Raw genomic sequence first — 56,894 nt, 5'->3', positions numbered from 1 at the left:
GACATGGTCGTCGAAGACCAGGTGCTGGCGGATGTGATGACCGACAAGGCGATGGTGGACATTCCCTCGCCGGTCCACGGCAAGGTGATTGCCCTCGGCGGCGAGCCGGGTGAAGTCATGGCGGTGGGCAGTATTCTGATCAGCATTGAAGTGGAAGGTGCGGGCAACGCCAACGCCAAAGATGTGCCGGTGGCGAAAGAAGCGCCCAAGGCTGCGCCCACTGTCGAGGCCAAACCTGCACCGGTGGTTGAAAGCAAGCCCGCGCCCGTCGTGACCGCACAGGCCCCCGTGGCCCGCGATGCCGACGAACGCCCCCTGGCCTCCCCCGCCGTGCGCAAGCACGCGCTGGATGCCGGGATTCAACTGCGTCTGGTACAGGGCTCCGGCCCCGCCGGGCGGATCCTGCACGAAGACCTTGACGCCTACCTGCAACAAGGGGCGCCAAAAACTTCGACGCCAGCCAACCCCTACGCCGAACGCAACGACGAAGAACAGATCCCGGTGATCGGCATGCGCCGCAAGATCGCCCAGCGCATGCAGGACGCTACCCGGCGTGCCGCGCACTTCAGCTATGTGGAAGAGATCGACGTCACCGCCCTCGACGAGCTGCGCGTGCACCTCAACGAGAAGCACGGCGCCACGCGCGGCAAGCTGACGTTGCTGCCGTTTATCGTGCGCGCCATGGTCGTGGCGTTGCGGGACTTCCCGCAGATCAATGCACGTTACGACGACGAAGCCCAGGTCATCACCCGCCTCGGCGCGGTGCATGTGGGCGTCGCCACCCAGAGCGATGTGGGCCTGATGGTGCCGGTGGTGCGTCACGCCGAAGCGCGCAGCCTGTGGGGCAATGCCGAGGAAATTGCGCGGTTGGCCAGCGCCGCGCGCACTGGCAAGGCCAGTCGCGATGAACTGTCGGGGTCGACCATTACCCTGACCAGCCTGGGCGCCTTGGGCGGGATCGTCAGCACCCCGGTGCTGAACCTGCCAGAGGTGGCCATCGTCGGCGTCAACCGTATCGTTGAGCGGCCGATGGTGATCAAGGGCCAGATCGTGATCCGCAAGATGATGAACCTCTCCAGCTCCTTCGATCACCGTGTGGTCGATGGCATGGACGCGGCGCAATTCATCCAGGCCATTCGCGGCCTGCTCGAACAACCCGCCAGCCTGTTCCTGGAGTAAGGGCATGACCCAGACATTGCATACCACGCTGCTGATTATCGGCGGCGGCCCTGGCGGTTATGTGGCCGCCATTCGCGCCGGCCAGCTGGGCATCCCGACGATCCTGGTGGAAGGCCAGGCGTTGGGCGGCACCTGCCTGAACATCGGCTGCATTCCGTCCAAGGCCTTGATTCACGTGGCCGAGCAGTTCCAGCAAACCGTGCACCACAGCCAGGGGTCCCAACTGGGAATCGAGGTGGATGTGCCGACCCTGGACATCCGCAAAAGCGTGGAATGGAAAGACGGCATCGTCGACCGCCTGACCACGGGCGTCGCCGCACTGCTTAAAAAGCACAAAGTGCAGGTGATCCATGGCTGGGCCACGGTGGTGGACGGCAAGACCGTCGACGTCGGCGACCAGCGCATCCAGTGCGAACACCTGCTGCTGGCCACCGGATCGAAAAGCGTCAACCTGCCGATGCTGCCGATTGGCGGGCCGATCATCTCCTCCACCGAAGCCCTGGCGCCAACCCGCGTGCCCAAGCGCCTGATTGTGGTGGGCGGCGGTTACATCGGCCTGGAGCTGGGGATTGCCTATCGCAAGCTCGGCGCCGAGGTCAGTGTGGTCGAGGCGCAGGACCGCATCCTGCCGGCCTACGACGCCGAGCTGACGCAGCCGGTTCACGAATCGCTCAAGCAGTTGGGCGTGAAGCTGTACCTCAAGCACAGCGTCACCGGTTTCGAGCACAACAGCCTGCAAGTGCGCGATCCGAATGGCGACACGTTGTCGCTGGCGACGGACCAGGTGCTGGTGGCCGTGGGTCGTAAACCCAATACCCAGGGCTGGAACCTCGAAGCGCTGAACCTGGAGATGAACGGCGCGGCGATCAGGATCGACAGCCGCTGCCAGACCAGCATGCGCAATGTGTATGCCATCGGCGACCTGAGCGGCGAGCCGATGCTGGCGCACCGGGCCATGGCCCAGGGCGAAATGGTTGCCGAACTGATCAGCGGTCAACACCGCGAATTCAACCCGGCGGCGATCCCGGCGGTGTGCTTTACCGACCCGGAACTGGTGGTGGTCGGCAAGACGCCCGATGAAGCCAAGGCCGCCGGCCTGGACTGCATCGTGTCGAGTTTCCCGTTTGCCGCCAACGGCCGCGCGATGACCCTGGAGTCGAAAACCGGCTTCGTACGGGTGGTGGCGAGACGTGACAATCATCTGATCGTGGGCTGGCAAGCGGTCGGCGCCGGCGTGTCCGAGCTGTCCACCGCCTTCGGCCTGAGCCTGGAAATGGGTTCGCGCCTGGAGGACGTGGCCGGCACCATCCATGCTCACCCGACCCTGGGTGAAGCGGTGCAGGAAGCTGCGTTAAGAGCGCTGGGGCATGCCTTGCACCTTTGAAGGGGGTGCTAAGGCACCGGCGAATGAAGTATTGTTGCGCCCATTCAGAAAAAAACCGACTTGACCAAAGATAGAGGGTGTCATGGGTAACGAAAGCATCAATTGGGACAAGCTGGGTTTTGACTACATCAAGACCGACAAGCGGTTTCTCCAGACCTGGAAAAACGGCGAATGGCAAACCGGCACCCTGACCGACGACAACGTGCTGCACATCAGCGAGGGCTCTACCGCCCTGCACTACGGCCAGCAGTGCTTCGAAGGCCTCAAGGCCTACCGCTGCAAGGACGGCTCGATCAACCTGTTCCGTCCGGACCAGAACGCCGCGCGCATGCAGCGCAGCTGCGCCCGCCTGCTGATGCCGCACGTCCCGACCGACGCATTCATCGACGCTTGCAAACAAGTGGTCAAGGCCAACGAGCGGTTCATCCCGCCGTACGGCAGCGGCGGCGCGCTGTACCTGCGCCCGTTCGTGATCGGTACCGGTGACAACATTGGCGTGCGTACCGCGCCGGAGTTCATCTTCTCGGTGTTCTGCATCCCGGTCGGCGCCTACTTCAAGGGCGGCCTGGTGCCACACAACTTCCAGATATCCACCTTCGACCGCGCCGCGCCACAAGGCACCGGTGCCGCCAAGGTCGGTGGCAACTACGCCGCCAGCCTGATGCCGGGCTCGGAAGCGAAAAAATCCGGTTTCGCCGATGCGATCTACCTGGACCCGATGACCCACTCGAAAATCGAAGAAGTCGGCTCGGCCAACTTCTTCGGGATCACCCACGACAACAAGTTCATCACGCCGAAGTCGCCTTCGGTGCTGCCAGGCATCACCCGCCTGTCGCTGATCGAACTGGCCCAGACCCGCCTGGGCCTGGAAGTGGTCGAGGGCGAAGTGTTCATCGACAAACTGGACCAGTTCAAGGAAGCCGGCGCCTGCGGTACTGCTGCGGTAATCTCGCCGATCGGCGGTATCCAGTACAACGGCCAGCTGCATGTGTTCCACAGCGAGACCGAAGTCGGCCCGATCACCCAGAAGCTCTACAAAGAGCTGACCGGCGTGCAGACCGGCGACGTAGAAGCGCCAGCGGGTTGGATCGTGAAGGTCTAACAGCTTCAACGCATAACCCATGTGGGAAGGGGCGGTGCGACGATTCGACTTGCCCCCGATGGCGGCCTCTGGGCCGACCATTTGCTGGGGTTGGAATGAGTACATATCCTTTGCTGCGGTAACGCCGGCTATGGGTTCCGTCCTTACGGCGGCTCACTTTTGAAAAGCGCAAAAGTAAGCAAAACGCTTCGCCCCACCACTCGGCACCTCGCCCAGGCTCGGTGTGCCCGTAATCCGACAGTGATTTGGGTGGCCGCCGCCACGCGCCATCCATGGCGCGGGGCGGCTAAACCGGCATCCCTGCCGGTTTACCCCCCAAATCACTATCGAATTCCGGCCAGCGTGGTTTAACGGGGCGCCTAAGATCAACAGCAAGATCAAGGGCGGCTCGCTTCGCATCGTGGTTAGCGTTGGCGGCTACAACGTTGTGTAGATACCCATGGCCATTGGGACATGGATATCTACACAACTTTTGCTCAACGCTGAACGCCCGGCAGATAGGGCTGTTGTGGCGAGCGGGCTTGTCCCGCGTTGGGCTGCGTAGCAGCCCCAGTAAGGAAGAACGCGGTGTATCAGACACTCTGTGGAGGCTGGTTGTGGGGCTGCTTCGCAGCCCAACGCGGGCGGTGCGACGATTCGACAAGCCCGCTCGCCACAGGGGAACTCGCCAGTCTCTGAAAATTGTGTAGATACCCATGGCCATCGGGGGCAAGCCCCCTCCCACATTTGCTCTCCGGCGTATTCAAGATTCTTTCGGAATGTTCTCGGCAATCTTCTTGCCCATGCTGATCCTCGCCTCCACCCCATACCCCAGCGCCTCGTAAAACCCCGCCACCGCATCATTGCCACCGGTGATCTGCAGGTTGATCTTCATGCAGCCCAAGGCCGTCAGTGCCTGTTCCGCATGCCGCACCAGCGAGGACCCCAGGCCATGACGCCGATAGTCGGCGTGCACAGCCACGGAATACAACCAGCCGCGATGGCCGTCGTAGCCGGCAAGAATCGTCCCGATCACGGTTTTTTTGTCGGTCGCCACGAAAAACAGCCCGTCATTGACCGCCAGTTTCTTATCGATCGCCAAGGTCGGCAGGTTATGCGCCGTGTCATAACCAAACGCCTCCTGCCATAACGCCACCACCTGCGCCCGATGCTGGCGGTCGCGGTACGGCCCGATGGGATGGCGCGACAACAGCGCCTTTTCCATCACCAACGTGCGCTCATTGCCGTGGTAGACATCGCGTACCGTGTGAAAACCCAGCTTGGTGTAGAACGGCTCGGCGGTCAGCGAAGACGGCACACTCAGCGTCGTCACCCCCGCGTCCCGCGCGCGCAGTTCGATTTCAAGCATCAGCAACCGGCCAATGCCCTGCCCTTGCAGCGCCGGGTTGACGAACACCGAGCGCACCACATTGGCATCCAACGCAGCCGTGGCGACGATCACCTGGTCCTGGACCGCCACCAGCACCACGCGGTGCTTGAGCAGCTCCAGCACCGCGTCCGGCGTGAAGTTGCTTGCCACCCGGGCAATCACATCCGCCGGATAATCCCGCGCATTGCTGCTGTGCAAGGCCGCGAGGATGACCTGGCTGATCCCTTCGGCATCGTCGGATTGGGCAAGACGTACGACGGTAGACATGATTCCTCCTGGCTGAGACAGCTATGGCAAATACCACAATACCCTCTCCCGCCTTTTGATCCCATTACAGACCCAACAGCCGATTCGGCTGTATCACCCACCTTTTCAGCTTTACCCGCTGGGCGCGCTCCTTGTTTCAGCCGGGATTCATCGGCCCGAACGCAGACAATAGCCCGACTGCCCACGCTCGCTGCGCCGAGCTACGCACAGCAGAAAACGCTCGCCGCGTTCACCGCAGCCCCTCTCGAACAACAAGGAGCCTCTCCATGACCCGCTACATCGACGTCAACGACCTCAGCTATCTGGTCGCGCAAAAAGGCCTGCAAACCTGCCTCATCGAAATGGCCGAGTACATTCGCGCCGACTACCTGCGCTGGCAGGATTTCGAGAAGTGCGCACGTCTGGCCAATCACTCCCCGGAGGGTGTGATCGAACTGATGCCGGTGTCCGACGCCTCGCTGTATGCCTTCAAGTACGTCAATGGTCACCCGAAAAACACGCTGGCGGGCATGCTCACGGTCATGGCATTCGGCGCTCTGGGCGATGTGGACACCGGCAAACCGTTGCTGCTGGCCGAAATGACCCTGACCACCGCCATCCGCACTGCCGCCACCTCGGCACTGGTGGCGCGCTATCTGGCACGTGACAACAGCCGCAGCATGGCGTTGATCGGCAACGGCTCCCAGAGTGAGTTCCAGGCCCTGGCCTTCCACGCGATGCTCGGCATCGACGAGATTCGCCTGTTCGATATCGACACCAAGGCCACCGCCAAGCTCGCAGCCAACCTCAAAGCGTTCCCGGCGATCAAGGTGATCCTCGCCGCCAGCGTGGCAGACGCTGTGAAAGGCGCGGATATCGTCACCACCGTTACCGCCGACAAAGCCTACGCCACCATTCTGACCGACGAGATGATTGAGCCGGGCATGCACCTCAACGCCGTGGGCGGCGACTGCCCGGGCAAGACCGAACTGGACCGACGCATCGTCGAGCGCGCCCGTGTGATCGTCGAGTACGAACCCCAAAGCCGCATCGAAGGTGAGATCCAGCACATGCCGCACGACTCGCCAGTGACCGAACTGTGGCAGGTGATCAACGGCCAGCTCCCTGGCCGCGAACATGCGCAACAGATCACGCTGTTCGACTCAGTCGGGTTTGCCATCGAGGACTATTCAGCCCTTCGATATGTGTTGGATGCCGCCAAGGCACTGGACCTGGGCAGCGACTTGGAACTGGTGCCCGTGTTGGCCGACCCCAAGGACCTGTTTGCCCGTTTGGCCCGCCAACCTGCCGCGCAACAGAAGAAACGCGCCTGACACGTGCAGGCCCAGTGGCAAAGTCGTGCAGACGTTGGCCAGGGAAGGCCGTACCATACTCGTCACGCAATCGACGAACGCTTGCTCCCCTTCTTCCCAACCGCTTGAAGTGAACCCATGGATACCAAGGCCAACGGACCCCACTCCGCCCCTGCGCTGGATCGCATCGATGAGGCGATCATCGAAGTACTGCGCCATCAGGGGCGTATCACCTACGAAAAGCTCTCGTCGCTGGTACACCTCACCCCCAGACCCTGCCTGGAGCGGGTGCGCAAGCTGGAGCGACGCGGAGTGATCCGTGGGTACGGCGCGATCATCGATGTGCAGATGGTCTCGCCAGGGCTGTCGCTGCTGGTGCTGGTGGCCTTGTCCAACCAGAGCGGGCGCTCGGCGCAGAAGGCCTTCGAAGCGTGTATGAAGGCTTGCCCCCAGGTGTTCGAATGCCAACTGATCAGCGGGCCGTTCGACTACAGCCTGCGCATGCGCTGCCGGGATATGGAGCACTACCGGGTGGTATCGGAGATCTGGCTGAACAATGATGAGCTGCACATCGATAAGTTGGTTGCGCATCCGGAGTTGGCGGTGGTGAAAAATACCGCCATCGAACTGGCCTGAGCCCCACTCGCCAAGCCAATGAGGATCGAATGTGGGAGGGGGCTTGCTCCCGATAGCGGTGGGTCAGTGAAAGATGAGCTGACTGACACACTGCTATCGGGAGCAAGTCGAATCGTCGCACCGCCCCTCCCACATTTTTAACCATGCCCGCTTAAGATTTTCTTACCTTGGCGCACCCCCACCAGCTTCGCCTGCCCATCCTTCTGCTTCCCCGTACGCGCCTCGCTGATCAGCCCCGGGATCAGCTTGCCCTCCGGCAAATTCTTCCAGAACCGACTCGGCAAGTGCCCCTCCATCACCTTGGGGTTCAACCGCGCCGGGTTGAAGATGTGGCTGTAGTAGGTCAGCCACATCGCGCTGTGGGGATCCTCGACATTCTGCGCCAGCTGCTGCCATGCCTCGGGGCACTTTCGCTGGTGGATCAACTGCTCACCGTCGTAATACACCCCGTCCAGCGGCGTGGCGATCATCCAGCGATGGCGCCCCATGCGCCCGACAAAATGCTGGCTGGCCGATTTGAGGATGTCATGGGCCGGTTCATGCCAGGCCACGTACTCCGGTAACTCAGGCCCCGCCCCTGCCGGCAGGGCGATAAAGCGCACGAACGCATGCAGGTGATGGGCCTCGCGACTCACCTGCTTGATGCGCCGCTGCAGCTCACTGCCGAGTTTATCCCCTGCCAGCATCGCGGTGCGGTCGCCATGGCTGACGCGCCACAGCACTTCGTACAACACACTCCAACGCTGGTCGCCGTGGTAACAGGCGGCCGATTCCAACAGCTCCAGCAGCGCCTTGGGAATTCGCGCCTGGAACGGCCCCAAACCTTCGGGGATCGGCTCATCGGTCGCAAACAGGTCCGCCGCCTGCACCTCGCCCCAACTCACCTGGCTCGGGTCGACCTGATGGCTGAGCAGCCAGCGTGCCTGTTCGCGCCAGGTGCTGAAGAGGTCATCGCATTCCAGGCTGATCATCCCCACAACCCCATCTGTTGCGGTTGCGGACGGTCGCGCAGCTGTTCGCGCAGCAGCACGCTGGTGCTGTCCGCCTGTTGCGGGTGGTAGTCACTGGTGATGAAAAACGGCTTGGCCTTGGCCAGCACACAGCGCATGCGTGCCAGGTCTTCGAAGCGGATCTTGCGTTCGCGACGCAGGTCCACCAGGCGCTGGGTGGTGCGCAGGCCGATCCCCGGAATACGTGCGATCAAGGTCGGCTCGGCGCGATTCAGGTCCAGGGGGAACACCTCGCGGTGCTCCAGGGCCCAGGCCAGCTTGGGGTCGATGTCCAGGGCCAGGTGGCCGGGGCCTTCGAACAGTTCGTTGGCACTGAAGCCGTAGCTGCGCAGCAAAAAATCCGCCTGATACAAGCGATGCTCGCGCATCAACGGTGGCGCGGCCAGGGGTACGCTTTTCGGGCTGTTGGGGATGGGGCTGAAGGCCGAGTAATACACGCGGCGCAGCTTGAAGTTGCCATACAGCGCCTCGGCACTGTGAAGGATGGTGCTGTCGTCGGTCTCGTCGGCGCCGACGATCATCTGCGTGCTCTGCCCGGCCGGGGCGAAACGCGGCGCGCGGGGTTCGTTCAGGACCGTCTGCTCGCCGGTGTAGATGGTCTGCATGGCCTGCTTGATCGAGACGATCTGTTTTTCCGGCGCCAGGGTTTGCAGGCTGGCATCGGTGGGCAGTTCGATATTCACGCTGAGGCGATCGGCGTAGCGCCCGGCCTCGGCAATCAGCGCCGGGTCGGCTTCGGGGATGGTCTTGAGGTGGATGTAACCGCGAAAGTCATGCTCTTCGCGCAGCAGTTTGGCCACGCGCACCAACTGCTCCATGGTGTAGTCGGCCGAACGAATGATGCCGGAGCTGAGAAACAGGCCGCTGACGCAGTTGCGCTTGTAGAAATCCAGGGTCAGGGTGACCACCTCCTCCGGGCTGAAGCGTGCGCGGGGCACGTCGCTGGAGCGGCGGTTGACGCAGTATTGGCAGTCGTAGAGGCAGAAGTTGGTGAGCAGCACCTTGAGCAGCGACACGCAGCGACCGTCCGGCGTGTAGCTGTGGCAGATCCCCATGCCATCGGTGGAACCCAGCCCCGCCTTGCCCTCCGAACTGCGCTTGGGCGCACCACTGCTGGCGCAGGAGGCGTCGTACTTGGCGGCGTCGGCAAGGATGCTGAGTTTTTCGATCAACTGCATGGAGGGCTACCGATACTGGTTTTTTGTACAGTATCAGAGTATAGCTACAAGCTACAAGCTACAAGCTTGGAGCCTGCAGCTTGTAGCTTGCAGCTTGCAGCTTTCGTCAACTGGCGGTGGCCAGGAGCAGATCCTGCACCGAACGGCCCTTGCCACGGCTACGGTCGTTTTCGAACAGCGACGCCGCAATCTCATCCGCACGAATCGGTAGCACCGACAGCAACGTATCGCTCAAGCCATGGCTGGCCTGGCTGAAGCCCTGGATGTAGATGCCGGCGTTGCAGCGCTCATCGGTGACGATGCGGTAGTCGCGCGCGACTTCAAAATCGCCCAGATATTCCTCCAGCGGCGCCAGCAGTGCGCGATGCGTCTCGCGCTCGTAGCCGGTGGCAAGGATCACCGCGTCGTAATGGTTGACGCTGGTTTCGCCATTGGCGTTGTTGCGCAGGGCCAGTTCGATGCCCAGGGGGCCGGGGGTCGCCTTCTCGACCACGGTCATGGTGCGGAAGGCCTGGCGGGCGATGCCGGAGACTTTCTGGCGGTAGAAAATCCCGTAGATGCGCTCGATCAGGTCGAGGTCGACCACCGAATAGTTGGTGTTCTGGTACTCGGCGACCAGGCGCTCGCGCTCGGCACCGACTTGCTGGAACACCAGGTCGGTGAAGGCCGGCGAGAACACTTCGTTGACGAACGGGCTGTCATCGGCCGGCTTGAGCGCCGAACCGCGCAGGATCATGTCGACCTGCACCGACGGGAAGCTGTCATTCAGGTCGATAAAGGCTTCGGCCGCGCTCTGGCCACCACCGATGATTGCGATGCGCATCGCCTTGCCGTCCACGCAAGGCTGGGTGGCCATGCGCTCCAGGTACTGGGAATGGTGGAACACCCGGCTGTCGCCCTTGAGGGCCTTGAATGTTTCGGGAATGCGCGGCGTGCCGCCGGCGCTGACCACCACCGAACGCGTAGTGCGCACATGCTGCTCGCCCACCGCATCGCGGGAGATCACGCGCAGCGCCTCCACCTGCTGCTGGTGCAGGATCGGCTCGATGGCCAGCACTTCCTCGCCGTAGCGGGCCTGGGCCTGGAACTGCCCGGCGACCCAGCGCAGGTAGTCGTTGTACTCCATGCGGCACGGGTAAAAGGTGCCCAGGTTGATGAAGTCCACCAGGCGGTCGTGGGCTTTCAGGTAATTGACGAAGGAGTACGGGCTGGTGGGGTTGCGCAGGGTCACCAGGTCCTTGAGGAACGAAATCTGCAGCTCGCTCTGGGTCACCAGGGTATTGCCGTGCCAGCGGTAATCGGCCTGTTTGTCGAGAAACAGTACGTCCAGTTTGCCCTGCGCCTTTTCGCGCTCCTGCAGGGCGATGGCCAGCGCCAGGTTCGAAGGGCCAAAACCGATACCGATCAAGTCGTGAACCGCGGGCGAAGCAATTGCCTGTGTCATTCCAGTGTCCTCTGGATAAGCCCCTTGGCGGTGGGGCGGGAATACCTTCGAGACCTGCACAACAGGTCATGTGTTGATAGGAAACGAGGACAGTGAATTAAAATTTAACTGATCAGCGATCAGTGCGCGTCCCACTCGCGCATCCGCACCCGGCAATGCTTCATGGCGTTAACGATGTGTTTTTCCACCAGGGTGCGGGAAATACCCAGGCGCTCGGCGATTTGCAGGTGGCTCAGGCCCTCAAGCTTGCGCAGCAGAAAGCTGTCGCGACAGGCCGCCGGCAGCTCGGCCAGGGCGCGTTCGAGCATGGCCAGGCGTTGGGCGTAGGCATGGGTGGCATGGGGCGAACAGGCGGCGAAGCGCTCCTCGCTGTCGAGTACATCCAGGGGTTCGACCTGGCGCAAGGCGTTACGCCGGTGGCCGTCGATCACCAGGTTCAGCGCGGTGCGATACAAAAAGGCGCGCGGCTGTTCGATGGGGGTACCGCTGGATCGTTCCAGCACCCGGACGTAAGCGTCATGCACCACATCCTCGGCCACCTGACGGTTGCCCAGCTTGGCGTTGAGGAAGCACACCAGCTCGCGATAGTAGTTTTCCAACATGACTCCTGGCCTCCAGGCCGCGGCATTAGGTCCTTGGGTGCAAAAAAGACAGCGTATTCAGTAATGGCAGTTTGGGTAGGTGCAATTTATAGTAATTCTCATCTACTTTTAAACAAGACTTGCATCCACAGGCCGATTTTTTTTCGCACAAGACCTGTAACCGCTTATGTAAGGGCCTAAATCCTCGGCCAATTCTCTCGTTTAACTGTCAGCTCTGCGCAACTGCGCTCTGAACTTTCCTGGCTGGAACCTAAGCATGAAACGCCCTCGCCCTGCCCGACGCGCCTTGCTAGCTATCGCGTGCCTGATTCCCATCATCGCCGTCGCCGCCTGGCAGGTGTTGCCGCCGGGGCGTGAGACCCTGACCACCGTCACCGTCACCCGCGGCAATATCGAAAACAGCGTCACGGCCCTGGGCACCCTGCAACCGCGCCGTTATGTCGACGTGGGCGCCCAGGCGTCCGGGCAGATCCGCAAGATCCACGTTGAAGCCGGCGATCAGGTGCAGGAAGGCCAATTGCTGGTGGAGATCGACCCTTCCACGCAAAAAGCCAAGCTCGACGCCAGCCGTTATGCCATCGAAAACCTCAAGGCGCAGTTGCAGGAGCAAAAGGCCCAGCACGCACTGGCGCGCCAGAAGTACCAACGCCAGCAGCGCCTGGCCGCAGGCAACGCCACGCGCGAGGAAGACGTGCAAACCGCCAAGGCCGAACTGAGCGCCACCCAGGCCCGGATGGACATGTTCCAGGCCCAGATTCTCCAGGCCCAGGCCAGCCTGCGCAGCGATGAAGCGGAACTGGGCTACACGCGCATCTACGCACCGATGACCGGCACCGTGGTCGCGGTAGACGCGCGGGTCGGCCAGACCCTAAATGCCCAGCAGCAGACGCCGCTGATCCTGCGCATCGCCAAATTGTCGCCGATGACCGTGTGGGCCGAAGTCTCGGAAGCCGACATCGGCCACGTCAAACCCGGCATGACCGCCTATTTCACCACCCTCAGCGGCGGCAACCGGCGCTGGACCAGCACCGTGCGCCAGATCCTGCCGATCCCACCCAAGCCACTGAATGAAACCCAAGGCAGCGGCAGCCCCAACAGCTCCGGCAAAAGCGGTACCGGCCGCGTGGTGCTGTACACCGTGCTGCTGGATGTGGACAACGGCGACAACGCCTTGATGGCCGAAATGACCACCCAGGTGTTTTTCGTCGCCAGCCAGGCCAAGGACGTCCTCACCGCGCCGGTCGCCGCGCTGCTGGGCACCTCAAGTGCCGACAAGCAGATCGCCCGCGTGGTCGCCACCAACGGCCGCATCGAAGAACGTGAAGTGCGCCTGGGCATCAGTGATCGCCTGCGGGTCGAAGTACTCGACGGCCTGCACGAAGGCGATCACCTGCTGATCGGCCCGGCCGACGGCAACGGGGGTTGAGGTGACCACGCCGCTGATCGAACTCAAGAACATCCGCAAATCCTACGGCGGCGGCGACAGCCCGCAGGTCGATGTGTTGCGCGGCATCGACCTGTCGATCCATGCCGGGGAATTCGTCGCCATCGTCGGGGCTTCCGGTTCCGGCAAGTCCACGCTGATGAATATCCTCGGTTGCCTCGACCGCCCCAGCACAGGCGAGTACCTGTTCGCCGGGGAAAACGTCGCCCACCTGGACAGCGACGAACTCGCCTGGCTGCGCCGCGAGGCCTTTGGCTTTGTGTTCCAGGGCTACCACTTGATCCCCTCGGGCTCGGCCCAGGAGAACGTCGAGATGCCGGCGATCTACGCCGGTATCAGCGCCGCCGAGCGCCATGCCCGCGCCCATGCGCTGCTCACCCGCCTGGGCCTGGCCGAGCGCACCGGCAACCGGCCGCACCAGCTGTCCGGCGGGCAGCAACAGCGCGTCTCTATCGCTCGGGCGCTGATGAACGGCGGCCATATCATCCTCGCCGATGAACCCACCGGCGCCCTCGACAGCCACAGCGGCGCCGAGGTGATGACCCTGCTGGACGAACTGGCCAGCCAGGGCCACGTGGTGATCCTGATCACCCACGACCGTGAAGTGGCGGCGCGCGCCAACCGCATGATTGAAATTCGCGACGGCCTGATCATCAGTGACTCGGCCGATGACGGCGCAGCCCCGCCACCGGCCACCCGCGGTGCGTTGCAAGCCGTGGACCTGCGCCAGCGCCTGGCCGACGGCGCCGAACACAATGGCGCGTGGAAAGCCGAATTGCTCGACGCGGTGCAAGCCGCCTGGCGGGTGATGTGGATCAACCGTTTCCGCACCGCACTGACCCTGCTGGGGATCATCATCGGCGTGGCCTCGGTGGTAGTGATGCTGGCCGTCGGTGAGGGCAGCAAGCGCCAGGTCATGGCGCAGATGGGGGCGTTCGGCTCCAACATTATCTACCTCAGCGGATCGTCGCCCAACCCGCGCACGCCGCCGGGTATCGTCACCATCGATGACGTCCACGCACTCGCGGCATTACCCCAGGTCCAACGCATCATGCCGGTCAACGGCAGCGAAGCCGGGGTGCGCTTCGGCAACGTCGACTACATGGCCTATGTGGGCGGCAATGACACCAACTTCCCGGATATTTTCAATTGGCCGGTGGTCGAGGGCAGTTACTTCACGGCGGCCGACGAGCGTGCGGCCGCCACCGTGGCCGTGATCGGTCATCGCGTGCGTGAAAAGCTGTTCAAGGGTGAAGTCGACCCCATCGGCCAGTACATCCTGATTGAAAACGTACCGTTCCAAGTGATCGGCGTGCTGGCGGAAAAAGGCGCCAGCTCCGGTAACAAGGACAGCGATGACCGTATCGCCATCCCCTACACCGCCGCCAGCGTGCGGCTGTTCGGCAGCTACAACCCCGAATACGTGGTGATTGCCGCCGCCGATGCGCGCAAGGTCCGCGAGGCCGAGGTGGCCATCGATCAGTTGATGCAAAAGCTGCACAACGGCAAGCGCGACTACGAGCTGACCAACAACGCGGCGATGATCCAGGCCGAGGCGCACACCCAGAACACCCTGTCGCTGATGCTCGGCTCGATTGCTGCGATTTCCCTGCTGGTAGGCGGTATTGGCGTGATGAACATCATGCTGATGACCGTGCGTGAACGGACGCGCGAGATCGGCATCCGCATGGCCACCGGCGCGCGCCAGCGCGACATCCTGCGCCAGTTCCTGACCGAGGCGGTGATGCTTTCGGTGGTCGGCGGCCTGTGCGGTATCGCCCTGGCCCTGCTGGTTGGCGGCATGCTGGTACTGGCCCAGGTGGCGGTGCAGTTTTCCCTGGTGGCGGTGCTTGGCGCGTTTGGTTGCGCACTGGTCACCGGCGTCGTATTCGGCTTCATGCCGGCCCGTAAAGCTGCCCGGCTCGATCCGGTTAAGGCGTTGACCAGTGAATAAACGATCCATCCCCTCGCACCTGTCTGCATTTAGCCTGTGCCTGCTGCTCACTGCCTGCGCCGGTGAACCGCCCGCCGTGGACAGCGGCATTGCAGCGCCAGCCGCCTGGCAGTTCGCCGAGCGCGACGCGGCCCAGGCCACCAACCAGCGCTGGTGGACGCAGTTCGGCAGCCCGCAGTTGAACCGCCTGGTCGAGCAGGCCCGCCATGACAGTGTCGACGTCGCCGCCGCCATGGCCCGCGTGCGCCAGGCCCAGGCCAGTGCGGTGATCGCCGGGGCACCGCTGTTGCCCGAGGTGAAGTTCAACCTCGCCACCAGTCACCAGAAACTGCTGCACGGCCCCGGCGGGCCGGAGCTGGACGCCTCGCAAAGCGATGACGCCGTGGACAATTTCGGTGCCAACCTTACCGCCAGCTATGAGGTGGACTTCTGGGGAGGCCGCGCCGCTGCCCGTGACAGCGCCCTGCACAGCCTGCGTGCCAGCGAGTTCGACCAGGCCACCGTGGAACTGACCCTGCTCAGCAACGTGGCCGACCGCTACGCGCAAACCCTGGCCGCGCGCCAGCGCCAACAGATCGCCGAGTTGAACCTGGCCAACGCACGTAACGTGCTTGACCTAGTGCAAACCCGCTACGACGCGGGCTCCGCCACGGCCCTCGAACTGGCCCAGCAGAAAAGCCTGGTGGCCAGCCAGCAACGCCAACTGCCGTTGATTCAACAACTGGTCGAAGAATCCCAAATCACCCTCGCCGCCCTCCTCGGCCAGCCGGTCCAGGCCCTGGACCTGGGCACCGAACCCTTCCAGGACCTGGCCTGGCCCACCATCGGCGCCGGCATGCCCAGCCAGTTGCTCAGTCGCCGGCCGGACATCGCCAAGGCCGAGGCCCAACTGGCGGCAGCGCAAGCGGATGTCACCGTGGCCCGCGCCGCCATGCTGCCAGCCCTGACCCTCGGCGCCACACTCGGCTCCGACGCCTACAAGGCCCTGGACGTCCTGCGCAGCCCCTACTACACGCTGACCGCCGGCCTGGTCGGGCCGATCTTCAACAACGGCCGTTTAAGCGCCGAACGGGACAAGGTCCGCGCACGCCAGGATGAGCTGCTGTACACCTACCGAGGCGCGATCATCAACGGGTTTGCCGATGTGGAAAAAGCCCTCAGCAGCATCACGCGCCTGGACCAGCAGCGCCAATGGCAAACGGAAGAACTGCAACAGGCCCGGACGGCCTTCCAGATCGCCGAAAGCCGCTACCAGGCGGGTGCCGAAGACTTGCTGACGGTACTGGAAACCCAGCGCACCCTGTATGCCGCCCAGGACTTGAACGTGCAATTGCGACTGTCACGCCTGCAGGCCAGCATCGCGCTGTACAAGGCATTGGGCGGCGGTTGGAAAACCAGCATCTGATAAACGAAACTCCAGTTTCGTACACCAGTCGTCTACCACCCCTACATTCTTCGCCTAAGGATCCTTGGTAAAAAAGCCGCCATTACACGGCTGCCCGGGATCTCTTGATGAATGTTACAAAACACCTCGCGTGTGGCTGTCTCTGGTTGATGGCAAACCTTGGCCAGGCAGAGCCACTGATCAAACCCACTGCCATCGATTGGCTGCTCGACTGCCCCCTCCCCAGCGTCGAACGGCTGGACCCCGAGGTGCTGTCGCGTACCCAGTGCGGCATCGTCACCGTCCCCCTCAACTACGCCGTCCCCCGGCAGGGCAAACAGCGCCTCTACCTGACCCGTGTCGGCGCCCGCGATCCGCTGAACCGCGAGGGCCTGGTATTCGCCCAGGCCGGCGACACGCCACCAAAAGACCACGTAAGTACCTTCGCCATTCACCTCGCCAGCCGCTGGCACCGCTATTCCACGCAAGCCTATCGCACGCTGCTCAACCGCTACGACGTTATCGAACTCGGCCCCCGCGACCTCACTCAGGAGCATGACGTCGAACAGGCCGTACGGGACATGGAGTATGTACGCGCCCAACTGGGCGACGCACAGCTGCATTACCTGGGTGACACCAGCGCCACGCGCCTGGGCAGCCGCTATGCCGCGCGGTTTCCAGATCGCGTCGCACGCATGGTGTTGGTCAACGCCGAACACGACATGGCCGGCACGCTTAAGGTCGAACAGTTGCGCCTCAAGGAACCCGCCAAACCGGACGCCGGTGGTTGTATCAACCGCTGGGTGGGCGACTTCCTGGCCTTCGGCAAAAAGCCGCCACCGTCGACACGCTGCCTGGACGCGGATGGCACGCAGTAACGCGTCGTTTACGACCTGTTGCTGCCGAAAACGACACCCTGCGTTGACGCTCTCCCTCAATCGTTATTAAGTGCTATTTATCCGCATTAATACGATAAATCGAACCCATGCTGACTCGCCCGCTACGCCGCAAACGCCAGAAGCTGTCCGATGTGATTGTTGAGTCGGTCAAGCGCTCCATCGTCACCGACGCCTTGAAGCCCGGCGACCGCCTGCCCACCGAGCGTGAGCTGATGGAAAGCTTCCAGTGCTCCAAGGGCTCGGCCCGTGAAGCGCTCAAGGCCCTGGAGGTCGAGGGGCTGGTGAGTACGCGCACCGGCCCCAGCGGCGGCGCCTACCTGAACCAGGCCGGCACTGAACCCGCCAGCCGCGCGCTGCGCAACTACCTGCACTTCCAGCACTTGGATGGGGAGCAGGTGTACCAGTTGCGCAAGGTCATCGAAGTGGAACTGGCGGTGTCGGTGCTCGGGCGCCTGAGTGAAGACGACTACCGGGCATTGCAGGACAACGTGGATTTCTGCAGCGCCCCCGAAGACAGCGAAGCCGGCCAGCGCGAACAGCGCCTGGCGGAACTGGAGTTCCACAACCTGCTGGCCAAGGCCTGCCCCAACCCGTTGCTGAGCTTTATGGCGCAGTTTCTCAATGACCTGCTGCGCGACCTGGTGGTGCTGAAAAAAGCCTACAAGCCCAAGCGCAAGCAGTTCGACGCGGCCAACCTCGACTATCACAAGCAACTACTGAACGCCTTTCGCGCCGGGGATGAAGGCGCGGTACGCAGCCTGATGCATGAACATATGTGCGACGCCGAACACCATATGACCGCGCTGGAAGGCCAGGTCAGCCCGCACTTTCTACTGGAGTTCGACCACAACCACTGAAAACACCCCTCCCACAGTTGACTGCATTCACTGCGTTATCCCAATAACAGGCCTGCCCACAGGCCCTGCTCCACCGTATCGCCCTTGCTACTCCTGCCAATAACTAAACCAGGGAGTCACCCCATGCAGCGTCGTACGTTATTGAAAGCCAGTCTTACCGCCGCCGCCCTCAGCCTCCCGCTGAGCGTACGGTCCGCATTCGCCGCCGAGCCCTTTACCTTTTACGGCCTCAAGTCCATGTCCGGCGCCTTTGCCAGCTATGGCAAGTTTGCCGACATGGGTTCGCGCCTGGCGGTGGCCCAACATACCGAGCTACTGGGCCGCCCGTTGAACTACAAGGTCATCGACACCGAGGGCAACGCCGGCAAGGCTGTGCGCAAGGTGCAGGAGGCGATCCAGCAGGACGGCGCGCGGTTCTTCCAGGGCTGCACGCTGTCGTCATCGGCATTGGCGGTGGCCAAGGAAGTCGACAAGGTCGGCGGTGTATTCATGACCCCGGTCGGTGCCGATGAAGTCACCGGCAAAGACTGCAACCACGCCACGTTCCGCTGGTCGGTGCCCACCTACGGCGCCATCCGCGAGACCATGGTGCCGCTGATCAAACTGCTGCCGGACGCCAAGCGCTGGTACACCATCACGCCACAATATGTGTTCGGCGAAGCGCTGCTCGAAGGCGCCAAAAACGTGCTCAAGGAACACGGCCTGGAACACGTCGGCAACAGCTACCACTCGCTGCAGGAACAGGAGTTCTCCGGCTACCTGACCAATGCCATTTCCACCAGGCCCGACGTGCTGGTGTTGCTCAACTTTGGCAGCCAGTCGTCCAACACCCTGCGCCAGGCGGTGAACTTCGGCATCAAGGAACGCATGAAAGTGCTGCTGGTGTGGTCCGCCGGCCTCGACCAGTTCCAGGAACTGGGCAGCGACATCCTCGAAGGCGTGTACCTCGGCGCGCAGTACTGGCATCAGGTCGACACCCCGCTCAACCGCGAGCTGGTCAAGCTGACCCAGGCCAAGTACGGCATCAACCCCACCTACCCGCTGGCCGCCGATTACATCAGCACCAAGGTCATGCTCGACACCATCATTGCCACCGGCAGCTTCGACGGGCCGACCGTGGCCAAGGCCATGCAGGGTCTGAGTTTCGAAGGCCCCACCGGCAAGGAGTCGATCCGTGCCGGCGACCACCAGGTGATCAAGGACTACTACCTGCTGATCGGCAAGGCCGCCGCCGACATGGCCGACAAGGATGACCTGGCCAAGGTGCTCAGTGCCGGCCAGTCATTCCCGCCGGTGGAAGCCACGGGCTGCACACTCGCCTGATCCGCTAAAACATCACCGGTTGTACACGGCAGGGCCGCCCGCGCGGCCACCTGTTCGAGGGTTTCTGCATGCTTAATCTTTACCTGTTCCAGATACTCAACGGCCTTGGATTGGGGATGATCTACTTCCTGATCGCGGTCGGGCTGACGATTATTTTCGGCCTGCTCAACTTCGTCAATTTCGCCCACGGTGCGTTCTTCCTGCTGGGCGCCTACATCTGCTACACCGCCGTGAGCCTCACCGGCAACTTCTGGCTGGCGCTGTTGATCGCGCCGCTGGTGGTGGCCGCGCTGGCCTGGGTGATCGAGCGCGTGTTGATCCAACGGATCTATCACTTGCCACACATGTTCCAGATCCTGGTCACGCTGGGCATCGCGCTGATCATCCAGGAAGCCAGCGTGATGATCTGGGGCCCGGTGGGCAAAAGCGTCGCCGTGCCGGAACTGCTGCGCGGCGTGCTGGTGGTGGGTGATTTCGTCTACCCCTACTACCGCCTGTTCCTGATTGTGTTTTCCGGGTTGGTCGGCCTGGGTCTGTGGCTGCTGCTGGAACGCACGCGTTTCGGCGCCCTGGTGCGCGCCGGCAGTGAAAGCACCGAGACCGTGTCGCTGCTCGGCACGAATATCTTCCGCCTGTTCTCCATGACCTTCGCCCTCGGCGTTGGCCTGGCCGGCATGGCGGGTGTGCTGTTCGCGCCGTTGCGCGGCGCCCAGCCGTTCGTTGGCCCGGAAATTCTTGGCATCGCCTTCGTGGTGGTGGTGATCGGCGGCATGGGCTCGTTCAGCGGTGCACTGGTCGGCGGTTTGCTGGTGGGCGTGGTGCAAAGCCTGATGACCACACTCTGGCCCCAAGGCGCGAGCCTGATGATCTACGGCGCCATGGCCGCGGTGATTCTGGTGCGTCCTTACGGCCTGTTTGGGAGAGCCTGACATGAGCGAGAAAAATCCCCTGCCGTTTGCCAAAACGCAATCGCGCGCCATGTTGTTGTGGGTCGTGGCGGTGCTGATCGGCCTGCCCTTGCTATTGCCCTCGGCGACCCTGGCCACCGAGATCCTGATCTTTGCCATGGCCGCCCTGGCCTGCAACCTGTTGCTGGGCTACACCGGGCTGCTGTCGTTTGGTCAAGGCATCTTCTTTGGTGCCGGCGCCTACTGCGCGGCGCTGCTGATGATCCATCTGCAATTGGGGTTGTTCACCGCATTACTCGGTGCCGCCATCGCCGGTGGCTTCCTGGCCTTGCTGGTGGGGGCCCTGGCGATCCGCCGCACCGGCATCTACTTCGTGATGCTCACGTTGGCGTTCAGCCAGATGGCCTACTTCGTCGCCTACACCTTGAGCGACTGGACCGGCGGCGACAACGGCCTGCTCAGCGTGCCGCGCCCGGAGATTCGCCTCGGTGACACCGTGCTGCTGTCCCTGGCCGACGCCCGTGCGTTCTATGGCTTTGTCGCGGTGCTGTTCCTGTTGATCTTCATCGGCGCGCGCCGGGTGATCGCCTCGCCGTTCGGCAGCACGCTGATGGCGATCCGCGAAAACGAAACCCGCGCCTCGGCCATCGGCTACGACACGCGGCACTTCAAGATCCTGGTGTTCGTGCTGTCCGGCGCGGTCACCGGGATTGCCGGGGCGTTGTACGCCATGCTGCTGCACTTTGTGCCGCTGTCGAATATCGACCTGGCGATGTCCGAGAACATCCTGATCATGACCATTGTCGGCGGCACCGGCTCGCTGTTCGGCTCGTTGCTGGGCGCCGGCTCCATCGTGCTGCTGGGAGATTTTCTCTCCGACCTGTGGCCGCGCTGGCTGATGCTGCTGGGGGTGATCCTGATCCTGGTGGTGATCTTCATGCGCGGCGGTTTGTGGGGCGGCCTGGCCGCGTTGTTCGAGCGCGTGCGTGGCAGTCGCAAGGCAGCCGTCGTCGCCAAGGAGGAAGGGCTATGAGCATCCTGCTGGAAACCAAAGACCTGGAACTGGCCTATGGCGCGTTCCGTGCGGTGAACGGCGTCAACCTCAAGGTCGAAGCCGGCACCATCCATACCATCATCGGCCCCAACGGCGCGGGCAAGACCAGCCTGTTCCACTGCCTGACCGGCGAGCGCCAGGCCACGGCCGGCGCGATTCATTTCGACGGCAGGAACCTGATGCGCAAGCCCGCCCACGCACGCGTCGGCCTCGGCATGGCGCGCTCGTTCCAGCTCACCAGCCTGTTCCAGAACCTCAGCGTGCGCGAGAACCTGCGCCTGGCCGCCCAAGGCCGCGACGGTGCGCGCGCGCTGAATTTCTGGCGCCGCGTGGACAGCAAACGCGAGCACCTGGAAATGGCCGACCAGGTGCTTGAGCGCCTGCAACTCAGCGCCCGCGCCGAGACCCTGGCCGGCGAGTTGTCCCACGGCCAGCAACGGGTGCTGGAGGTGGGCATGTCGATCTGCTCCAAGCCCAAACTGCTGATGCTCGACGAGCCCACCTCGGGCATGGGCATCGATGACATCCCGATCATGACCCAGTTGATCAGCGACCTTGGCCGCGACCATACGGTGCTGTTGATCGAACACAACATGAGCATCGTCATGTCCATCAGCCAACGCATCACGGTGATGAGCCACGGGCAGATCCTGGTGGAAGGCACGCCGGAGTTCGTGCGCGCCGATGAACGTGTGCGCAGTGCTTATCTTGGGGAGGCCGCCTGATGCTGATCGTCGAGAATATTCATTCCTACTATGACAAGAGCCACGTGCTCGAAGGCGTGTCGCTGAGCGTCAACCCCGGCGAACTGGTGACGCTGCTCGGGCGCAACGGTGCCGGCAAGACCACCACCCTGCGCAGCATCCTCGGCATCATCTGCCCGCGCCAGGGCCAGATCCACTTCAACGGCCAGGCGCTGGTGGGGCAGAAAATCTTTGAAATCGCACGCCAGGGACTGGCACTGGTGCCGGAAAATCGCGGGATCTTCCGCCTGCTGACCGTCGAGGAAAACCTGCGTATCGCCGTCCGCAAGACCAGCCGCTGGCAGCTCGAAGACGTGTACGGCATGTTCCCGCGCCTCAAGGAGCGGCGCAGGAACGCCGGCCATGCGCTCTCCGGCGGCGAGCAACAGATGCTCGCCATCGCCCGCGCCCTGCTCAACGATCCGAAGCTGCTGATCCTCGACGAACCCACCGAAGGCCTGGCCCCGGTGATCGTCGACGAACTGGTGAAGATCCTGCGCAAGATCAAGGACGACGGCCTGCCGGTGCTGCTGGTGGAACAAAACCTGATGGTCTGCGACAAGCTCGCCGACCGCCATTACGTCCTCGAACAGGGCCGCGTGGTCTACGAGGGCAGCGCCGCCGCCTTCCGCGCCGACCCGACGATCAAGAACCGCTACCTGGCGCTGAGCGCCTGACGGAGATTGCAAATGAATAGTTTTGCGCAACCGCTCCAGGGCAACGCCCCGCTGATCAACCGCGACCGCCTGTGGCAATCGCTGATGGACCTGGCCCAACTCGGCGCCACGGTCAAAGGCGGCGTGTGCCGCCTGGCCCTCACCGACCTGGACCGCCAGGCCCGTGACCTGTTTGTACAGTGGTGCGAAGCCGCCGGGTGCAGCGTGAGTGTCGACGCCATTGGCAATATTTTCGCGCGCCGCCCTGGGCGCAATCCGGCCCTGCCCCCGGTGATGACCGGCAGCCATATCGACACCCAACCCACCGGTGGCAAGTTCGATGGTTGCTATGGGGTGATGGCCGGGCTGGAAGTGATCCGCACCCTCAATGACTTGAAGATCGAAACCGAAGCGCCGCTCGAAGTGGTGGTGTGGACCAACGAAGAAGGCTCGCGCTTCCCGCCGTGCATGATGGGCTCCGGGGTATTTGCCGGTAAGTTCGACTTGCAGGACACCCTCGACAAGCAGGACGAGCAAGGCTTGTCGGTGGGCGCCGAATTGCAGCGCATCGGCTATGCCGGTTCCCGCGCGGTGCTGGGCCACCCGGTCGGTGCGTATTTCGAAGCGCATATCGAACAGGGCCCGGTGTTGGAAGACCAGGCCATCACCCTCGGCGTGGTGATGGGTTGCCTCGGCCAGAAGTGGTTCGACCTGACCCTCACCGGCGTCGAAGCCCACGCCGGCCCGACGCCCATGCACCTGCGCAAGGACGCCCTGGTCGGCGCCGCCGAGGTGGTCAGCGCGGTCAACCGTATCGCTCATCAGCAACAACCTCACGCCTGCGGCACCGTCGGCTGCCTGAGCCTGCACCCGGGCTCGCGCAATGTGATTCCCGGCCAGGTACACATGACCATCGACCTGCGCCACCTGCATGCCGACAAGCTGCAAGCCATGGTCGATGAAGTGCGCGGCGTGATCGACGCCACTGCCCTGCGCCACGGCCTGAGTGTCGAGCTGACACCCACCGCCGACTTCCCGCCGCTGGACTTCCACCCGGCCTGCGTCAACGCCGTGCGCGATGCGGCGGCTGCCTTGGGCCTGAGCCATATGGACATCGTCAGCGGCGCCGGGCATGACGCGATTTTCGTCGCCGAGCTGGGCCCGGCGGGGATGATCTTTGTGCCGTGCGAAGGTGGCATCAGCCATAACGAAATCGAAAACGCCGCGCCGGATGACCTGGCGGCCGGTTGCGCGGTATTGCTACGCGCCATGGTCAATGCGGCGCAGGGAGACAGGGCATGAGTGAGATGGGCCAACTGACGGCGGTGCAACTGCTGGAGCATTTTCGCAACAAGACCTTGTCGCCGGTGGACGTCACCGAAGATGCGCTGCTGCGCATCGAGCGCTGCAACCCGGTGGTCAACGCCTACTGCCATGTCGACCCCGAGGGTGCGCTGCACGCGGCGCGGGCGTCGGAAGCACGCTGGTTCAAGGGCGTGCCCTGCGGCGCGCTGGACGGCGTACCAGCGTCGATCAAGGACCTCACGCTGACGATCGGCATGCCCACCCGCAAGGGCTCGCGCACCTCATCGGCCGAGGGCCCGTGGGACGTCGACGCGCCCTTCCCGGCCTTTATGCGCAAGGCCGGCGCGGTGCTGCTGGGCAAGACCACCACCCCGGAATTCGGCTGGAAAGGCGTCACCGACAACCCGCTGTACGGCATCACGCGCAACCCGTGGGACACCCGCACCACCGCGGGCGGCTCATCCGGCGGCGCGGGCGCGGCAGCCGCATTGAACCTGGGCGTGCTGCACCAGGGCAGCGATGCCGGCGGCTCGATCCGCATCCCTTGCGCGTTTACCGGCACCTTCGGGATCAAGCCGACGTTCGGCTATGTGCCGCAGTGGCCGGCCAGTTCGATGACCATCCTCTCGCACCTGGGGCCGATGACCCGCACCGTGGAAGACAGCGTGTTGATGTTGCAGGCCGTCGCACAGCCGGATGCGCGGGACGGCTTGATCGGTGCGCCGAGGACCACGCCATGGCTCACGCCGGAGACGGATTTGAAAGGCCTGCGCGTGGCCTACAGCCCAACGTTTGGCTACGTGGATGTCGACCCGCAGGTGGCCAAGGTGGTCGCCCAGGCGGTCGAAGGCCTGGTGCAATTGGGCGCCCATGTCGAGCAGATCGACCCAGGTTTCAGCGACCCGCTGGAGGTGTTCAGCACCTTGTGGGCGGCGGGAGCGGCACGCCTGACCGGGTCCATGAGCGACGCGCAAAAACAACTGCTGGACCCTGGGCTGCTGCGCATTGCCCAGCGTGGCGAGCAGTTGAGCCTGGAGGACTTCAACGCGGCCCTGGAAGCACGGGCGGCGCTGGTGGCCCGCATGGCGGCGTTCCATGAGCATTACGACGTGCTGGTCTCGCCGATGATGCCGATCACCGCGTTCGAGGCCGGGCACAACGTCCCGCCCGGTTCAGGCCTGCAGGATTGGACCGAGTGGACGCCGTTCACCTACCCCTTCAACCTCACCCAACAACCGGCGGCGTCGGTGCCGTGCGGGCTGGCCGCGAATGGCTTGCCGGTGGGCTTGCATGTGGTGGGCGCGCGGTTTGCCGATGAGCAGGTGTTGAGGGTGTGCCGGGCGTATGCCAAGGCGTTCCCGACCCAGCATTTGCCAGCCCCGCACACTCCTACCTGAAACCCACCTGCTGGGGCAGCTTGCCGGCTCCTGCAGGTGGCTACTGGATTAGGCTTTGATATCAGGCCCTTCTAACGCGTGTTCACTCTCAATCTTGAGCCGGAAGTCGGCGCTACGGTCGCCGTCCAAGTCAATCTGCAGCGTGGCTTGGCGGGCTTGAGCGTCGTAATCCACTATGGCCTGTCGACCTTCACCGGTAAACCGCGCGACATACTTCAAGGGTTTTTCCGCAATGTCATGTCGCGTGACTGAGTCTCCTCCATACAAAAGCTCCTCAACCCCAGAGCGCTCACCGACATAGGTACTCTCCGGGCCTGTCGCTCTCAGGTTGGACACATCGATTTTGTCCCTCCCCGACACGAAGTCGGTGATTCGATCAGGTTTATCCGGTGTCGATTGCTGCGGACTCAAGAACACGTAGGTGTTATTGCCACCGCCCCCTGTCAATATGTTCTGGGTGAGGTTGCTGATGAAGATGTCGTTGCCTGTGCCACCCTTGGCATTTTCTATCGTCGTGCCCCTGGCAATGAATACGTTTTTTTTCATTCCCCCAATATCCGAAGGTGCACCTTCATTGAGGTTGATCACCTGGTTCTGGTCAAAACCAGAAAAATCCAGCGTGTCCACGCCACCACCATCCCATACGGTAAACACAGGCGCGTCAGCGGCGGAGTTCAAGCTATAAGCCGCACGGCCTGCATTGGAGTTGAAGCCATAGGTGGTATCGCCTGCGCGGGTTTCATGATTGACTCCGTAGAGTTTTTGCATGGCTGCAACGTCATCCACCATCGGCGTAGAGGGCGAATGGTTTACACCGTTCTTAGTAAAGGATTGGCCGGTATGGTGTTCACTCCAATAGCTCATGATGCTATGGCCGCTGGTATCCTCCGCGTAGGTCGCCGTGTCATAACTCGAACCGGCGGGAAGGCTTCTGAAAGGGTGCGACAACCCCAGGCCATGACCCAGTTCATGGGCAATGGTTCTGTGCCCATCGTTGGCATGGCTAGGTGATGTATGGGCCTCATCGGTTCCGGCAGTCCATATTTCGGAAACCGCCCCATGCCTTGGAATTTTCGGGTTTGCGCTCAGGTATCGCTGATATGACTCAGAAGGAGGGCGTGTTGCAAAGGCGTTCTTGCCGTCCACCTGTACGTCGAAGCTCCCGAAGGTAACCCTGCCTTCCTCCTGCATGCCTGGGCTGGCTTGGGTGAAACGGACGTTGGCAACATCCGACCAGTGCTCCATGGCCATTTGTGCCGATGCCTTTTGTGCCTGATTGAATTCGCTGAAACCACTCAGGCCCAATGAGCTGAAACGCCTCCCGGCGGTGGTTAGAAACTGATAGGCAACATCCGTCTTTCCATCGTTATTGGTATCGTGCCAACGTGCATTGTCACGGACCATTTCATCGACCGCCTGCTGGACGGTATATGACGGTTTACCGTTGATTATGCGATCACCACCACGTTGATCGTGGTGAAGGACACGATCCAACTGAGTGACTGTATTGCTGGCAAAGGGAGAAAGGGTAAACGTTGAGTTCGACATCAAATGTCTCCTTTTCAATGATTCAGTGAAGCAACAAGAGGGTGTGAGGATCGGCAGCCCAATCACCTGCGAAATTACCCTTGCGCCAGGCGCGTCAATAGGCGACTTTCCTTAACCGCGCCGTTGAATCCAAAAAGCACTGTCGGATCCAAAAAACCTCAGTTTCCAACCCTTGCAGCACTCCAGTCCCCCTTGGCGGGCGATCAGTTCTACAATGGCGGTCCTATTCACCCTCGGGGCCGACATGGACATCGAACTGGCACGCACCTTCCTCGAAATCTCCCGCTGCGGCAGCCTGGCCGCCGCCGCCGAGAAACTGCACGTCACCCAGACCGCCATCACCGCACGCGTTAAAAACCTCGAAAGCCAACTGGGCAGTACGCTGTTCGTGCGCAACCGCGCCGGCGCGCGCCTGACCGCCGACGGCGAGGCGTTTGTGGTGTATGCCAATCAGTTGCTGCAAACCTGGGAAGCCGCGCGGCGTGACCTGCCGTTGCCGGATGGCTATCGCAATGTGCTGCATATCGGCGGTGAAGTCAGCCTGTGCAACCCGCTGATGCTCGGTTGGGCCCGGGCCTTGCGCGAACAGATTCCCGGGCATGCGCTGCGTACCGAAGTGCGTGAAGGTGAATACCTGCTGCGGCAACTGGAACTCGGCGTACTCGATGCGGCGCTGGTGTTCCAGCCGCAGTACTGGCCGGGGTTGCAGGTGGAGCAGGTGCTCGAAGAAAAGCTGATCCTGGTGCAGTTGGTGAGTAAGCCGGACCCGTACGTCTACATCGATTGGGGCCCGGGTTTTCGCCAGCAGCACGACGCCGCCCTGCCCGACAGGGCCCGCGCTGCGCTGAGTTTCAACCTCGGGCCGTTGGCGTTGCAGTACATCCTCGAGAATGGCGGCGCCGGGTATTTCCGCACGCGGGTGGTACAGAGCTACCTGGACAGCGGCGTGATGCAGCGCGTGCCCAAGGCCCCTGAGTTCAGCTTCCCGACGTTCCTGGTGTACTCGCGGGCGCGGGATTCGGCGGTGTTGCAGCAGGCGCTGGGGCTGCTGCGTGAAGTGGTCAAGGCCGAGAGTGACTGGTCGCAACGCTGGGACCCGTTGATCTGAATCGCTTGAGCGGTGCAGCGCGCAAAACTCGCAGATTCCCGTGTACCAACTAAGCTCAGTCTCCAACAAAAAAAACTGAGCAGCCCGCCATGGTCCACCCCACCGAGACGTTTCGCCGCCGCTACCGCGCCGAGGTCAGCCCGCATTACAAGCCCTGGCTGCACGCGGCCTTTGTGCTCGGCTATGGCGTGTCCTGCATCGCCCTGGCGTGGTCCTCCACCCACCGAATTACGCCGATCGAGTGGCTGACCGTGCCGCTGACCCTGGTGTTCTTCAACCTCTGTATCTACCTGGTGCACCGTCACCTCGGCCATCACAAGCACGCCCTGGCGCGCTTGTTCTATGCACGCCACACCGGCGATCACCACAGCTTCTTCACCCCAGGCCACATGACCTACGACAGCCCACGGGACTGGCGCGTCATTCTCTTCCCGGCGTGGTTGATCGTGCTGCACAGCGTGGTCATCACCCTCCCCGCCTGGTGGTTGCTCCAGCACCTGAACACCAATGTCGCCGGGCTGTTCGCCGGGTGCATGATCCTCGGCTACCTGCTCTACGAAGTATTCCACGCCTGCGAGCACTTGCCCGCCGACCACAGGGTGGCGCGCCTGCCGTGGATTCGCCAGATGCACCAACTGCATGCCCTGCATCACCGCCGCGAACTGATGCAGGGGCGCAATTTCAATATCGTCCTCCCGCTGATGGATTACCTGTTCGGCACCCTGCACTGGGAACCGAACCCCAACGACCACCAGGAGTCGTCATGAGTATCCGCCGAAAAAAAATCCGTCACCTGCTGTTTGTACTGCTGCTGGCGGTGATCGCTTTCCTGCTGCTGATGCCGACCAAAGTGCAACCGGTGAACTGGGCCCCGCCCAGGGCGCCATCGACGAAGGAAGGGGCCTATGCCGACAACCAACGCCTCAAGGCCGTGCAGAAAATCGGTGCCCAGGACATTGCCGGGCCCGAGGCGTTGCTGCTGGATGCCCAGGGTTTTCTGATCAGCGGGCTGCATGACGGGCGCATCGTCCGCACGTCGCCCGACAGCCCCACCCTGGAAGTGCTGGCCAACACCGGTGGGCGACCACTGGGCTTGGCGCTGCACCCGGACGGGCGCCTGATCATTGCCGATGGGGTCAAGGGCTTGCTCGCGCTGGACTCCCAGCGCCAGCTCACCACCCTGAGCACCAGCGCCAACGGCGTGCCATTTGGCTTTACCGATGACGTGACAGTGGATGCCAGCGGGCACTATGCGTACTTCAGCGATGCTTCAAGCCGCTGGGGCTATGGCCAGGATGGCGAGGCGGTGATCGAGCATGGCGGCGATGGACGCCTGCTGCGCTATGACTTCAGCAACGGCACCACCGAGGTATTGCTGGACCAACTGCAATTCGCCAACGGCGTGGCCCTCGGCCCGGATGAGCACTACGTGCTGGTCAATGAAACCGGCGCGTATCGCATCAGCCGTTACTGGCTCAAGGGCGAGCGCGCGGGCCAGCACGACCTGTTTATCGACAACCTGCCCGGCCTGCCGGACAACCTCAGTTTCAACGGCAGGGACCGTTTCTGGGTGGCGCTGTATTCACCGCGCAACCCATTGCTCGACAGCTTTGCCGGCTACCCGCTGTTGCGCAAAGTAATGGTGCGCGCACTGATGGTGGTGCCCAAGCCCATCGAGCGCAAAGCCTTCGTGCTGGGGCTGGATACCGAGGGCAAGGTCATCGCCAATTTGCAGGATGGCAGCGCGGGCAACTACTCGCCGATCACCACCGCGCGGGAGTATGGCGACTGGTTGTACCTGGGCTCTTTGAAGAATACGAGCATGGCACGGTTGCCATTGAAGCTGGCGTTGGCGCAGTAAAGCAAAAAGGGCATACAGGCGTCGGCCTGTATGCCCTCGGTACGACGGGTTAACCGCGTTTAGCTCTTGGTGCTGCTCAGCAAGGTCTGCTTGCACAGATGGCCGAAGCTGACGAACTCGGTGTTATCGCCACCGACACCAATGCCTGGGTACTCCAACACTTCCATGCGCCACACGCCGTAGTTGAAGTCGGTACGCCAGGTGTTGTTGTAGCCCTGGGCGTAATCGACAAAGGTGGTCTGGAAATCACCGAAGCAAGTGCCCACATTGATCGTGCCAGACGCTTGCCCCGAGCTGTCGGTCGGCGCCGAATACGCCTTGTAGACGATGTCGCCGTTGGCCGGGTCGATCCGCTGGTCGAGATAGACTATCGGGTGCAGGCCCACCAGTGGTGCACCGGTGCTGTCCGACAGGCCCATGGTCCAGGTCAGGTCGCGATAAGCTTGCGTTGTCATGTAGCCATAGCCCACGTCGGAAGCCGAATACGGGATGCGCAACACGCTCGCCTCGCCCTTCACATCCGGGCTGTTCACCCGAGGGTTGGAACCAAACGACAGGTTGTACTTGCCGGTCGCGCTCCACGGCTCATTCGGGTGCTGGTTCGGCCGCACACGCACCTTGACCACGCCGCCGACACCCGGGCTCGGGATCGATGTCGACAGGACGTTGGCACCCACGGTGACCCACTGGGCGCCATCGAAACGCTCAAGAATCCACTTGTTACGCGTGCTGCCACTGGCTGCATCAGCCGTCAGCGCAATACCCACACTCTGGCCACGGACAGCGGTGAAATCGAAGTAATCGACGTCATCCAGGCTGTCGGCATTGCCGTTGATGTAGTTGAGGGTATCCGGCAGTTGGAAGGCTGTGTCGGGGGTGTCATTGGGTTCAAAGGCGTCGAGGTTGGTATCGACCGCAACACCGAACTGAAAGCTCGAACCCTGAACCGCCGCGTTGGCTTCCATGAACCAGTAGTAATCGCCGGCTGGCACCACGCCGCCAAGGCTTTCATCGCCAGTGCCGGGGTTATTGGAGGTGCCCAGCGGCAGCGGATTGCCCTGGCCGTCATCCTGGAACAGCGACAACGACATGTCGGTGCCTGCCGTTTGGTTGACCAACAAGACGTTGATCCGCGCTTTCTGCGGCAGGTTGAAGTGGTAGCACAGCAGGTCGCCGGTTTGCACACCATCGATCGTGTAGAGCGAGTTGACGTCCAGCGTCTGTTCACACCCCTGGACCAGCGCAGCCTGCACGGCGGGCGCCGACTGGGCCGTGGCTTTTTGTACCTTGGTCACCCTGGCCGGCGCGGTGTTGTCTTCCACGACCGAATCGGCTTTCGCCTTGGCGGCAAACAGCGGTTTCTTCAGTTGGGCACCCGCTTGCAGCTGCTGCTTGAGGGCAGCCGTCGCCTTGTTGGCCTTGATCTTCGCAGCGTTTTTCAACCCTTGCTTGACCGCGGGAGGCGCCGCTTGCGCAGCCAGGTGAGGGTATTGCTCAGCGAGGGCAAAGGCCGAGACAAAGCAGGTGGCCGCCATGGCCGCGCCCAGCATAAAGGCTTTTTTCGATTTCATTTTTTATCCATCCATAGTTAAAAATTGAAGGTCAGGTGACATCCGGTCACCTGGGATGGAATGTAGGACAAGACTGTATGTATGTACAGTATTTTTTATGAAAAAATGCAGCCCCATTCAAATGGGGATGTCGGCCCATCTACGCCAAACGGTCCAAACCACTGTTGCGATAACCCAAATAAAGCCGACGTAATAGGGCCACAACACCCAACGCTTCAGCCCTAATGGAACAGACGCCAGCTCGGCCTCGGTCACAACACCTGCTTTCACATAGCGTGCTGAGTCAGACAGGAAATCAAACATCAACAGCATGCGGTATTGCCTGCCGAGCCATCGGTTTCGTCTCCAAAATCGCTTATTGGCGCGGACCCTTTCGTTATGACTGAAATAACCTTCTACCTCGTCGAGTTTTGTATATTCGGCAAACAGCGCCAGCCCCAAAACGACAAACGCCCCCACAAAATGCACAATGGTGAAGGCAAGAAAAAACGACACGATTAAGCCCCCTCTGGCTCGAAGATCAAATCACCGTTGACCTCCAGGATTTTTCCACCCAATAACGCACCTTCATCACCTAGACCAGAGCCTACCGCCTGCCCACCCGCAGCGCCGCCGATGACTGCGCACGCAAGCGCACCTTGTCCCTTCATCGAAATACCCAAAAATAGGTGACAAGCACGAAGAGCGAAGGCTGCACCATACTTTCCCCCAACAGCAGCCCCAGCCACTCCCCCCACCAACCGCCCCGTCACACACGCCTCCTTGATCTCCAGCCCGGTTGCGCCCGCATCCAGCGCGATCCCAATGAAAGTCCCTTTACCCAGCCACTTGGACATCTGCGCAATCTCGCGCATGCGCTGTGCATACCCCGCAATCTCGCCTCTATGCAGATAGCTTTTGGTCGAAATCCCCAGCACCTTCTTCAACGACTCATTACCCTGCAACCCCGTGCCGCGCCTTGCAGTTGCAGATCCAGGCGCCGGAACAACGCCTGGCGCTGTTTGATAAAGCCATCCCGGTCCAACGCACCGTCCTTCAAGCGCTGATGCAACCCCTCGATGTCCTCCAGGGTCTGCGCCACCTCATTCAGATGCCGCGCCCAGGCCGATGTCGCACTGCCGATACCCATCGAGCCGTACGTCATGAAGCTCTGCAGCAAGTCATAGTTGCCGAGCAACTCCCTGCCCGCCTCGGTATTCATTTCCAGGTTGCGCCGAACCTCTTCGGCATGGCGCATCAACCAGGCTTCCTCGCCCGAACAGCTCACACTGTAGGGATCGGGAATAATCACCAGTTGCCCCGGCGCGACCAGGCCTGGCCGCAGGTGCCGATTGAGCACATCAAAATGATCGGCGCGCTGCTGGCTCGGGGCGCCGCCCATGAGGCGGGATTTCAAACGGGTGTAGTTCGTTGTGCGGTCGTTGATATAGCTCTGCGCCATGCCCTACATCCGAGATGCAAAGAAGATGGCGTCGAAATATAAGCAAGCACCTACGCCCCGGACACAAGCGCAGGGGGGCTGAATTGCATTTGGGAAGTTGCCTACCTCACGAAGAAACAGCGCCTACAGAAACAACCCTAATAACCGGTCATTTCCAGGTAACCCACCCCACCGTCAAAGCGCACCGGTCCTTCCCAGTACGGAATACTCAGGTTCATCCAGGCGTTCGGGTTGACGGCCTGGGTGGTGATATCCAGCTGCTTGCTGGGAATCTTCAGCGACCAGCGTGTGGGAATGTGGCGTCCGTCGATCACCGTAGTGTCCAGCGGTGCCAGTTGGATGTCGGCGTTGTGCAGGGTCTGGGTGTGGCCTTCGCGGTCGATCCAGGTGCCGGTCAGGTAGGAGGCGCCGTCGGTTTGCCGCACACGAAACAGCATCAACTGTTCGCCACGGTCCAGGTGCAGGGAGAACCAGTCCCAACCGGTCTGGCTGGCGGTCAACGGTTGGCTGCTCCATTCGCGGTCGAGCCAGGCCGGGCCGCTGACTTGATACGTCTTGCCGTCGATGCTGACGCTGCCATCGGCGGTAAAGAAGGGCTGGCTGTAGTAGTACGACGCCTGGCCCTGGTCGGATTTACGGCTGTAGCCGTTGTCGCCCTGCAACACCAATGGCCGGCTGGAGGTCAGGCGCAGGTCGTAGGCAAATTGCGCACCGCTGGCCTTGAGTTGCATGTCCGCCAACGCGCTCGCGGCACCGGGCTGGCTGGCGAAATTCCAGTCGTCGATCCAGGCGTTGAACGGCACTGCCTGTGCCCCGGCCTGGCCGACGCCGCCGCGGGCGAAGCGTTCGGCGGCGTAGTGATGGGTGGCGGAGGTGACGGCGGCGTGGCCGAGCCATACGGTCGAGTCGTGCCAGCTCGCTTGCGTCGGCCCGGCCTTGAGGGCATTGCGAAACAGCGTCCATTGCACGCCGAACACATTGCCCTGGGCGTCCTTGAGGTTGGCGGTGACGTACCACCACTCGATACGAAAGCCATCGTGGGGGCCGTGGTCCTCGGGAAAGCTGAAGACCTTGCCGGGCAACACCTGGGCAAAGTCGGCCGCGTCGCTGCCCAGGCCGGCGAAGCTTTCCTGCGGCGCGGGGACTTTGTCACAGGCCGCCAGCAGTAATAATGCACACATCAGCGACCTAATCTTCATGGGCAAACGTCCTCAACAAATCCGCCGGACGGCTGCGATACAGCTGCCATAGCGGCCAGGCCGACGCCAACAACGTGGCCAGCAGCGCCAACCCCAGCAATTGTGCGAGCTGCCACGGGAACACTTGCAATGGCAGGCGCCAGCCAAAGGCCTGCACGTTGATCACCGCATCCAGGCACCACGCCAGCAACAGGCCCAGCGGCAATGCCAGCAGCAGCGTGAGCACCGCCAGCAGCCAGGTTTGCCCCAGGTTCAGCAACATCAATTGCCGCCGCGTCACCCCCAATGCCCACAGCGGGGCGAGTTGGCCGAGGCGGCTCTGGCTCTGGGTCAACAGGCTGATGAACAGCGCCACCCCGGCCACGCCCAGGGTCAGGCTGTTGAGCGCGGCGGTGGCGGCGAAGGTGCGCTCGAACACCTGGCTCGACCAGCCCTTGAGTTGCTGTTGATCGACGATACGGCTGTCTTCCAGGGCAAAGGCGCGCTGCACTTCACCCACCAGCGGCGCCACGTTTTCCGGCAATACCCGTAGGTTGAAACGCGCCGGCGTCAGTGTCGGCCAGTGGGCCAGCAGGTGCCGGGCGTTGACCAGCACGTGGCCCTTGGGGTTGCCGTAATCGGCGTACACCGCCACCACGGTGGGCGACCACACACCGCGCGGCGTGGGAATGCTCACCGTGTCACCCAGCTTCACACCGAGCCGCCGCGCCAGTTGTTCGCTGAGCATCAGGGTCTCGCCTTGCTGCAACTGGTCCCACGGCGCGTTCGCCGCTTCCAGCAACGGCCAGTGCTGACGATAGGTCGGGTCGTCGACCACGCCAAACAGATCCGCCGGCCAGCCCTGCAATTGCACCGCGACCTGCCACGTGGGCAGCACCGTTTGCACCAGCGGTTGCTGCGCCAGCCAGGCGCTGAGTTGCTCTGCCTGGGCCGGGTTTTGCGGGTTGAGGTACAGCTCGGCGGTGAGGCGTTGCTCCAGCCAGTTATTGAAGGTGTGGCGAAAGCCCGAGGTCATGGAGCCCGCGCCGATATTCGCGGCCAGGGCCAACAGCAGCGCCATCAATGCCAGGCTCAAGGCCGGCAATTGTTGGCGGCAGTCGGCCAGAAACCACTGGCCAAGCACCGAACGGCTGCGCCCCAATACAGCTTTCAACAACCCATTGAGCACGACCGGCAAGCCCAGGGCCGCGCCGAGCAACAACCCCGCCATCAGTACAAAACCGGCAGCCAGGCTGTCGCCCCGCCATAACGCCAACAACGCGATCAACAAGGCCGTAGCCGCGACCCAGCCCTGGCGCCGCAACCAGCGCCCATGGGCCTCGTGCCAGGCCTGGGCGTTGGCCAGCGCCAGCAACGGCAAACGCGCCGCGCGCCACAGGCTGCTGGCGCCGGCAAGCACGGCGCCGAGCAGACTCAAGCCCAACCCCGCCGCCCACCACCAGGGACTCAAGCTCAATTGGCCCGGCACTTCGGCGCCATACAAGCCACGCAGGCTGGCGGCCACATCCGGCAGCAACAGGCTGGCCAGCAGGTAACCGCTGGCGACGCCGAGCACGCCCCCCAGTACCGACAAGGCACCCAGCTCCACCCCCAGGCCGAGGATCAACATCCGTGCACTCACCCCACAGGCGCGCAAGGTGCGCAACAGTCCGCGCCGCTGCTCCAGGGCCAGGCCGATGGCCGCGTGCACGATAAACAGCCCCACCACAAACGACAGGAAGCCCAGTGCATCAAGGTTCAGGTGAAAGCTCTCGGTCAGCCGCGCGAGGTTATTTTCCTCGCCCTGCTTGAGTTGCAGCCCGGCGGGCGCTGTGGGATGGCGAGCGGCGAAAGCCTTGTCCACCAGCAGGCGCGAGAGCTGGCCGGGCATGTCCAGCAGCGGCTGGGCAAACCCGATATCGGTGAGCAACAGGCCGGGCGCCATATCCGGCTGGACCTGCAACGGTGGCAGGCGCTGCCCCTTCAGCGTGAGCGGTTGCTGGCCTGCGCGCAGGCCCAGGGCCTGCAAGGTTTGCGGCGCGATCCAGGTCCGCCCCGGCGGTTCAAAGAAGGCCAGCATCTGCGCCTGGCTCAAGTGCTGCCCCGCCACCGCGCCGCTGCCGGGCAACGACAGCGGTTCAATGCCCATCAATTGCAGGCGCACGTCCTCATGCCCCTTGAGTTGCAGCCGCCCCTGTACCACCGGCGACACCGGCCACCCGGCGCGGCGCAGTTGGGCAAACAGCGTTTGCGGGAAACTGGCCGCGTCCGGCGCACTGAGGCTGGCCTGGGGTTCGCCGCCGATCAATTGGCTGGCGCGTGCGTAACTGTCGCGGGCCTGGCTGTTGAGGGCCTGCACCCCGGTCAGCAGCGCGGTGGCCAGCCACAGGCCGGTGAGCACGCTGAAGAACTGCACCGGATGCCGTCGCCAATGGCTGAGCAAGGCGCGCAAGGTCCAGTAAAACACGCTCACGTCGGCACGACCTTTGCGTGATGCAGCACCACCTGCCGGTCAAGCCGCGCGGCGATGCGTGGGCTGTGGGTGACCATCAACAGGCTGGTGGGGCTGTCGCGCAACAGGTCCAGCAGCAGTTGCAGCACCTCATCGCTGGTGGCTTCGTCGAGGTTGCCGGTGGGCTCGTCGGCCAACAGCAACCCCGGGCGCGACGCCAGGGCACGCCCCACGGCCACCCGTTGCTGCTGGCCGCCCGAGAGTTGTTCCGGGTAACGCTTGAGCAAATCCCCCAGGCCCAGGCGCTCGACCAATTGCGCCTGCCACTGCGGATCAAAACGCCCCGCCAAGCGGGCCTGGAACGCCAGGTTGTCGTCGACGCGCAAGCTGCCGATCAGGTTGAACTGCTGGAACACCAGGCCGATTTCGGTACGCCGCCAGTGGGCCAGTTGCGCCTCGCTCATCTGGTCGAGGCGCTGCTCGCCCACCTGGATACTGCCACCGTCCACCCGATCAAGCCCGGCAACCAAGTGCAACAGGGTGCTCTTGCCGCTGCCTGACTCGCCCATCAACGCCAGGCTGCTGCGCGCGCCCAGGTGCAAGTCGACCCCCGCCAACACCGCCAATCGGCCCAGGGGGGTGCCGTAGCTTTTGAAGACACCTTGCACCTGCAACATGGGAACACTCATTTGATGGCTGGCAATCGAGAATAACGGCTGAGGATCGCGGTCACGCAAATTTTTCACATGGTTTTCACCGCCCGCCCACCCACCCCACTTTAAATTACCGGCCAAGCGTCACTCGTCGGCAACTTTTTAGTTGCCACGCCTGGCAACTTTTAACCGCAGCATGTTCAGCGAAAAGACAGCAGCCCTGTGACAGCCTTTTGCTCCACTGCGGCTATTCGCCAACACGTTGCGCCTAACTAATACAACATTGCCAACAGCGTCCAAGGTGAATGAAGTGGTTGACCTTACCCTGATTAAACCACGCTCGCGCCGGGCCTTTTTCAAGCGCCTCAAACCGCTTTGGCTCGGGCTTGCCGTGGTCACCGTACTGCTTACTTGCGCCCTGTTCTGGCCGACATCGCCACGGGACCTGGGCGTAGGCGAGCGGCTGATGACGTCCCAGGTGCTGCCGCTGTGGCGCGACGGCGACCTGATCGTACTGGTGCGTCATGAAGAGCGCTGCGACCGTTCGGCCAACCCTTGCCTGGGCCCGGTGGAAGGCGTGACGATCAATGGCAGCCAACACGCCGAAAACCTTGGAAAAGCCTTTAAATCACTGGGCATGGACGGCACCGACGTACTCTCCAGCCCCGCCATTCGCACCGCCCAGACCTCGCGTTTCATGTTCGGCAAAACCGACACGACCTCCAGCGAACAAGCCATCTGCGGCAAGGCCATCGGCGAAGAACTGCTCAGCCACAAACAGGCTGGACGCAACCTCGTATTCGTCACCCACAGCGGTTGCATCGCCGACTTCGAAACCGCCCTGGGCTTCCCCCACGCCAAGTTTTCCGAGTACGGCAGCGCGCTGTTCGTGCAGGTGTTGGCCAACGGCAAGTTCAAGGCCCTGGGCATCATGAAAAACCAGGATTGGCCAGCCGCACTCAAACAAATCTAAGTCATTCCCTTCCCGCCACTACGGCATATGTTCAGCAAAAAGACAGCCCTGTTCTGGCATGTTTAGTTGCGCCCTTTAATTAAGGTCGTTATGACTATTTCCTGTTACTTAGTGAACGCTGTGACGACTTTATCCATTACTTCATTAGTTGAAAAAACAACCACCAGACGTCAAGGAGCGACGTTTTCATGACCCGCCTGAAACCCCTGCCGGTACTCTTGCTGGCCTTCGTCGCGTTTTATCTATTGCCACTGGGCCTGCACGGTTTGTGGATACCGGATGAAACGCGCTACGCCCAGATCAGCCAGGAGATGCTCCTGAGCGGCAACTGGGTGGCGCCGCACTTCATGGGCATCCGCTACTTCGAAAAACCTGCCGCCGGTTACTGGCTGATCGCCCTGGGCCAGGCCGTATTTGGCCAAAACCTGTTCGGTGTACGCATCGCCTCGGCCCTGACCAGTGGGTTGAGCGTGCTGCTTGCGTACCTGATCGCCCGCCGCCTGTGGAATGCCCCACGCAAAAGTTTCGCCTGCGCCCTGCTCTACCTGAGCTTTGGCCTGGTGGCCGGGCAAGCGGGGTACTCCAACCTCGATCCGCCATTCACCTGGTGGGTCAACCTCAGCCTGGTGGCGCTGTGGTTTGCCCTCGACAGCAGCACCCTGCGCAGCCGCCTGGTGGCCTGGGGCGTGTTGGGATTTGCCTGTGCCATGGGCTTCATGACCAAGGGTTTCCTGGCGTGGGCACTGCCAGTGCTGATCGCCGTGCCCTATATGCTCTGGCAGCGGCGCCTGGGCGAGTTGCTGCGGTATGGCCCGCTGGCAATCGGCGTGGCCGTGCTGGTGTGCTTGCCCTGGGTGCTGGCGATCCACAACCAGGAACCGGATTTCTGGCGCTTCTTTTTCTGGAATGAACACATCCGCCGTTTCAGCGCCGACAACGCGCAACACGTGCGGCCATGGTGGTTCTTCCTGCCGATCATGGCGGTGGCTTGCCTGCCGTGGGCCGGGCTGCTGCCCAACACCCTGCACCAGGCCTGGACAGAAAAGCGCCAACCGGCGATCGCTTTCCTGGCCCTGTGGTTGCTGCTGCCGCTGGGCTTGTTCAGCCTGAGCAACGGCAAGCTGCCGACCTACATCATGCCGTGCCTGCTGCCCCTGGCGTTGCTGATGGGGCATACCTTGAGCGAGCTGGTCAGCCAAGGCAGAACCCGAACCCTGCGCCTCAATGGCCTGTTCAACTTCGTGATCGGCATGGCCGCCATGATCGGCCTGATCTACCTGCAAATCGCGAGGCCGCTCTACGGCAACAGCCATGCCGAGATGTTCAGCCTGTCGCTGGCCTTTATCGTGCTGCTGGGCTGGATCCTCACCAACCTGCTGCAAAGCTTTCGGCCGCTGACGTTGTGGGCAATGCCAGCCCTGGGCATCGGCCTGCTGGTGGTGCTGCTGCCGTCGAGCATGCCGGCCTACATCGCCGATAACGAAATGCCCGACCAATTTGTGCTGGAGCATGTGGATGAGTTGCAGCACACCCACGCGCTGCTGAGCAATGAACTGGAGAGCGCCAGCGCCTTGGCCTGGCGCCTGCAACGACCCGACGTGACGCTGTATGACACCGAAGGCGAGCTGCGCTACGGCTTGCAATATGCCGATTCGGCTCCGCGCAAAGTCGATCTGGAGCAGGTGCAAGCCTGGCTCAAGGACGCCCGCCAACACGGCTCGGTCGGCGTGCTGCTGCGGGTCAACAGCACCAGTGAAATGCGCGAGGCCGGGCAATTGCCGCCCGGAGGCAAACGCTATTACAAGGGCTACCTGGAACTTATCCTCTACCCGCAGGCGCCATGATGCCGGGTTATCTCAAGACCGAACGCGGCGCCCTGCTGCTGTTGCTGGCCGTCTCGGCCCTGCTGCTGCTCACCGGCCTGGGTGCGCGTGACCTGTGGGGCCCGGAAACCCGCTGGGCGAATATCGCCTTGCAGATGCTGCAGAGCGGTGACTATTTCGACCCATACCTCAAGGGCGGGCCGTATTACGACAAACCCCTGCCCTCCTACTGGCTGATCACCGGCGCGGCGCACCTGATGGGAGGCCTCGGGCCCTGGTCATTGCGCCTGCCGTCGGTGATCGGCGCGTGGCTGAGTGTGTGGCTGGTGTACCTGATCGGCGAACGCCTGTTCCGCAAGGGCACAGGGCTGATCGCCGGCTGGATGCTCGCCACCACCTTCTACTTCCTGTTCTGGGCCCGCGTGGCCACGGCGGATGTGCTCACCGTGTGCGGCGTGCTGGCGGCAGTCGCGTGGTATTGGCGCGGCCCCGACGACACGCGGCTGTGGCGCTATACGGTGTTTTTCCTGTTGCTGGCCCTGACGTCGTTGTTCAAGGGCCTGATCGGCTTTGTGCTGCCCGGCCTGGTGCTGCTGCCGCACCTGCTCAGCGAACAGCGCTACAAGCGCCACCTCAATCTGCGCCTGCTGCTGGCCGTGCTGATCGCGGCCGCCGTGTATGCCGTGCCGTTCGTGCTGTCGCACTTGTACGGCGCACCGACCTATGGCGAGAGCGGCCTGGCGTTGGTGTTCCGGGAAAACGTGGTGCGCTTCTTCGACCCGTTCGACCATATGGGACCGATCTACACCTACCTGATCTACCTGCCCGCCTACACGTTGCCCTGGACCCCGTGCTGGCTGCTGGGCCTGTGGCTGGCCGTGCGGCACTGGCGCCACACCCCGCCCAACGTGCGCTGGCTGGTGTGGGGCCTGGGCCTGCTGTTTGTGTTCTTTACCGCCAGCGGCAGCCGGCGCAGCTACTACGTGCTGCCGCTGGTGCCGTTTGCCCAGTTGCTGGCGGCGTGGTGGGTGAGTGAGCGCGTGTTGAAAAAGCCCGCCAGTTGGCCGCGCTGGCAGAAGGGCTTTGGGGTCGCTGCCGCACTCATGCTGTTGATACTTGGCGTGGCCTATCCCTGGTCCAACGGCAACGGCGGCGTGACCCGCTTCGCCGAGGATGTGCAAGCCGAGGCCGTGAAAAGCGCGCCCTGGAACCAATGGCAGATGGTGCTGGTGGAAGTCGACAACAAGGTACCGATGTACCTGCAAAATGGCGGCAAGCCTTTCTACTACGTCGCCGAAACCCAGGACTTCCCCCGCCAGGGCGACAGCGCCGCGTTCATGGCCTGGCTGGAAAAAACCAGCAGCCGGGCTTTCGACCCGCAGCGCACGATCATCGTCGCGCAGTTTTCCAAGGAGGATCCGACGCCGTTGGCATTCCTGGGGGCGGATCATCAGGTGATCACGACCCAGCCGGACAATGGCGAGCGGCTGTTTCACAAGCGTGAGGATGGGAGTGTGGCGTTTGTTCCCACAAGAAAGGTAGCGCCGTCACGGCTTGATCGGAGTAATGATGCGGGTCAGCAGCGCCAGTGAGATGCAAGAGGCCTGGAGGCAAACGCCATCACAAGAGTTATTCTGATACTGATCCCGAATCCGCAGTTGCCCATTACGGCGGCAGACCCGCCGCATGAATAAAGGCCTCGTCCAAGCTCTTAGCACCGTATGCCTGCAAAAAGCCTTTCCCGTCAGTAAAGTGATTGAAACGCTGCTGACTTAGCATATAAAAGTTATCACAATGAGTAACAATTTCGTCGACATTGTGCGACGAAACCAGCACCGCGACTCCTTCTGCCGCTGCGCCCTCCAGGCATTTCCAGATGTAATTTCGAAACTCCGGATCTACACCTGCAGTAGGCTCGTCCAATATCACGAAGTCCGCATTGGCGGAAAGCAAAGACAACGTGAAAAACCAACGTTTTTCACCGTAGCTACAAAGGGAGGACTTTTTCTTCCATATTGCACAATATCGCTCTGCTATCCCCGGGGCCCATCTTTCGATTTTTTCTAGTGCGTGCCTTTGAGTGACGGTGTTCTCCGAACAAAAGAGCATCATCATCCTAAAGACATCAAACATACGGAATACGGTTGGTGTAGTAATGGTTTGCGACAGGTAAAGAAGCTTTGAAAAAGAGCTGCAAACTTCACCACCATCGGCATTTTTCAAACCACAAACCACATCAAAGAAGGTTGTTTTTCCAGAACCGTTAGGCCCCAACAAACCTGAGATCGAGCCCGCTTCCACTCTCAATGAGGCCTTATTAAATAGAACGTGTTGCGCAAACCTAACATCAAGTGAATTTACGATAAGCCGCTTCATCAATAACGACTCCAAACTGGATTAACAAGCAAAAAGCGAAATATCAACCATAATGACCACCCAAATAAGAAAACGATAGTCATAACGACATATTTCAGTTCAGACACGCCGCTCAACATAATGTGATTCGCCCACCACATCGGATTGAAAACACTAAGCGTCTCAAGTAGGGCATGAGAAGAACGTAGATTGGCAATTCCGAGCGCCAGCATCGCAAAGGATAATATTGAAAAAGCGGTATGAGCATTTTGAAACCCCAAGGGAATCAGCGTCAATAAAAGTGACATTATTGAAAACATCAGAAAACAGACATAAAACCTCCCAACGATAACAAAGAACTCCGCCACACCCATAACGCCATAGTAATTTCGAGTAGAAACATAAAAAGCCGTGCAATAGACTAGCGACATGAAGGAATAGGCCAAGACCTGCCCAACGAGAAAGATAATTTTTGTGTGTGATGTGTACACAAAAGATCGCAAAAAACCACTTTCCCTCCGTCCAACTATATAAAATGCCAAGCCAAAAAACGCCACACTAGACGATACAAACGCATAAAACCACGAAGTATTCGAAAGATAACTACCTGGCGTATCGCTTGCGGGCAACCTAGCGTAGCTAACAAGATAAAATGTAACCACCGGCGATAGCACAATCCAAAATAATGCAACAGGCTCTTTCAATTGCTCTTTGATAAAAAGCTGCGCCAGCAAAAGAGGTTTAACTAGAAAACAATAACTCATCACTCACCTCACGGAAACGGTACCATTTTTTTTGAGCGGGATGACAGCACCTGACTCTCAAATCCTTTAGAGTACTTATTTACTAAGTTAATATTTTTTGCATTATTCATATGCAGGAATAGATCAGGCGACACGTACTTACTGAAAACACAGTCAAACCCATTAATTTTAGAAATTCTCGAATAAAAATACCCTGAACTATTTTCGCCTTTCAATACCGACAAAATTCCATCCAATGTAAAGCCAGCATTGGAATTTTTTTCCTGCCCCTTGGTATCAATCTGTACATCGGTGACCTCCTCGTAAGTTTCATATGAATTACAGCTTAAGAAATATCGTAAATAGTAGTCCTCTACTCTGTCTTCATCAGAATCTAAAGCCTTGAACAAATCCATAAACCGATATGTTTGCCACAATTCTAGAATTGACTTCTCTACTGCACTAGCGACATCCGAAGCATAAGACATTCCCGCGCAATACTTAACATTGTGATTCGCCCTGCGCTGACCATATACAACCAATACACACACACCCGGAAATTTAGAGTCTGAAATATCAAAAACCGAGACATCACCTGAAGCGAATAAAGCACTATAAAGATGCCTAACATTTCTTCGCACTAATAGCTCTAGCACTTGTGCGTTCGACATCCTCGATCGACACACGTTTGTCAACCAAAACCTCAAAAGAAATTGTCGTTCAAGGTATTCCTTTAATGCCCCTAAAAAAGAGACATCAGTACGCCAGTGAAAACTGCAGCCACATGTATCTCTTAAAGGATATAAAAAATTGTCGTTTTCAAGACCAACAGAGGAAAGAGAAATACAAACAGTAGGAATAAAACAGGTGGAAAAATCCAAAGATCTAACCACTTTACTTAAGTAAAACTCATGTTCCTCAATTGCTCTAGCTAAGATTTTCTTCGAACATGTCTGAACGAACGCACCTGTAAAGCTATCTATTTCCCCCTGTGTCAATGACTCGCTGAGAAACCCGCACCTTCTAGAAAGAACCTCTCTGTAAAAATGACGACGTTCGAAATATTCGCCCAAGCCAATCTTGATTGAATTTGCCCCCCCTCCCACGCCAGAACCATTAACCGAAAATGCATCTGATACTTCCACAGAACTCGGCAAAGCAACTAAACCCGCAGGCTGAAGCAATAGCATTCCAGGAAGATCTGGCTTCTGCATCGCATTAATAAATTTCATGCCGCTTACCTATAAAATGAACACACATAGGAAAGAACAACGCTGGATTGACCCCCAGCGCCTTACAGAGCATTGAGTCCGTATAAGCAGACCAGAGACGACATGCGAGGCCTAAAGATTTAGCTTGGAGTTCCACAAGCATATAGATAGAACCAATCTCCATAAGCGACATTCGGTACCCACGATAACGATACTTGAACAAACTCTTGGGTATGTAGGCAACATAAATGATCGCCATGCTGGGGCTACCAATATCATCGGCGGACGCCATTATGGCGGACTTGAGCAATTCAATATCGACCTCGCCCTGCATCACCTCGAATTTTCTAGACCGTGGGAGCAAATGCAAAATTTTCCCGGCATCCGGCCATGAGGTGTTCTGATTTGAAAGCGAACAAACAAAAATCTCCGCCGGATACAGTGCTCCACCACTTGGATACCCTCTCTTGTAGGAGCCTCCCCCCCTTGAAAGCAACGGACAAATTAGCTTTTCAACATCTGAAAAATCTAAAAATTCGGATAAAAACCGTTCGCATGATTCATTTCGAAACTGGTGTTTTTCAATCTCCTCTTTGGGCAGAGTGAGCTCAATAGTCAAGTCCATATCAGGGTAAAGAACCAGCTCATTACCGGTTAGTTGAGCAAGCCGCTTGTTATCCAAAAAATGAAGACCGACACGGTCTTTAAATGCCCTATGAAAGGTAAAGCTCCCTTTACTGTGAAAATCAAGAACTTCTTCATAAACCCAAGCATCAATAAATCTTAGGTAATAGTCATGAGGAATACTTTTCATTCACTCACCCCCAAGCAATCACACATACACCAATGTGAATTGGGCTCTTCAAAAATTTTACCATCGCTTAATTGAAGGTATGAGACATACAAAATATCATCTTGATATTTGCGCGCCACTACTGGATCAGTAAAAAATTTAATCTTTTTTATTATCGATCCAACAACAATCATTTCCTCATAGAGACTTAGCGTCTTAGAGGGAACATTTACATGTTTATTCCTACAAAATCCTAGAATGCTCGCCCAATTATTTCTCGTCCGCTTGGCGGATTCATTATTAACGAGTCTGTCGACGGTGCAGAAATGGCAAGGATTTCCAATTTCGGCTATATAGGGTTGACCTATACAAAAAAAACCACCCATTGGCCAACAAACGCTAATAGCGCTTTGCGGTGATGCTTTAGCCAAATCAAAATGAATTTTCTTAACTTGATCGTAATCATAGGAATGGCACAGCAACACAACAAAACACCTGAGTCCGTGAATCGACGCCACTACATCACTAGAGAACTCCACAAACTCCAGCGCCCCGGATAACTCCTGTGCAAACAGCTCCTCAAGATCAGTCCTACCTTTCCATGTATGTACAATCACTGTCTTTTCAAAATACACGTCTTCAACAGTCTTTAATGGAATAATGCTCTCCAAAAAACCGAACGCACTCTTCGGGTTTAAACCATTTCCAGACAGGAGCGCATCAAACTCTTCGCGTGTAGTCACATCTGAGGCTTTCAACTGACTAAGAGCCGCTAGCAGTGGCTGAGAGTGAATTTTTGAAATCCCCATATCGGACACCACTAGACTTTCCGATTCAAAATTCAAAATCTCATAATTAGGTACGATTATGTTCATCACACTTTCCCCTCTAGAGGCTTTCTAACGGACATTCAGAAAGCCTCATTAAGTGGGTGGCTGTTGAGCTTCAGTCATTCAGCGACTCTTGCTCCGTTACTGAATGGCACCCACCACTTCCTCCATTACATCCTCCTCCGCCACCACATCCCCCGCTGCCACCACAACCACCTTGGCTTCCTGACGCACCACCGTTACCGGCGTAAAGATTGAACTCATAGTCATCATAAAAATTAAAAACAAACGCTCCGAACTCTTCATTCTTCATTTTCATATCTCCAGGCTTAAGATTTTTTCCTTCGATCACTTTCGACAAGTGACAAACTCAATCTAGCCTCCAGGAAAATATTTGCAATTTCTTAAATTTCTTAGTGTAGGAAAATTTACCAATCAAATTAGGAAATTTCACTCATCAAAATCAGAACTTTTGATAGCTGCGCATTAACTACGTATTGCAAACCGCCACATCCCCCAACTAAACATCCATAAAAATTATGAATTTACGAACTACCACCGACTATTTACGTACGGCCTTCAATTCTGAGAGGCGGTTATAAGACCAGAGTATTTTCTAAGGCGTCCTGAGAATTAATTCGACGAGCGGTATCACTTTTTAGCTAAACACTTCAACTTTAAAGCTCCGACTTTCTTTCAATGTGCCGCTGCAATGCTAAATGGATCTACTCATCTAGCCCCGCCACATGCGCCTGCACCGCCCTTCCCACAATCCGATTGCAGATACACCCGGCGCGGGTAAACCGCTTCAGGTGGCGAAGGTGAATCTGTATACCGCATAGGATGGGGCGTGGGCGGACGGGACGGTGCTGACTACGCAGCGCTGAAGCACTTGGGGGCAGTGAGCTGATGGGTCATGGCAAACAGGTTTTATGGCGTGAGCATGCTTTTTGTGGCGAGCAGGCTTGCCCTGCGCAACCCAACGCGGGGCAAGCCCACTCGCCACACGCCAATGCCGTGCGGCCTTATCTCAGCGCAATCCGGGTTTTCATCGGACCGCTCTTACACGACTTTCGGGTTGCGTCTGATGAACCTCGCCGCTAACCTTCGCGGGTCGCTGCAAATTCAGCGAATGGGTGTGGTAGCCCAGTTCTTTCATAGACCCCAAAACGCTCAAGGGCGTTTTTTTGTGCGGGCTGCTTTGTGGCGGCTGTGCATGGGAGGCTTCGACCTGCCGGGTTTCTATGACCGGTCTACCACCCCGTGTACAGTCGCCTCCTGACTTCGTGTGGTAGCGAAATGGAGGTGCTCATTCATAGGAGCTTCGCCATGAAGAAAGTCACACCCAATCCCCCGCTACCCACCTCGGATGACAATCCGCAAATCCCCCCCGATGTCATCTTCACCGTGCGTCCCGGCCTGAGTACGGAAGCGACGTTGAGCAACGCCAGCGAGATGCTTGAATCGGCCACGGTCTGCGCATACGGCTGCGCCGAACGTCTTGACGGTCACAACCGCCGGCATGTGCTGGCAATGGTGCAGATGATCGAGATTGCGCAGTTACTGGTGGATGAGGCGCTTAATCGGGAATACCCGGCGGCCTGATCACACAGCGCAAATCCAATCAGCACAGCAAAGCCCCCTGTGGGAGTTGTCGAGCTTCAGCGAGGCTGCGATGGGGCCGGGGCGGGCGGTCAATTCGTCGACTGACCGGCCGCTATCGAAGCCTCGCTGAAGCTCGACAACGCCCGCACTGGATCTTCATCAGGCAGGATAAATGCAGTGAAGTTACCAACTGCCCATCGCCAGACTGAACGCTGACACTTGCGCAAACTAACGAGACGGCCGGGCCCACGGTGACCTGCCATTAACGCTGAGCCTCTGCGATCCTGGAAGGGTTAAAAGTCTGTGATGTCGAAGTTCAGATTGACCTCGTAATTATTAAGCACAATTGATTTGGTTTTGAACCACAGCGTTCCGCTAATCGGTTTGTCAGGGTAGCTGTTTTTCAACTCAACCCAACCTTCAATCCCTTTGTACTCTCTGGTTACACCGGTCTCTCGGATAAAAGTCTTGTAATTCAGCGTCAGTTTCACCTGCGCGTCGCCAATCCTATAGGTGCCGCTGGAAACGTCCTCGCGATCAAGATGAAGACCAATGAGCGCTGTCTCACCAGGTTTTTCCAGATCATCCACGGTGCCATGGAAACGCAACGTCCCCTCCTGGTTGTCACGCCAGATCCATTCAGCGTCAAAGAACGACTCTACATTGGTGTACAGGTTCTTGACCGTCCCGGTCATAGTACCGGTGGCTGTCCCTCTACCAGGCTTCTGAAGTTCGATACCTTCAAACATGTTCATCTCCTCTCCAGTATCAGTGTGTAGTTGCCGCGCCAACCTGTATTGGATAGAAAAAAATGAGCTCCGTAACCTGTGATTTATGACAGGTTTAAGCACGTACTTTTTATTACTTGTTGTCATTAGCACACGGTTCACTTTAACCAGGACGGCACCCACGCTACCAACTCCCCATCCCCAAACTGAACGGCGAAAACTCCGCGAACTGCCAGCGCAGCGCCAACGCCGCCGGGCGGCGGACCAGGTGTTCCACGGTCACTGTCCATAACCGCTGCGCGCCCTCGAAGCGGGCGACCTCAGGCCCGTCGAGAATCAACGAGGTACGCCCGGCGACCTGCAACAGGTCCCCCGATTCAAAGTCGATAAACAACAACCCCGCCACCGGATTGGCCGCCAGGTTGCCCAGGGTGTTGAAGAACAGGTTGCCGGCAAAATCCGGGATGGTCAGCACGTCGCCCTCCACGCGCACGAAGCCGGTGTGGCCGCCGCGATGGGAAACGTCCACCGAGCGTTCACCGTCGACATCCACGTAGCTGGCGACGAAGAATGTGTCGGCGTTGCGGATCATGGTTTCGGCTGCAGCGTCCAGGCCGCCCATACGCTCAACTTGCGTGCCGGGTTTACGCGCAACCCCATCGACCGGCCGCAGTTGGATGTATTTGGGGCAGTTCCCGAAGGTCTGCACGACGTCGATTGACAAGCCGTACTGATCAAGTCCGCCGACACGGCCGTTCATGCGGTTGCGGCGCCGGGTGTTCAGGTCGATGCCGAGCAGGCCCACTGCGGCACCCTCGTGCAAAGCGGCCCGAGCCGGGTCGCTGGCAGACGGCAGGCTGTCAATCTGCAAAGTATAAGGATCGGGAGAATGGGCAAACCCCGGCGCGCCTTCGACCATCGTCGCCCAGGGAATCCCCTGCTCATCCACCACGCCGAGCATCAGGTACGGCAACAAGGGATAGAAGTCCCGATGCTGCTCCGGCAGGTGATCGCGTATCACCTTGGGCCCGACCACCGCCATGCGCTCGGCCACGCCGACTGCTGCTTGTAACTGCCGTTCGCCGGCATGCCAGGGGGACTGTTCGATAGGGTTCATGGCGATCACCTCAAGTTGGTTGCCCCCATGCTGCGCCCTGCCAGCCAAATGCAGAATGCCCACCCCAGGCAATCCACTATTACGCCAACTGAAATGCCGGGTGCTCACGCAGCGCCGCCACGCAGTGGTCGACGAAGCTACGCACGCGCATCGGCGCATGCCGGCCCTCGCGGTACACCACGTGCACCGGCAAGGGCGCTGGCTCGTAGCTCGGCAGGAGGCGGCATAACTGGCCGCCGAGCAGATGCTCGTGCACCGGGTAGCTCAAGCAACGAACCAGCCCCGCGCCCTGCAGCGCCGCATTGATCGCGCCTTGCACCGTGGCGCAACTCAGCCGCGCGCGGGCCTTGAGCTGGCAACCCAGGAACTCCCAATGCACCGGGTTGGCATTCGCGATCAGGCGATGCTGCTTGAGGTCGTCCGGGTGTCGGGGTTCGCCGTGCGCCGCCAGGTAATCGGGACTGGCGCAGAGGATCTGCCGCACGTGCCCGACCGGGCGCGCGATCAGCGATGAGCTGGGCAACTCGCCGACCAGGATCGCCACGTCCAGCCCTTCTTCGTGCAGGTTGGGATAATAGTCGTGGTAATGGGCGGCAAGCTGCACCGCGGGGTACCGATCCATATAGCTGGCCAACAGCGGTGCCATCACATAGCGGCTGAACAGCAACGGCATGAACACGCGCAGATTGCCCTGGGCCTGCACATGCAAGCCCTTGGCCGAGGCTTCGGCGGCGTCCACGGCGGCCAGCAGGTGCACGCAGTCGGCCAGGTACGCGTGCCCGGCGTCGGTCAGGTTGACGCCGCGCGTACTGCGCGCCAGCAATGCCACGCGCAGGCGCGCTTCCAGGCGGGCCACGGCGCGCACCAAGGTCGGGCCGGACACCTGGGCACTGCGCGCCGCCGACGCCAGGCTCGGTTGCCCGGCCAGCGCGGCGAACAGTTGCATGTCGCGATAACGTTCCATCAGCCGCGCCGCTGCATCGCCGGGTTCAAAGCTGCGTCCTGGCCGAGGCGATGGCTGAGGAAATCGACAAAGGTGAGGATCTTGGCCGGCACCCGTGGGCTTTTCTGGAACACCACCTGGATCGGCAGCGCTGCCGGTTCAAAGTCCTCCAGGACAATCTCCAGCTCACCGGCCGCCACCGCCGCCACGACCTGATAGGACAGCACCCGCGTGATGCCCCAACCCACTCTCGCCAGATTGATCGCCGCGTTGTTCGCCGTGACCACCAGGCGCGGCTCCACCGGCACCGCCAATGGCTGGCCGCCCTCGACAAATGTCCACTCGCTCAGCAATTGGCTGGAAGACGAGGCAGCAAGCTTCGCCTCGCGTAACTGCGACGGGTGCCGAGGCCGGCCATGCTGCGCCAGGTAAGCCGGCGCCGCACACACCACCCGACGCACCTCACCGACCTTGATCGCCTGCTGCCCCGGCTCATGCAGATGACCGATACGCACCGCCACATCCACCCCTTCGTCGACCATGTTGACCACACGATCCACCAGCAAGGCATTGATATTCACCAGCGGAAAACGGTCGAGGTACTCGCCCAGCACCGGCGCCACATACAGCTCGCCAAACAGTACCGGTGCGGTCACCGTGAGGTGGCCGCAGGGGATCGAATAACTGCCCGCCGCCGCTTCTTCGGCTTCGTCCAGCTCGGCGAGGATGCGCCGGCAATCTTCGAGGTAACGCTGGCCGGCTTCGGTCAGGTGCAGGCTGCGGGTGGTGCGCGCCAGCAGTTGGGTGCCAATGCGCGCCTCCATGGCGGCGATGGCACGGGTCACGCTGGGCGGCGAGGTTTTCAGGCGGCGCGCGGCGGCGGCAAATCCCTCCTCCTCGGCCACCGCCAGGAACACCTGCATTTCATGGAAGCGGTCCATCCGCGCACCTCTTGAAGATTACTGGGATTGCAAGCCCACTGCCGTACGCGGCATGCCCACGAAACCCGGCAAGGCCTCAATGCTGGCAAGCCAGGCGCGCACCTTAGGGTAGTCGGCCAGCGACACATTGCCTTCCGGCGCATGAGCCACGTAGGTGTAAAACGCAATATCGGCGATGCTCGGTTGCTCGCCCGCCAGGAAGCGGGTTTCGCTCAGTTGCTGTTCCATCAGTGCCAACAAGGCATGGGCGCGACTGATCGCCGCCGCTGCATCCACGTCGGCACCGAACACCACGGCCAGCCGTGCGGTGGCGGGCCCGGCGTGCAGTTGGCCGGCGGCCGCCGACAGCCAGCGCTGTACGCGCGCCTGCCCGACCGGGTCGCTTGGCAGCCATTGGCCTTTGCCGTATTTCGTGGCGAGGTAGACCAGGATCGCGTTGGAGTCCGCCAGCACGGTGCCGTCGTCGTCAATCGCCGGGACCTGGCCGAAACGGTTGATGGTCGCAGTGAAACCTGCGGTTTTATGCGCGCCTTGCTTGAGGTCTACCAGGATGAATTCGCTGGGCAGCCCCAGCAGGGACAGCATCAGCTCGGCCCGATGGGAATGGCCGGACAGTGGGAAACCATAGAGTTTGATCGCAGGCTGGGACATGTAACGCTCCAAAGGGTTGGGTTTTGACACCCGGCATGTTCCACCGCTGCGCCGACCACTGGAATCACCAGGTTTTACAATCCAGCATTTCACTGGGCGAAACAATCACTCGCCAAACAATTCGACGATCAGCGTGAACAGCGTGGTCTTCACCGCGCTGTCCAACTCGGTCCAGGCCAACCCCGTGCTGGCCTGGAACGCCCCCAACGCCAGCGGTCGCGACACGCAATTGGCCGGCAACGCCCGCGCGGCCTGCTGCGGCAAGACGCCGACGCCCAACCCGGCGCAGACCAGCGCGAGCATGGTGGTGAACTCGCCCAGTTCGGATGCGATCTGCAAGGGGGTACCCACGGCCTGGATAAATTCGTCGTAGAACCCCGGCGCATACCGCCGCGCGAGGATGTATATCGGCACGTCGAGCAGGTCGCCGGGCTGGATCGAATCCTGCGTGGCCAACGGATGATCCATCGGCAAGGCCACGCAGAATGGCTCGCGCAACACCACGCGGGTCTGCACCCCAGGGTAGGCGGCGGGCAGGCGCATCAAGCCGAAATCCAGGCGGCCACTCTTCAACGCGGCGGCTTGATCGGGGCCGGGCATGTCCTTGAGTTCCAGCTCGATCCGCGGGTAGCGCTGATGCACCGTGCGGATCAACTCGGGCAACAGTTGGGGCAATACCGATGACACAAAGCCCAGGCGCACCCGGCCGATTTCCCCCCGGTTGGAGGCCCGCGCCGCATCCGCCGCCCGCGCGGCCTGGTGCAGGGTCGCCTGGGCTTCGGGCAGGAACACCCGACCGGCATCGGTCAAGGTCACCGAGTGGCGATTGCGGTCCAGCAGGCGTACGCCCAGGCCACTTTCGAGCAGCTTGATCTGCATGCTCAGCGCCGGTTGCACAATCGACAACTGCGCCGCCGCCCGGCCGAAATGCAGCTCCTGGGCCAGTACCACAAAGGCGCGCAAGTGCTTGAGTTCCATCCAGCCTCCACGGTTATCACGGATATTGATCAGCCGATCATAAATGAACATTGGACCTGCGCCCTACACAGGAGTGAAGTTAAGCTCATCAACCCGCGTTTTTACTATCACAAGCGCGCCTGGAGAAATAGGCCCATGCAAAGTGTTCTAGACACCTTTCGCCTCGACGGCCGGCTGGCGCTGGTCACCGGTTCCAGTGCCGGTATCGGCTTGGCTATCGCCCGAGGCCTGGCCCAGGCCGGTGCACGGGTGGTGCTCAACGGGCGTAATCGCAGCACCTTGCGCGACGCCGCCGCGCTGCTGACCCTTGAAGGCCTGGAGGTGCACACCCAGGCGTTCGACGTCACCGACAGCGCGGCGATCCAGGCCGGCGTGGCGACTATCGAGGAACGCCTCGGGCCCTTGGACATCCTGGTCAACAACGCCGGCATGCAACGCCGTGGGCCGTTGGAAGACTACAGCGAGCAACACTGGCGCGAACTGATCAGTACCAACCTCGACAGCGCCTTTCTGGTGGGCCAGGCCGTGGCGCGGGCGATGATCCCGCGCAAGCGTGGGCGCATCATCAATATCTGTTCAGTGCAAAGTGAATTGGGCCGCCCGGGCATCGCGCCGTATGCGGCAAGCAAAGGCGCGCTGAAGATGCTCACCAAGGGCATGGCCATCGACTGGGGCCCGCACGGGCTGACCGTCAACGGGATCGGCCCCGGCTACTTCAAGACCGAGTTGAACGCCAACCTGGTGGCCAACCCTGAATTCAGCGACTGGCTGGTGCAACGCACGCCGAGCCGCCGCTGGGGCGACGTCGCCGAACTGGCCGGTGCGGCGGTGTTCCTGGCCAGCGATGCCGCGAGTTTCGTCAACGGTCATATCCTGTATGTCGACGGTGGCATCACCGCGTCGCTGTAACCCTGGAGAACCTTATGCACGCCATTGTCTGCCACGCCTCAAAAGACCTGCGGGTCAGCCCCCAGGACGAGCCCCCTACCCTGGGGGCCGAGCAACTGCGCGTGCGCATCGCCCGCGGCGGTATCTGCGGCTCGGACTTGCACTACTACCAACACGGCGGCTTCGGCACCGTGCGCCTGCGCGAGCCGATGGTGCTCGGCCATGAAGTGTCAGCAGTGATCGATGCCGTGGGCGCGGACGCCGGCCTGTTCAAGGTCGGCCAGCGCATTGCCGTATCGCCATCGCGCCCGTGCGGCGCTTGCCGTTATTGCCATCAAGGCCTGCCCAACCATTGCCTGAACATGCGCTTCTACGGCAGCGCGATGCCCTTCCCGCATATCCAGGGCGCGTTTCGCCAGAGCCTGGTGATCGAGACGCATCAGGCCCATGTGCTGGCCGATCACGTCAGGCTCGCCGAAGGTGCCTTGGCCGAACCATTGTCGGTGGGGTTGCATGCGATCCAACGGGCCGGCGCGGTGTTCGGCAAGCGCGTGCTGGTGACCGGTTGCGGCCCCATCGGCAACCTGCTGATCGGCAGCCTGCGCGCCGCCGGTGCGGCTGAAATCGTCGCGGTGGACCTGTCCGCCAGTGCCTTGGCCTGCGCGAAAAAAATGGGCGCCACGCGCACCCACAACATCGCCGACGGCATCGATGCGCTCAAACGCTACACCGCCGAGAAGGGTTATTTCGAGGTGATGTTCGAAGTCTCCGGCAACGCCCAGGCCCTGCGTAACGGCCTGGACTGCATCGCCCCGCGCGGCGTGCTGGTCACGGTCGGCTTGGGCGGCGAGGTGTCGCTGCCGCTGAACCTGCTGGTCAGCCGCGAGATCGACCTGCGCGGCACCTTCCGCTTCCACAGCGAGTTTGCCCAGGCGGTGGACTTGCTCAATCGCCAGGTCGTCGACGTGCGCCCGGTGATCTCCCACACGGTGCCGTTCGAGCAGGCCGTGCAGGCGTTTGAACTGGCGGCGGACAAGACCCAGGCGATGAAAGTGGTGCTGGATTTTGGCGTGGCGGATCATCCTTGAACCTGTGACGAGCCCTTCCGATCAGCAAGATTCTTATGGCGAGTGAGCAAGCTCCCTCGCCACAGAAAACCCCTTCGCCAAATGAACGCTTAGCGCTCTTGCAAGCGCTCACGCAAAAACCGGTGGCTCCTGGAAAACAACCGCCGATAGGTCAGCAACACCGCCCCCACCGTACCCAACGCCGACGACGCGGCAATCAGGAACATGATCACGATCTGATAGCGCACCGCGTCCACCGGGCTCTCCCCCGCCAGCACCTGGCCGGTCATCATGCCGGGCAGGCTGACAATGCCGACCACGGTCATCTGGTTCAGCGTCGGGATCATCCCCGCGCGCACCGCCTGGCGGATCGCTTCCTGGGCGGCTTCCCAGCGTGAACCGCCGAGGGCCAGGATCATCTCGATGGTGTTGCGCCCCGAGGTCAGCTCCTGGGTCATGCGCTCAATCCCCAAGGACACACCAGTGAGGGTGTTGCCGAGAATCATGCCGAGGATCGGGATCGCGTACTGCGGCTCGTACCACGGGTGGATGCGGATCACCGCAAACAAACCCACTGCCGTCACCAGCCACGAACTGCCCCACACCGACAGGATGCTGTCGACCCTTTGCCCACGGTACGTGCGGCGCCCACGCCCCGCCGCCGACAGCCCGGCGATCAGGGTCATTGCACACATCAACGGCAGCACCACATACCAGTAGGCGAACTCGAACACCCAGCCCAGCAGGTAACCGATGGCCAACAGTTGCACCACGGTGCGCACCGCCGCCCACAGCAACTGGCGGCCCAGGCCCAGGCGCAGCAGCAGGGAGAGCGCACCGTTGACCAGGATCAGCGCAGCGGCGATGCCCATGTCCAGGGCGGTGAGGTTTTGATAGTTCATGGCTGGGCCGCCTTGCTCAACACGCCGGCACTCATCTGCCAGTGGATGTCGCTCATGCGCCGCGCCTGGTCGAGGTCGTGGGAAACCCAGAGATAGGCGCGAGCGTTATCACCGGCAAACCAGGCGCTGATCAACGCTTCCACGTCACGGGATGAGGTGGGGTCGAGGGCCGCGGTGGGCTCGTCCAGCAGCAGCACCTCGGGGTTGAGTTGCAGGGTGCGGATCAGCGAGACCACCTGGGATTCGCCACCCGACAGGTCCAGCGCGTTCTTCGTCAAAAAATCGACCGCCTTGCCGGCATGCCCCAGCAAAATGGTCACCGCGTCCCGGTCGAAGCGGCGCTGACGCAGGGTCTTGAGGCTGAAGGGAAAGCGCAGGTTGTCCTCCACCGTGCCTTCAAGCAGCGCCGGCCGCTGGGACAGGTAGCTGATATGGCTGCGGTAATGGGGAATCTCGGCATTGGCAATCGGCTGGCCGTTCCACAGGACCTGCCCGCTGGTAGGCGCATCCAGCAACGCCAATGCGCGCAGCAACACACTTTTGCCAGAGCCGGAAGCGCCGGTGATCGACACGCGGTCGGCGCGGTTCAAGGTGAAATCCGTGGGCTGCAGCAAGGGCACTTGGCGGCGCTCGTCCATGCGCGTGAGGGCGCGGGTTTCTATCAGTGCGCTCATGGACGCGGTGTTCCTCTTAAAACCTGTTGGGCGCAATGGTGCGGCAGACGCGGGAAGTTTTCATGAGAAATTTCAAACTATCGCCACCGCTGTCGGGCTTGATCGCCGCGCACCAGAAAATCCTGGATACCCGCAAGGACAAATACCCGCTGAACACCGTAATTCAAAATGTGGGGGTGTGCCCTCACTCCGGCCAGCGTGTTTAACGGGGCGCCTAAGATCCAAATCAAAAACAGAGCAACAGCTCAGCTCGCGATACGACTGGGGTTGTCTGCGCCACCTACAATGCTGTGTAGCAGCCAACGCTAACCACGATGCGAAGCGAGCCGCTCTTGATCTTGCTTTAGATCTTGATCTTGATCTCAGGCGCCCCGTTAAACCACGCTGGCCGGAATTCGACAGTGATTTGGGGGGTAAACCGGCAGGGATGCCGGTTTAGCCGCCCCGCGCCATGGATGGCGCGTGGCGGCGGC

General features: G+C 60.9%; 52 protein-coding genes and 1 pseudogene (1 of these 53 running past the window's edge). 27 read left to right on the top strand and 26 right to left on the bottom strand.

Features of this window, described 5'->3' with window-relative positions; genetic code table 11:
* From AB1462_RS26960 to AB1462_RS26950, 3 genes are all read left to right on the top strand, one after another.
* On the top strand, positions 1-1,179 hold the 3' portion of the coding sequence (locus AB1462_RS26960) for a dihydrolipoamide acetyltransferase family protein (RefSeq protein WP_315339046.1). 84 nt of this gene lie to the left of the window's left edge; only the last 1,179 of its 1,263 coding nucleotides appear in the window; its start codon lies beyond the left edge, outside the window; it ends in the stop codon at positions 1,177-1,179.
* A gap of 4 nt (positions 1,180-1,183) precedes the next feature.
* Entirely contained in the window at positions 1,184-2,563 is a 1,380-nt protein-coding gene (gene lpdA / locus AB1462_RS26955; protein WP_259193234.1) for a dihydrolipoyl dehydrogenase, read from the top strand.
* A gap of 82 nt (positions 2,564-2,645) precedes the next feature.
* Positions 2,646-3,665: a branched-chain amino acid aminotransferase gene (locus AB1462_RS26950; protein ID WP_090406052.1), complete on the top strand. Its 1,020-nt coding sequence runs from the start codon at positions 2,646-2,648 to the stop codon at positions 3,663-3,665.
* 742 nt (positions 3,666-4,407) lie between these two features.
* Here AB1462_RS26950 and AB1462_RS26945 read toward each other — a convergent pair.
* A complete protein-coding gene (locus AB1462_RS26945) occupies positions 4,408-5,301 on the bottom strand; it encodes a GNAT family acetyltransferase (protein ID WP_367248426.1) in 894 nt (297 codons plus the stop codon).
* A gap of 266 nt (positions 5,302-5,567) precedes the next feature.
* On the opposite strand from AB1462_RS26945, the gene AB1462_RS26940 reads away from it, so the two are divergent.
* Positions 5,568-6,614, top strand: a complete 1,047-nt coding sequence (locus AB1462_RS26940) for an ornithine cyclodeaminase (protein ID WP_367248424.1) — start codon at positions 5,568-5,570, stop codon at positions 6,612-6,614.
* Positions 6,615-6,731: 117 nt separating this feature from the next.
* Positions 6,732-7,229, top strand: a complete 498-nt coding sequence (locus tag AB1462_RS26935; protein WP_090406061.1) for an Lrp/AsnC family transcriptional regulator — start codon at positions 6,732-6,734, stop codon at positions 7,227-7,229.
* 137 nt (positions 7,230-7,366) lie between these two features.
* Here AB1462_RS26935 and AB1462_RS26930 read toward each other — a convergent pair whose 3' ends face one another.
* From AB1462_RS26930 to AB1462_RS26915, 4 genes are all read right to left on the bottom strand, one after another.
* Entirely contained in the window at positions 7,367-8,200 is an 834-nt protein-coding gene (locus tag AB1462_RS26930) for a TIGR03915 family putative DNA repair protein (RefSeq protein WP_367248423.1), read from the bottom strand.
* Positions 8,197-9,417: a putative DNA modification/repair radical SAM protein gene (locus AB1462_RS26925; protein ID WP_027606175.1), complete on the bottom strand. Its 1,221-nt coding sequence runs from the start codon at positions 9,415-9,417 to the stop codon at positions 8,197-8,199. Before AB1462_RS26925 ends, AB1462_RS26930 begins: the two co-directional genes overlap by 4 nt.
* 106 nt (positions 9,418-9,523) lie before the next feature.
* A complete protein-coding gene (locus AB1462_RS26920; protein ID WP_090406067.1) occupies positions 9,524-10,861 on the bottom strand; it encodes a lysine N(6)-hydroxylase/L-ornithine N(5)-oxygenase family protein in 1,338 nt (445 codons plus the stop codon).
* A 119-nt stretch (positions 10,862-10,980) separates the two neighbouring features.
* The gene (locus tag AB1462_RS26915) at positions 10,981-11,463 is read right to left on the bottom strand and encodes a sigma-70 family RNA polymerase sigma factor (protein WP_090406070.1); all 483 of its coding nucleotides are present in this window, start codon (positions 11,461-11,463) and stop codon (positions 10,981-10,983) included.
* A gap of 256 nt (positions 11,464-11,719) precedes the next feature.
* Between AB1462_RS26915 and AB1462_RS26910 the strand changes: the two genes are divergently transcribed.
* From AB1462_RS26910 to AB1462_RS26855, 12 genes are all read left to right on the top strand, one after another.
* A complete protein-coding gene (locus tag AB1462_RS26910; RefSeq protein ID WP_090406073.1) occupies positions 11,720-12,889 on the top strand; it encodes an efflux RND transporter periplasmic adaptor subunit in 1,170 nt (389 codons plus the stop codon).
* 1 nt (position 12,890) lies between these two features.
* A complete protein-coding gene (locus tag AB1462_RS26905) occupies positions 12,891-14,861 on the top strand; it encodes a MacB family efflux pump subunit (RefSeq protein ID WP_146371672.1) in 1,971 nt (656 codons plus the stop codon).
* On the top strand, positions 14,854-16,266 hold the full coding sequence (locus AB1462_RS26900) for an efflux transporter outer membrane subunit (protein ID WP_259193228.1): 1,413 nt from the start codon (positions 14,854-14,856) through the stop codon (positions 16,264-16,266). The genes AB1462_RS26905 and AB1462_RS26900 overlap by 8 nt, the downstream gene beginning before the upstream one ends.
* Before the next feature lie 107 nt (positions 16,267-16,373).
* Positions 16,374-17,123 carry an alpha/beta fold hydrolase gene (locus tag AB1462_RS26895; protein WP_090406082.1) on the top strand — a complete coding sequence of 250 codons (750 nt, stop codon included), beginning with the start codon at positions 16,374-16,376 and terminating at the stop codon, positions 17,121-17,123.
* A 107-nt stretch (positions 17,124-17,230) separates the two neighbouring features.
* A complete protein-coding gene (locus tag AB1462_RS26890) occupies positions 17,231-18,001 on the top strand; it encodes a FadR/GntR family transcriptional regulator (RefSeq protein WP_027606168.1) in 771 nt (256 codons plus the stop codon).
* A gap of 123 nt (positions 18,002-18,124) precedes the next feature.
* Complete coding sequence (locus AB1462_RS26885) at positions 18,125-19,324, top strand: ABC transporter substrate-binding protein (protein ID WP_367248419.1); 1,200 nt, start codon at positions 18,125-18,127, stop codon at positions 19,322-19,324.
* A 68-nt stretch (positions 19,325-19,392) separates the two neighbouring features.
* Positions 19,393-20,253: a branched-chain amino acid ABC transporter permease gene (locus tag AB1462_RS26880; protein WP_090406091.1), complete on the top strand. Its 861-nt coding sequence runs from the start codon at positions 19,393-19,395 to the stop codon at positions 20,251-20,253.
* Between the two features lies 1 nt (position 20,254).
* Positions 20,255-21,265 (top strand): branched-chain amino acid ABC transporter permease, encoded by a 1,011-nt coding sequence (locus tag AB1462_RS26875; RefSeq protein WP_090406094.1) that lies wholly within the window; start codon positions 20,255-20,257, stop codon positions 21,263-21,265.
* Positions 21,262-22,011, top strand: coding sequence for an ABC transporter ATP-binding protein (locus AB1462_RS26870; RefSeq protein ID WP_090406097.1), 750 nt, complete (start codon positions 21,262-21,264; stop codon positions 22,009-22,011). Before AB1462_RS26875 ends, AB1462_RS26870 begins: the two co-directional genes overlap by 4 nt.
* On the top strand, positions 22,011-22,706 hold the full coding sequence (locus tag AB1462_RS26865) for an ABC transporter ATP-binding protein (protein WP_090406100.1): 696 nt from the start codon (positions 22,011-22,013) through the stop codon (positions 22,704-22,706). The genes AB1462_RS26870 and AB1462_RS26865 overlap by 1 nt, the downstream gene beginning before the upstream one ends.
* 12 nt (positions 22,707-22,718) lie before the next feature.
* Positions 22,719-23,987, top strand: a complete 1,269-nt coding sequence (locus AB1462_RS26860) for a Zn-dependent hydrolase (protein WP_315338433.1) — start codon at positions 22,719-22,721, stop codon at positions 23,985-23,987.
* Positions 23,984-25,387: an amidase gene (locus AB1462_RS26855; protein ID WP_367248416.1), complete on the top strand. Its 1,404-nt coding sequence runs from the start codon at positions 23,984-23,986 to the stop codon at positions 25,385-25,387. The genes AB1462_RS26860 and AB1462_RS26855 overlap by 4 nt, the downstream gene beginning before the upstream one ends.
* A gap of 48 nt (positions 25,388-25,435) precedes the next feature.
* Here AB1462_RS26855 and AB1462_RS26850 read toward each other — a convergent pair whose 3' ends face one another.
* Positions 25,436-26,935, bottom strand: a complete 1,500-nt coding sequence (locus AB1462_RS26850) for a M10 family metallopeptidase C-terminal domain-containing protein (protein ID WP_367248415.1) — start codon at positions 26,933-26,935, stop codon at positions 25,436-25,438.
* 244 nt (positions 26,936-27,179) lie between these two features.
* Here AB1462_RS26850 and AB1462_RS26845 point away from each other — a divergent pair, with 244 nt between their 5' ends.
* From AB1462_RS26845 to AB1462_RS26835, 3 genes are all read left to right on the top strand, one after another.
* Complete coding sequence (locus AB1462_RS26845; protein ID WP_090406109.1) at positions 27,180-28,043, top strand: LysR family transcriptional regulator; 864 nt, start codon at positions 27,180-27,182, stop codon at positions 28,041-28,043.
* 89 nt (positions 28,044-28,132) lie between these two features.
* Positions 28,133-28,810 carry a sterol desaturase family protein gene (locus tag AB1462_RS26840; protein ID WP_259193218.1) on the top strand — a complete coding sequence of 226 codons (678 nt, stop codon included), beginning with the start codon at positions 28,133-28,135 and terminating at the stop codon, positions 28,808-28,810.
* The gene (locus AB1462_RS26835; RefSeq protein WP_090406117.1) at positions 28,807-29,904 is read left to right on the top strand and encodes an SMP-30/gluconolactonase/LRE family protein; all 1,098 of its coding nucleotides are present in this window, start codon (positions 28,807-28,809) and stop codon (positions 29,902-29,904) included. The genes AB1462_RS26840 and AB1462_RS26835 overlap by 4 nt, the downstream gene beginning before the upstream one ends.
* 59 nt (positions 29,905-29,963) lie before the next feature.
* Here the strand turns inward: AB1462_RS26835 and AB1462_RS26830 are convergent, their stop codons facing one another.
* The 6 genes and pseudogenes from AB1462_RS26830 to AB1462_RS26805 form a co-directional block, all read right to left on the bottom strand.
* A complete protein-coding gene (locus AB1462_RS26830) occupies positions 29,964-31,475 on the bottom strand; it encodes a hypothetical protein (protein ID WP_259193217.1) in 1,512 nt (503 codons plus the stop codon).
* Between the two features lie 117 nt (positions 31,476-31,592).
* Positions 31,593-31,970, bottom strand: a complete 378-nt coding sequence (locus AB1462_RS26825; protein ID WP_367248412.1) for a hypothetical protein — start codon at positions 31,968-31,970, stop codon at positions 31,593-31,595.
* Between the two features lie 2 nt (positions 31,971-31,972).
* Positions 31,973-32,916: pseudogene (locus AB1462_RS26820) on the bottom strand (hypothetical protein).
* 137 nt (positions 32,917-33,053) lie between these two features.
* The gene (locus tag AB1462_RS26815) at positions 33,054-34,115 is read right to left on the bottom strand and encodes a lipocalin-like domain-containing protein (protein ID WP_090406128.1); all 1,062 of its coding nucleotides are present in this window, start codon (positions 34,113-34,115) and stop codon (positions 33,054-33,056) included.
* Positions 34,105-36,567: an FtsX-like permease family protein gene (locus AB1462_RS26810; RefSeq protein ID WP_367248410.1), complete on the bottom strand. Its 2,463-nt coding sequence runs from the start codon at positions 36,565-36,567 to the stop codon at positions 34,105-34,107. The genes AB1462_RS26815 and AB1462_RS26810 overlap by 11 nt, the downstream gene beginning before the upstream one ends.
* Positions 36,564-37,223, bottom strand: coding sequence for an ABC transporter ATP-binding protein (locus AB1462_RS26805; protein WP_367248408.1), 660 nt, complete (start codon positions 37,221-37,223; stop codon positions 36,564-36,566). Before AB1462_RS26805 ends, AB1462_RS26810 begins: the two co-directional genes overlap by 4 nt.
* A 277-nt stretch (positions 37,224-37,500) precedes the next feature.
* On the opposite strand from AB1462_RS26805, the gene AB1462_RS26800 reads away from it, so the two are divergent.
* The 3 genes from AB1462_RS26800 (at position 37,501) to AB1462_RS26790 (ending at position 41,587) form a co-directional block, all read left to right on the top strand.
* Positions 37,501-38,172, top strand: a complete 672-nt coding sequence (locus AB1462_RS26800; RefSeq protein WP_367248406.1) for a histidine phosphatase family protein — start codon at positions 37,501-37,503, stop codon at positions 38,170-38,172.
* A 188-nt stretch (positions 38,173-38,360) separates the two neighbouring features.
* Positions 38,361-40,016, top strand: coding sequence for a lipid IV(A) 4-amino-4-deoxy-L-arabinosyltransferase (gene arnT / locus AB1462_RS26795; protein ID WP_090406140.1), 1,656 nt, complete (start codon positions 38,361-38,363; stop codon positions 40,014-40,016).
* Positions 40,016-41,587 carry an ArnT family glycosyltransferase gene (locus tag AB1462_RS26790; RefSeq protein WP_367248405.1) on the top strand — a complete coding sequence of 524 codons (1,572 nt, stop codon included), beginning with the start codon at positions 40,016-40,018 and terminating at the stop codon, positions 41,585-41,587. Before arnT ends, AB1462_RS26790 begins: the two co-directional genes overlap by 1 nt.
* Before the next feature lie 73 nt (positions 41,588-41,660).
* Here AB1462_RS26790 and AB1462_RS26785 read toward each other — a convergent pair whose 3' ends face one another.
* The 6 genes from AB1462_RS26785 to AB1462_RS26760 all read right to left on the bottom strand — a co-directional run bounded on the left by AB1462_RS26785 (position 41,661) and on the right by AB1462_RS26760 (position 46,288).
* Positions 41,661-42,371, bottom strand: coding sequence for an AAA family ATPase (locus tag AB1462_RS26785; protein WP_315338421.1), 711 nt, complete (start codon positions 42,369-42,371; stop codon positions 41,661-41,663).
* Positions 42,371-43,114: an ABC transporter permease gene (locus tag AB1462_RS26780; protein WP_367248403.1), complete on the bottom strand. Its 744-nt coding sequence runs from the start codon at positions 43,112-43,114 to the stop codon at positions 42,371-42,373. The genes AB1462_RS26785 and AB1462_RS26780 overlap by 1 nt, the downstream gene beginning before the upstream one ends.
* 8 nt (positions 43,115-43,122) lie before the next feature.
* Positions 43,123-44,325, bottom strand: coding sequence for a YcaO-like family protein (locus AB1462_RS26775; RefSeq protein WP_315338419.1), 1,203 nt, complete (start codon positions 44,323-44,325; stop codon positions 43,123-43,125).
* Positions 44,312-45,118, bottom strand: a complete 807-nt coding sequence (locus AB1462_RS26770; protein WP_367248401.1) for a SagB/ThcOx family dehydrogenase — start codon at positions 45,116-45,118, stop codon at positions 44,312-44,314. Before AB1462_RS26770 ends, AB1462_RS26775 begins: the two co-directional genes overlap by 14 nt.
* Complete coding sequence (locus AB1462_RS26765) at positions 45,115-45,972, bottom strand: McbB family protein (RefSeq protein ID WP_367248400.1); 858 nt, start codon at positions 45,970-45,972, stop codon at positions 45,115-45,117. Before AB1462_RS26765 ends, AB1462_RS26770 begins: the two co-directional genes overlap by 4 nt.
* Before the next feature lie 70 nt (positions 45,973-46,042).
* Positions 46,043-46,288, bottom strand: coding sequence for a hypothetical protein (locus AB1462_RS26760; RefSeq protein ID WP_259193206.1), 246 nt, complete (start codon positions 46,286-46,288; stop codon positions 46,043-46,045).
* A gap of 968 nt (positions 46,289-47,256) precedes the next feature.
* Here AB1462_RS26760 and AB1462_RS26755 point away from each other — a divergent pair.
* Positions 47,257-47,532: a DUF3077 domain-containing protein gene (locus AB1462_RS26755; protein WP_367248398.1), complete on the top strand. Its 276-nt coding sequence runs from the start codon at positions 47,257-47,259 to the stop codon at positions 47,530-47,532.
* A gap of 293 nt (positions 47,533-47,825) precedes the next feature.
* Here AB1462_RS26755 and AB1462_RS26750 read toward each other — a convergent pair whose 3' ends face one another.
* The 6 genes from AB1462_RS26750 to AB1462_RS26725 form a co-directional block, all read right to left on the bottom strand.
* A complete protein-coding gene (locus AB1462_RS26750) occupies positions 47,826-48,281 on the bottom strand; it encodes a hypothetical protein (protein WP_141691222.1) in 456 nt (151 codons plus the stop codon).
* A 163-nt stretch (positions 48,282-48,444) separates the two neighbouring features.
* Positions 48,445-49,377, bottom strand: a complete 933-nt coding sequence (locus AB1462_RS26745) for a pyridoxamine 5'-phosphate oxidase family protein (protein ID WP_367248396.1) — start codon at positions 49,375-49,377, stop codon at positions 48,445-48,447.
* 79 nt (positions 49,378-49,456) lie between these two features.
* A complete protein-coding gene (locus AB1462_RS26740) occupies positions 49,457-50,341 on the bottom strand; it encodes a LysR family transcriptional regulator (protein WP_367248394.1) in 885 nt (294 codons plus the stop codon).
* Positions 50,341-51,261 (bottom strand): LysR family transcriptional regulator, encoded by a 921-nt coding sequence (locus AB1462_RS26735; RefSeq protein ID WP_367248392.1) that lies wholly within the window; start codon positions 51,259-51,261, stop codon positions 50,341-50,343. The genes AB1462_RS26740 and AB1462_RS26735 overlap by 1 nt, the downstream gene beginning before the upstream one ends.
* A gap of 18 nt (positions 51,262-51,279) precedes the next feature.
* Positions 51,280-51,912 carry a glutathione S-transferase family protein gene (locus tag AB1462_RS26730; protein WP_090406155.1) on the bottom strand — a complete coding sequence of 211 codons (633 nt, stop codon included), beginning with the start codon at positions 51,910-51,912 and terminating at the stop codon, positions 51,280-51,282.
* Positions 51,913-52,017: 105 nt separating this feature from the next.
* Positions 52,018-52,890, bottom strand: coding sequence for a LysR family transcriptional regulator (locus tag AB1462_RS26725; protein WP_367248438.1), 873 nt, complete (start codon positions 52,888-52,890; stop codon positions 52,018-52,020).
* Positions 52,891-53,025: 135 nt separating this feature from the next.
* On the opposite strand from AB1462_RS26725, the gene AB1462_RS26720 reads away from it, so the two are divergent.
* Entirely contained in the window at positions 53,026-53,799 is a 774-nt protein-coding gene (locus AB1462_RS26720; protein ID WP_259193201.1) for a glucose 1-dehydrogenase, read from the top strand.
* Between the two features lie 14 nt (positions 53,800-53,813).
* Positions 53,814-54,866 carry an L-idonate 5-dehydrogenase gene (locus AB1462_RS26715; RefSeq protein ID WP_367248390.1) on the top strand — a complete coding sequence of 351 codons (1,053 nt, stop codon included), beginning with the start codon at positions 53,814-53,816 and terminating at the stop codon, positions 54,864-54,866.
* Between the two features lie 89 nt (positions 54,867-54,955).
* Here the strand turns inward: AB1462_RS26715 and fetB are convergent, their stop codons facing one another.
* Complete coding sequence (fetB, locus tag AB1462_RS26710) at positions 54,956-55,747, bottom strand: iron export ABC transporter permease subunit FetB (protein WP_090406163.1); 792 nt, start codon at positions 55,745-55,747, stop codon at positions 54,956-54,958.
* Entirely contained in the window at positions 55,744-56,421 is a 678-nt protein-coding gene (locus AB1462_RS26705) for an ATP-binding cassette domain-containing protein (RefSeq protein ID WP_090406166.1), read from the bottom strand. The genes fetB and AB1462_RS26705 overlap by 4 nt, the downstream gene beginning before the upstream one ends.
* A 62-nt stretch (positions 56,422-56,483) precedes the next feature.
* Here AB1462_RS26705 and AB1462_RS26700 point away from each other — a divergent pair, with 62 nt between their 5' ends.
* Positions 56,484-56,627: a hypothetical protein gene (locus AB1462_RS26700; protein ID WP_259193199.1), complete on the top strand. Its 144-nt coding sequence runs from the start codon at positions 56,484-56,486 to the stop codon at positions 56,625-56,627.
* Positions 56,628-56,894: the final 267 nt, after the last annotated feature.

The sequence above is a fragment of the Pseudomonas sp. SB113 genome, from assembly GCF_040754745.1.
GTDB lineage: Bacteria > Pseudomonadota > Gammaproteobacteria > Pseudomonadales > Pseudomonadaceae > Aquipseudomonas > Aquipseudomonas grimontii.
The sequence above is the reverse complement of the archived record's forward strand: the minus strand, read 5'-3'. Positions and strand labels throughout refer to the sequence as shown.

What these genes read in the sequence shown, in the direction of transcription:
- lpdA (WP_259193234.1), top strand. Translation starts at nt 1,184, where the DNA reads ATGACCCAGACATTGCATACCACGCTGCTGATTATCGGCGGCGGCCCT.
- AB1462_RS26950 (WP_090406052.1), top strand. Translation starts at nt 2,646, where the DNA reads ATGGGTAACGAAAGCATCAATTGGGACAAGCTGGGTTTTGACTACATC.
- AB1462_RS26945 (WP_367248426.1), bottom strand. Translation starts at nt 5,301, where the DNA reads ATGTCTACCGTCGTACGTCTTGCCCAATCCGACGATGCCGAAGGGATC.
- AB1462_RS26940 (WP_367248424.1), top strand. Translation starts at nt 5,568, where the DNA reads ATGACCCGCTACATCGACGTCAACGACCTCAGCTATCTGGTCGCGCAA.
- AB1462_RS26935 (WP_090406061.1), top strand. Translation starts at nt 6,732, where the DNA reads ATGGATACCAAGGCCAACGGACCCCACTCCGCCCCTGCGCTGGATCGC.
- AB1462_RS26930 (WP_367248423.1), bottom strand. Translation starts at nt 8,200, where the DNA reads ATGATCAGCCTGGAATGCGATGACCTCTTCAGCACCTGGCGCGAACAG.
- AB1462_RS26925 (WP_027606175.1), bottom strand. Translation starts at nt 9,417, where the DNA reads ATGCAGTTGATCGAAAAACTCAGCATCCTTGCCGACGCCGCCAAGTAC.
- AB1462_RS26920 (WP_090406067.1), bottom strand. Translation starts at nt 10,861, where the DNA reads ATGACACAGGCAATTGCTTCGCCCGCGGTTCACGACTTGATCGGTATC.
- AB1462_RS26915 (WP_090406070.1), bottom strand. Translation starts at nt 11,463, where the DNA reads ATGTTGGAAAACTACTATCGCGAGCTGGTGTGCTTCCTCAACGCCAAG.
- AB1462_RS26910 (WP_090406073.1), top strand. Translation starts at nt 11,720, where the DNA reads ATGAAACGCCCTCGCCCTGCCCGACGCGCCTTGCTAGCTATCGCGTGC.
- AB1462_RS26895 (WP_090406082.1), top strand. Translation starts at nt 16,374, where the DNA reads ATGAATGTTACAAAACACCTCGCGTGTGGCTGTCTCTGGTTGATGGCA.
- AB1462_RS26890 (WP_027606168.1), top strand. Translation starts at nt 17,231, where the DNA reads ATGCTGACTCGCCCGCTACGCCGCAAACGCCAGAAGCTGTCCGATGTG.
- AB1462_RS26885 (WP_367248419.1), top strand. Translation starts at nt 18,125, where the DNA reads ATGCAGCGTCGTACGTTATTGAAAGCCAGTCTTACCGCCGCCGCCCTC.
- AB1462_RS26880 (WP_090406091.1), top strand. Translation starts at nt 19,393, where the DNA reads ATGCTTAATCTTTACCTGTTCCAGATACTCAACGGCCTTGGATTGGGG.
- AB1462_RS26875 (WP_090406094.1), top strand. Translation starts at nt 20,255, where the DNA reads ATGAGCGAGAAAAATCCCCTGCCGTTTGCCAAAACGCAATCGCGCGCC.
- AB1462_RS26870 (WP_090406097.1), top strand. Translation starts at nt 21,262, where the DNA reads ATGAGCATCCTGCTGGAAACCAAAGACCTGGAACTGGCCTATGGCGCG.
- AB1462_RS26865 (WP_090406100.1), top strand. Translation starts at nt 22,011, where the DNA reads ATGCTGATCGTCGAGAATATTCATTCCTACTATGACAAGAGCCACGTG.
- AB1462_RS26860 (WP_315338433.1), top strand. Translation starts at nt 22,719, where the DNA reads ATGAATAGTTTTGCGCAACCGCTCCAGGGCAACGCCCCGCTGATCAAC.
- AB1462_RS26855 (WP_367248416.1), top strand. Translation starts at nt 23,984, where the DNA reads ATGAGTGAGATGGGCCAACTGACGGCGGTGCAACTGCTGGAGCATTTT.
- AB1462_RS26850 (WP_367248415.1), bottom strand. Translation starts at nt 26,935, where the DNA reads ATGTCGAACTCAACGTTTACCCTTTCTCCCTTTGCCAGCAATACAGTC.
- AB1462_RS26845 (WP_090406109.1), top strand. Translation starts at nt 27,180, where the DNA reads ATGGACATCGAACTGGCACGCACCTTCCTCGAAATCTCCCGCTGCGGC.
- AB1462_RS26840 (WP_259193218.1), top strand. Translation starts at nt 28,133, where the DNA reads ATGGTCCACCCCACCGAGACGTTTCGCCGCCGCTACCGCGCCGAGGTC.
- AB1462_RS26835 (WP_090406117.1), top strand. Translation starts at nt 28,807, where the DNA reads ATGAGTATCCGCCGAAAAAAAATCCGTCACCTGCTGTTTGTACTGCTG.
- AB1462_RS26830 (WP_259193217.1), bottom strand. Translation starts at nt 31,475, where the DNA reads ATGAAATCGAAAAAAGCCTTTATGCTGGGCGCGGCCATGGCGGCCACC.
- AB1462_RS26815 (WP_090406128.1), bottom strand. Translation starts at nt 34,115, where the DNA reads ATGAAGATTAGGTCGCTGATGTGTGCATTATTACTGCTGGCGGCCTGT.
- AB1462_RS26805 (WP_367248408.1), bottom strand. Translation starts at nt 37,223, where the DNA reads ATGTTGCAGGTGCAAGGTGTCTTCAAAAGCTACGGCACCCCCCTGGGC.
- arnT (WP_090406140.1), top strand. Translation starts at nt 38,361, where the DNA reads ATGACCCGCCTGAAACCCCTGCCGGTACTCTTGCTGGCCTTCGTCGCG.
- AB1462_RS26790 (WP_367248405.1), top strand. Translation starts at nt 40,016, where the DNA reads ATGCCGGGTTATCTCAAGACCGAACGCGGCGCCCTGCTGCTGTTGCTG.
- AB1462_RS26785 (WP_315338421.1), bottom strand. Translation starts at nt 42,371, where the DNA reads ATGAAGCGGCTTATCGTAAATTCACTTGATGTTAGGTTTGCGCAACAC.
- AB1462_RS26780 (WP_367248403.1), bottom strand. Translation starts at nt 43,114, where the DNA reads ATGAGTTATTGTTTTCTAGTTAAACCTCTTTTGCTGGCGCAGCTTTTT.
- AB1462_RS26775 (WP_315338419.1), bottom strand. Translation starts at nt 44,325, where the DNA reads ATGAAATTTATTAATGCGATGCAGAAGCCAGATCTTCCTGGAATGCTA.
- AB1462_RS26770 (WP_367248401.1), bottom strand. Translation starts at nt 45,118, where the DNA reads ATGAAAAGTATTCCTCATGACTATTACCTAAGATTTATTGATGCTTGG.
- AB1462_RS26765 (WP_367248400.1), bottom strand. Translation starts at nt 45,972, where the DNA reads ATGAACATAATCGTACCTAATTATGAGATTTTGAATTTTGAATCGGAA.
- AB1462_RS26755 (WP_367248398.1), top strand. Translation starts at nt 47,257, where the DNA reads ATGAAGAAAGTCACACCCAATCCCCCGCTACCCACCTCGGATGACAAT.
- AB1462_RS26750 (WP_141691222.1), bottom strand. Translation starts at nt 48,281, where the DNA reads ATGTTTGAAGGTATCGAACTTCAGAAGCCTGGTAGAGGGACAGCCACC.
- AB1462_RS26745 (WP_367248396.1), bottom strand. Translation starts at nt 49,377, where the DNA reads ATGAACCCTATCGAACAGTCCCCCTGGCATGCCGGCGAACGGCAGTTA.
- AB1462_RS26740 (WP_367248394.1), bottom strand. Translation starts at nt 50,341, where the DNA reads ATGGAACGTTATCGCGACATGCAACTGTTCGCCGCGCTGGCCGGGCAA.
- AB1462_RS26735 (WP_367248392.1), bottom strand. Translation starts at nt 51,261, where the DNA reads ATGGACCGCTTCCATGAAATGCAGGTGTTCCTGGCGGTGGCCGAGGAG.
- AB1462_RS26730 (WP_090406155.1), bottom strand. Translation starts at nt 51,912, where the DNA reads ATGTCCCAGCCTGCGATCAAACTCTATGGTTTCCCACTGTCCGGCCAT.
- AB1462_RS26725 (WP_367248438.1), bottom strand. Translation starts at nt 52,890, where the DNA reads ATGGAACTCAAGCACTTGCGCGCCTTTGTGGTACTGGCCCAGGAGCTG.
- AB1462_RS26720 (WP_259193201.1), top strand. Translation starts at nt 53,026, where the DNA reads ATGCAAAGTGTTCTAGACACCTTTCGCCTCGACGGCCGGCTGGCGCTG.
- AB1462_RS26715 (WP_367248390.1), top strand. Translation starts at nt 53,814, where the DNA reads ATGCACGCCATTGTCTGCCACGCCTCAAAAGACCTGCGGGTCAGCCCC.
- fetB (WP_090406163.1), bottom strand. Translation starts at nt 55,747, where the DNA reads ATGAACTATCAAAACCTCACCGCCCTGGACATGGGCATCGCCGCTGCG.
- AB1462_RS26705 (WP_090406166.1), bottom strand. Translation starts at nt 56,421, where the DNA reads ATGAGCGCACTGATAGAAACCCGCGCCCTCACGCGCATGGACGAGCGC.
- AB1462_RS26700 (WP_259193199.1), top strand. Translation starts at nt 56,484, where the DNA reads ATGAGAAATTTCAAACTATCGCCACCGCTGTCGGGCTTGATCGCCGCG.